The organism is Peptoniphilus sp. HMSC075B08, from assembly GCF_001815405.1.
GTDB classification, from domain to species: domain Bacteria; phylum Bacillota; class Clostridia; order Tissierellales; family Peptoniphilaceae; genus Peptoniphilus_A; species Peptoniphilus_A harei.
The window spans coordinates 133,621-191,291 of the sequence record NZ_KV820448.1; the positions used below are offsets into that span (position 1 = coordinate 133,621).

52 protein-coding genes (2 of these 52 only partly in view) are annotated in these 57,671 nt (G+C 30.7%); 46 read left to right on the forward strand and 6 right to left on the reverse strand.

Annotated elements, in window-relative coordinates; translation table 11 throughout:
• From HMPREF3023_RS04275 to ppsA, 20 genes are all read left to right on the forward strand, one after another.
• On the forward strand, positions 1–796 hold the 3' portion of the coding sequence (locus tag HMPREF3023_RS04275; protein ID WP_070701068.1) for a metal ABC transporter substrate-binding protein. 278 nt of this gene lie to the left of the window's left edge; 796 of the gene's 1,074 nt are visible here — the last part of the coding sequence; its start codon lies beyond the left edge, outside the window; it ends in the stop codon at positions 794–796.
• Positions 796–1,455, forward strand: coding sequence for a metal ABC transporter ATP-binding protein (locus HMPREF3023_RS04280; protein WP_070701071.1), 660 nt, complete (start codon positions 796–798; stop codon positions 1,453–1,455). The genes HMPREF3023_RS04275 and HMPREF3023_RS04280 overlap by 1 nt, the downstream gene beginning before the upstream one ends.
• Positions 1,455–2,246, forward strand: a complete 792-nt coding sequence (locus HMPREF3023_RS04285; protein ID WP_070701073.1) for a metal ABC transporter permease — start codon at positions 1,455–1,457, stop codon at positions 2,244–2,246. The genes HMPREF3023_RS04280 and HMPREF3023_RS04285 overlap by 1 nt, the downstream gene beginning before the upstream one ends.
• 135 nt (positions 2,247–2,381) lie before the next feature.
• On the forward strand, positions 2,382–3,425 hold the full coding sequence (gene aroB / locus HMPREF3023_RS04290) for a 3-dehydroquinate synthase (RefSeq protein WP_070701075.1): 1,044 nt from the start codon (positions 2,382–2,384) through the stop codon (positions 3,423–3,425).
• The gene (locus HMPREF3023_RS04295; protein WP_070701325.1) at positions 3,418–4,653 is read left to right on the forward strand and encodes a 3-phosphoshikimate 1-carboxyvinyltransferase; all 1,236 of its coding nucleotides are present in this window, start codon (positions 3,418–3,420) and stop codon (positions 4,651–4,653) included. Before aroB ends, HMPREF3023_RS04295 begins: the two co-directional genes overlap by 8 nt.
• Positions 4,643–5,728, forward strand: a complete 1,086-nt coding sequence (gene aroC, locus HMPREF3023_RS04300; protein ID WP_070701077.1) for a chorismate synthase — start codon at positions 4,643–4,645, stop codon at positions 5,726–5,728. The genes HMPREF3023_RS04295 and aroC overlap by 11 nt, the downstream gene beginning before the upstream one ends.
• On the forward strand, positions 5,725–7,236 hold the full coding sequence (locus HMPREF3023_RS04305; protein ID WP_070701079.1) for a shikimate kinase: 1,512 nt from the start codon (positions 5,725–5,727) through the stop codon (positions 7,234–7,236). Before aroC ends, HMPREF3023_RS04305 begins: the two co-directional genes overlap by 4 nt.
• Positions 7,217–7,657 carry a type II 3-dehydroquinate dehydratase gene (gene aroQ / locus HMPREF3023_RS04310; RefSeq protein WP_070701081.1) on the forward strand — a complete coding sequence of 147 codons (441 nt, stop codon included), beginning with the start codon at positions 7,217–7,219 and terminating at the stop codon, positions 7,655–7,657. Before HMPREF3023_RS04305 ends, aroQ begins: the two co-directional genes overlap by 20 nt.
• On the forward strand, positions 7,654–9,669 hold the full coding sequence (gene pabB, locus HMPREF3023_RS04315; protein WP_070701083.1) for an aminodeoxychorismate synthase component I: 2,016 nt from the start codon (positions 7,654–7,656) through the stop codon (positions 9,667–9,669). The genes aroQ and pabB overlap by 4 nt, the downstream gene beginning before the upstream one ends.
• 1 nt (position 9,670) lies before the next feature.
• The gene (gene aroF / locus HMPREF3023_RS04320; RefSeq protein WP_070701323.1) at positions 9,671–10,459 is read left to right on the forward strand and encodes a 3-deoxy-7-phosphoheptulonate synthase; all 789 of its coding nucleotides are present in this window, start codon (positions 9,671–9,673) and stop codon (positions 10,457–10,459) included.
• The gene (locus HMPREF3023_RS04325; protein ID WP_070701085.1) at positions 10,443–11,156 is read left to right on the forward strand and encodes an aminotransferase class IV; all 714 of its coding nucleotides are present in this window, start codon (positions 10,443–10,445) and stop codon (positions 11,154–11,156) included. The genes aroF and HMPREF3023_RS04325 overlap by 17 nt, the downstream gene beginning before the upstream one ends.
• A gap of 133 nt (positions 11,157–11,289) precedes the next feature.
• On the forward strand, positions 11,290–11,760 hold the full coding sequence (ybaK, locus tag HMPREF3023_RS04330) for a Cys-tRNA(Pro) deacylase (RefSeq protein ID WP_070701087.1): 471 nt from the start codon (positions 11,290–11,292) through the stop codon (positions 11,758–11,760).
• A 2-nt stretch (positions 11,761–11,762) separates the two neighbouring features.
• Positions 11,763–13,427: a phospho-sugar mutase gene (locus tag HMPREF3023_RS04335; RefSeq protein ID WP_070701089.1), complete on the forward strand. Its 1,665-nt coding sequence runs from the start codon at positions 11,763–11,765 to the stop codon at positions 13,425–13,427.
• A gap of 5 nt (positions 13,428–13,432) precedes the next feature.
• Complete coding sequence (locus tag HMPREF3023_RS04340) at positions 13,433–14,344, forward strand: 1-phosphofructokinase family hexose kinase (RefSeq protein WP_070701091.1); 912 nt, start codon at positions 13,433–13,435, stop codon at positions 14,342–14,344.
• Positions 14,345–14,357: 13 nt separating this feature from the next.
• The gene (locus HMPREF3023_RS04345; RefSeq protein WP_070701094.1) at positions 14,358–14,909 is read left to right on the forward strand and encodes an isochorismatase family protein; all 552 of its coding nucleotides are present in this window, start codon (positions 14,358–14,360) and stop codon (positions 14,907–14,909) included.
• Positions 14,910–14,983: 74 nt separating this feature from the next.
• The gene (locus HMPREF3023_RS04350) at positions 14,984–16,003 is read left to right on the forward strand and encodes a metallophosphoesterase family protein (RefSeq protein WP_070701096.1); all 1,020 of its coding nucleotides are present in this window, start codon (positions 14,984–14,986) and stop codon (positions 16,001–16,003) included.
• Positions 15,993–18,236 (forward strand): ATP-binding protein, encoded by a 2,244-nt coding sequence (locus tag HMPREF3023_RS04355; protein WP_070701098.1) that lies wholly within the window; start codon positions 15,993–15,995, stop codon positions 18,234–18,236. The genes HMPREF3023_RS04350 and HMPREF3023_RS04355 overlap by 11 nt, the downstream gene beginning before the upstream one ends.
• Before the next feature lie 7 nt (positions 18,237–18,243).
• The gene (locus tag HMPREF3023_RS04360) at positions 18,244–18,927 is read left to right on the forward strand and encodes a metallophosphoesterase (RefSeq protein ID WP_070701100.1); all 684 of its coding nucleotides are present in this window, start codon (positions 18,244–18,246) and stop codon (positions 18,925–18,927) included.
• Entirely contained in the window at positions 18,927–19,460 is a 534-nt protein-coding gene (locus HMPREF3023_RS04365; protein ID WP_070701102.1) for a class IV adenylate cyclase, read from the forward strand. Before HMPREF3023_RS04360 ends, HMPREF3023_RS04365 begins: the two co-directional genes overlap by 1 nt.
• Positions 19,461–19,514: 54 nt before the next feature.
• Positions 19,515–21,857 (forward strand): phosphoenolpyruvate synthase, encoded by a 2,343-nt coding sequence (gene ppsA, locus HMPREF3023_RS04370; RefSeq protein WP_070701104.1) that lies wholly within the window; start codon positions 19,515–19,517, stop codon positions 21,855–21,857.
• Positions 21,858–21,925: 68 nt separating this feature from the next.
• Here the strand turns inward: ppsA and HMPREF3023_RS04375 are convergent, their stop codons facing one another.
• From HMPREF3023_RS04375 to HMPREF3023_RS04385, 3 genes are read right to left on the reverse strand one after another with little or no spacing between them, the layout of a single operon-like run.
• Complete coding sequence (locus tag HMPREF3023_RS04375; protein ID WP_070701106.1) at positions 21,926–22,237, reverse strand: CC/Se motif family (seleno)protein; 312 nt, start codon at positions 22,235–22,237, stop codon at positions 21,926–21,928.
• Positions 22,230–22,517 (reverse strand): cupin domain-containing protein, encoded by a 288-nt coding sequence (locus HMPREF3023_RS04380; RefSeq protein WP_070701108.1) that lies wholly within the window; start codon positions 22,515–22,517, stop codon positions 22,230–22,232. The genes HMPREF3023_RS04375 and HMPREF3023_RS04380 overlap by 8 nt, the downstream gene beginning before the upstream one ends.
• 25 nt (positions 22,518–22,542) lie before the next feature.
• Positions 22,543–23,355, reverse strand: coding sequence for a precorrin-2 dehydrogenase/sirohydrochlorin ferrochelatase family protein (locus HMPREF3023_RS04385; protein WP_070701110.1), 813 nt, complete (start codon positions 23,353–23,355; stop codon positions 22,543–22,545).
• 212 nt (positions 23,356–23,567) lie between these two features.
• Between HMPREF3023_RS04385 and HMPREF3023_RS04390 the strand changes: the two genes are divergently transcribed.
• From HMPREF3023_RS04390 to gatB, 8 genes are all read left to right on the forward strand, one after another.
• Positions 23,568–25,610: an S-layer homology domain-containing protein gene (locus HMPREF3023_RS04390; RefSeq protein WP_070701112.1), complete on the forward strand. Its 2,043-nt coding sequence runs from the start codon at positions 23,568–23,570 to the stop codon at positions 25,608–25,610.
• 108 nt (positions 25,611–25,718) lie between these two features.
• Positions 25,719–26,801, forward strand: a complete 1,083-nt coding sequence (locus HMPREF3023_RS04395; protein WP_070701114.1) for an S-layer homology domain-containing protein — start codon at positions 25,719–25,721, stop codon at positions 26,799–26,801.
• Between the two features lie 47 nt (positions 26,802–26,848).
• Positions 26,849–27,529 (forward strand): tRNA threonylcarbamoyladenosine dehydratase, encoded by a 681-nt coding sequence (locus tag HMPREF3023_RS04400; RefSeq protein ID WP_070701116.1) that lies wholly within the window; start codon positions 26,849–26,851, stop codon positions 27,527–27,529.
• A 46-nt stretch (positions 27,530–27,575) separates the two neighbouring features.
• A complete protein-coding gene (locus HMPREF3023_RS04405) occupies positions 27,576–29,780 on the forward strand; it encodes an ATP-dependent helicase (protein WP_070701118.1) in 2,205 nt (734 codons plus the stop codon).
• A gap of 10 nt (positions 29,781–29,790) precedes the next feature.
• On the forward strand, positions 29,791–31,788 hold the full coding sequence (ligA, locus tag HMPREF3023_RS04410) for an NAD-dependent DNA ligase LigA (RefSeq protein WP_070701120.1): 1,998 nt from the start codon (positions 29,791–29,793) through the stop codon (positions 31,786–31,788).
• Complete coding sequence (gene gatC / locus HMPREF3023_RS04415) at positions 31,781–32,062, forward strand: Asp-tRNA(Asn)/Glu-tRNA(Gln) amidotransferase subunit GatC (protein ID WP_070701122.1); 282 nt, start codon at positions 31,781–31,783, stop codon at positions 32,060–32,062. The genes ligA and gatC overlap by 8 nt, the downstream gene beginning before the upstream one ends.
• Positions 32,063–32,071: 9 nt before the next feature.
• Positions 32,072–33,523, forward strand: a complete 1,452-nt coding sequence (gatA, locus tag HMPREF3023_RS04420) for an Asp-tRNA(Asn)/Glu-tRNA(Gln) amidotransferase subunit GatA (RefSeq protein ID WP_070701124.1) — start codon at positions 32,072–32,074, stop codon at positions 33,521–33,523.
• Positions 33,520–34,950: an Asp-tRNA(Asn)/Glu-tRNA(Gln) amidotransferase subunit GatB gene (gatB, locus tag HMPREF3023_RS04425; RefSeq protein WP_070701126.1), complete on the forward strand. Its 1,431-nt coding sequence runs from the start codon at positions 33,520–33,522 to the stop codon at positions 34,948–34,950. Before gatA ends, gatB begins: the two co-directional genes overlap by 4 nt.
• A gap of 69 nt (positions 34,951–35,019) precedes the next feature.
• On the opposite strand, the gene HMPREF3023_RS04430 is transcribed toward gatB, so the two are convergent.
• Positions 35,020–35,499 (reverse strand): threonine/serine exporter family protein, encoded by a 480-nt coding sequence (locus HMPREF3023_RS04430; protein WP_083315512.1) that lies wholly within the window; start codon positions 35,497–35,499, stop codon positions 35,020–35,022.
• On the reverse strand, positions 35,496–36,275 hold the full coding sequence (locus HMPREF3023_RS04435; protein WP_070701128.1) for a threonine/serine exporter family protein: 780 nt from the start codon (positions 36,273–36,275) through the stop codon (positions 35,496–35,498). Before HMPREF3023_RS04435 ends, HMPREF3023_RS04430 begins: the two co-directional genes overlap by 4 nt.
• A gap of 107 nt (positions 36,276–36,382) precedes the next feature.
• On the opposite strand from HMPREF3023_RS04435, the gene der reads away from it, so the two are divergent.
• The 16 genes from der to HMPREF3023_RS04515 all read left to right on the forward strand — a co-directional run bounded on the left by der (position 36,383) and on the right by HMPREF3023_RS04515 (position 55,108).
• On the forward strand, positions 36,383–37,723 hold the full coding sequence (gene der, locus HMPREF3023_RS04440; RefSeq protein WP_070701131.1) for a ribosome biogenesis GTPase Der: 1,341 nt from the start codon (positions 36,383–36,385) through the stop codon (positions 37,721–37,723).
• A complete protein-coding gene (gene plsY / locus HMPREF3023_RS04445; RefSeq protein ID WP_070701133.1) occupies positions 37,720–38,310 on the forward strand; it encodes a glycerol-3-phosphate 1-O-acyltransferase PlsY in 591 nt (196 codons plus the stop codon). Before der ends, plsY begins: the two co-directional genes overlap by 4 nt.
• Positions 38,307–39,314, forward strand: coding sequence for an NAD(P)H-dependent glycerol-3-phosphate dehydrogenase (locus HMPREF3023_RS04450; protein ID WP_070701135.1), 1,008 nt, complete (start codon positions 38,307–38,309; stop codon positions 39,312–39,314). The genes plsY and HMPREF3023_RS04450 overlap by 4 nt, the downstream gene beginning before the upstream one ends.
• A gap of 51 nt (positions 39,315–39,365) precedes the next feature.
• Positions 39,366–40,613, forward strand: a complete 1,248-nt coding sequence (locus tag HMPREF3023_RS04455) for a biotin/lipoyl attachment domain-containing protein (RefSeq protein WP_070701137.1) — start codon at positions 39,366–39,368, stop codon at positions 40,611–40,613.
• Between the two features lie 9 nt (positions 40,614–40,622).
• A complete protein-coding gene (locus HMPREF3023_RS04460) occupies positions 40,623–41,333 on the forward strand; it encodes a YggS family pyridoxal phosphate-dependent enzyme (protein ID WP_070701138.1) in 711 nt (236 codons plus the stop codon).
• 9 nt (positions 41,334–41,342) lie between these two features.
• The gene (locus HMPREF3023_RS04465; protein ID WP_070701140.1) at positions 41,343–41,798 is read left to right on the forward strand and encodes a cell division protein SepF; all 456 of its coding nucleotides are present in this window, start codon (positions 41,343–41,345) and stop codon (positions 41,796–41,798) included.
• Positions 41,792–42,574, forward strand: a complete 783-nt coding sequence (locus HMPREF3023_RS04470) for a YlmH family RNA-binding protein (protein ID WP_070701142.1) — start codon at positions 41,792–41,794, stop codon at positions 42,572–42,574. The genes HMPREF3023_RS04465 and HMPREF3023_RS04470 overlap by 7 nt, the downstream gene beginning before the upstream one ends.
• An 11-nt stretch (positions 42,575–42,585) precedes the next feature.
• The gene (gene lspA, locus HMPREF3023_RS04475; RefSeq protein ID WP_070701144.1) at positions 42,586–43,041 is read left to right on the forward strand and encodes a signal peptidase II; all 456 of its coding nucleotides are present in this window, start codon (positions 42,586–42,588) and stop codon (positions 43,039–43,041) included.
• Positions 43,042–43,044: 3 nt separating this feature from the next.
• The gene (locus HMPREF3023_RS04480; protein ID WP_070701146.1) at positions 43,045–43,938 is read left to right on the forward strand and encodes an RluA family pseudouridine synthase; all 894 of its coding nucleotides are present in this window, start codon (positions 43,045–43,047) and stop codon (positions 43,936–43,938) included.
• Between the two features lie 10 nt (positions 43,939–43,948).
• The gene (locus HMPREF3023_RS04485; protein ID WP_070701148.1) at positions 43,949–45,325 is read left to right on the forward strand and encodes an NAD(P)/FAD-dependent oxidoreductase; all 1,377 of its coding nucleotides are present in this window, start codon (positions 43,949–43,951) and stop codon (positions 45,323–45,325) included.
• Positions 45,326–45,405: 80 nt separating this feature from the next.
• Positions 45,406–46,806, forward strand: a complete 1,401-nt coding sequence (gene miaB / locus HMPREF3023_RS04490) for a tRNA (N6-isopentenyl adenosine(37)-C2)-methylthiotransferase MiaB (protein ID WP_070701150.1) — start codon at positions 45,406–45,408, stop codon at positions 46,804–46,806.
• Positions 46,796–49,408, forward strand: coding sequence for a DNA mismatch repair protein MutS (gene mutS, locus HMPREF3023_RS04495; protein ID WP_070701152.1), 2,613 nt, complete (start codon positions 46,796–46,798; stop codon positions 49,406–49,408). The genes miaB and mutS overlap by 11 nt, the downstream gene beginning before the upstream one ends.
• Positions 49,405–51,276, forward strand: coding sequence for a DNA mismatch repair endonuclease MutL (mutL, locus tag HMPREF3023_RS04500; RefSeq protein ID WP_070701154.1), 1,872 nt, complete (start codon positions 49,405–49,407; stop codon positions 51,274–51,276). Before mutS ends, mutL begins: the two co-directional genes overlap by 4 nt.
• Entirely contained in the window at positions 51,277–52,188 is a 912-nt protein-coding gene (gene miaA, locus HMPREF3023_RS04505) for a tRNA (adenosine(37)-N6)-dimethylallyltransferase MiaA (protein ID WP_070701156.1), read from the forward strand. It abuts the gene before it with no gap.
• A 13-nt stretch (positions 52,189–52,201) separates the two neighbouring features.
• Complete coding sequence (locus HMPREF3023_RS04510) at positions 52,202–53,488, forward strand: methionine gamma-lyase family protein (protein WP_070701158.1); 1,287 nt, start codon at positions 52,202–52,204, stop codon at positions 53,486–53,488.
• A 363-nt stretch (positions 53,489–53,851) separates the two neighbouring features.
• The gene (locus HMPREF3023_RS04515) at positions 53,852–55,108 is read left to right on the forward strand and encodes an amidohydrolase family protein (RefSeq protein WP_070701160.1); all 1,257 of its coding nucleotides are present in this window, start codon (positions 53,852–53,854) and stop codon (positions 55,106–55,108) included.
• Between the two features lie 106 nt (positions 55,109–55,214).
• Here the strand turns inward: HMPREF3023_RS04515 and lexA are convergent, their stop codons facing one another.
• The gene (gene lexA / locus HMPREF3023_RS04520) at positions 55,215–55,835 is read right to left on the reverse strand and encodes a transcriptional repressor LexA (RefSeq protein WP_070701162.1); all 621 of its coding nucleotides are present in this window, start codon (positions 55,833–55,835) and stop codon (positions 55,215–55,217) included.
• 192 nt (positions 55,836–56,027) lie between these two features.
• On the opposite strand from lexA, the gene HMPREF3023_RS04525 reads away from it, so the two are divergent.
• Positions 56,028–56,324, forward strand: a complete 297-nt coding sequence (locus tag HMPREF3023_RS04525) for a LysM peptidoglycan-binding domain-containing protein (RefSeq protein WP_070701164.1) — start codon at positions 56,028–56,030, stop codon at positions 56,322–56,324.
• A gap of 128 nt (positions 56,325–56,452) precedes the next feature.
• A protein-coding gene (gene rny / locus HMPREF3023_RS04530) for a ribonuclease Y (RefSeq protein ID WP_070701166.1) crosses the window boundary here: on the forward strand, positions 56,453–57,671 show its 5' portion. It continues 317 nt past the right edge of the window; only the first 1,219 of its 1,536 coding nucleotides appear in the window; its start codon is at positions 56,453–56,455; the stop codon falls past the right edge of the window.

Below are 57,671 nucleotides of genomic sequence, written 5' to 3' on the forward strand. Positions count from 1 at the left end.
CAATGGGGCAGGACTTGAATCATGGACAGACAAAGTTCTTAGTTCACTCTCAAATAAGGATTTAAAGGTTGTAGAAGCATCTGAAGGTGTAGACCTAATTAAATCAACTCATACTCATGACCATGAAGATGAAGACCATGAACATGAACATGAAGACCATGAACATGAAGCAAATCATAATCACAATCATGAAGCTGAAGAAAACCACAATCATGAAGCTACAGAAAATAACCATAATCATGAAGACCACGACCATGAAGGACATCACCATGGACCAATGGATCCACATGTTTGGATCTCACCTAAAAATGCAAAAATAGAAATGGAAAACATAAAAAATGCTTTAGTGGAACTTGATAAAGACAATGCAGATTATTATGAGTCAAATTATAAAAAATATGCTAAAATGTTAGATGAACTTGATGCTAAATACAGTGAAAGCTTAGGAAGTCTTCCAAATAAAGAAATTGTTGTAAGTCACGAAGCTTATGGTTATCTTTGCAAAGACTATGGCCTAACTCAAATTGGAGTTAAGGGTGTAAATGCAGAAACAGAACCAGATGCTAAGAAAATGGCAGAAATAATTTCTTATATCAAAGAAAATAATATTACAACTATCTTTACGGAGGAATTAATTGATCCTAAGGTTTCAAATATTATTGCAAGTGAAACAGGTTGCCAAGTTAAGGTACTTTCTCCAATCGAAGGATTGAGCCAAGAGCAAGTAGATAATAAGGCAGATTATTTTAGCATCATGGAAGAAAATCTAGAAAATTTAGTAGGTGCTTTAAAATAGTGAAGGAAAAATTGTTAGAAATTAAAAATCTGAAATTTAAATATAATGATGATTTAGTTTTAGATGATATAAACTTTGATGTCTATAGGGGCGACTATATCGCCCTTATAGGATCTAATGGTGCTGGAAAGTCGACTTTAGTTAAACTTATTTTAAACCAACTTAAGCCGCTAGATGGCACTGTTTCTTTTTATACAGAAAATGGAATAGAAAATATTGGTTATGTTCCACAACTTTCTGTCCCATCAAGTCTTGAGTTTCCAATCACAGTTTCGGAACTCTTGTCCCTAGCTCTTTATCCAAGGAATAAGGGATTTAGAAAATTAAAAAACTACCATAAAGAGAAAATAACCAATGCCTTAAATCTTGTTGGTATGAATGATTACAGGGAAAGACTTTATACAGAATTATCAGGTGGACAAAGACAAAGAATTTTAATTGCAAAGACCCTAGTTGCAACTCCTGAGTTTTTGATTCTTGATGAACCTATGACTGGTGTAGATAAGGAGTCTAAGGAAGCCTTATTCCATCTTTTAAGTCACATAAATCAAGAACACAATATTACTATTCTTATGATAACTCACAACCTTGAAGAAATAGAAGACAATGTAAACAAGGTCTATGAGATAAAAGATAAGAAGATAAGGGAAGTGAAATAATGGAAATTTTTCAGTATTCATATATGATAAAGGCTTTAATTGTTGGAGCTTTTTTATCGATTATAATCCCTTGCATGGGTGTTGTAGTTGTAAACAAAAAAATATCTGTAATTGGAGATGCCCTATCTCACGTTTCCCTTGCTGGCGTAATGCTGGGACTTATGACATCAACTTCTCCAGTTATAGGAGCTCTAGTCCTTTGTGTAGTGGGTTCTATATTCCTTGAATATGTTAGGACAAAGTTCCCTGGCTACCAAGAAATTTCTTCTGCAATATTAATGAGTACAGGAATTGGTCTTGCATCACTTTTTTCAGGATTTGTTAAGACCAGTGCAAACTTTGAGGAATACTTATTTGGATCTATTATAGCTATTCCAAAGTTAGATTTTTATTTAATACTTGGAGTTTCAATTATAGTATTTTTCTTGTTCTCATACTTATTTGTTGACTTAATGTATATTTCCTTTGATGAGTCCTCTGCGAGACTTTCTGGAGTTAACGTAGATAGGATAAATTTGATTTTCATGATTCTAATAGCTGTTACTATTTCTGTTTCAGCAAGGACTGTTGGGATTTTAATAATTTCATCCCTAATGGTTGTGCCAGTAGCTTGTGCCATGCAGTTTAAAGTTGGATATCTAAAGACAACTATCTTGGCATCAATTTTTGGATTTATTTTTACAATACTTGGCTTAGTATCTTCCTTTTACCTTGGCTTAAAACCGGGTGGTGCCATTGTATTAATTGGAGTTTTATTTTTAACAATTTTACTGATTATAAAGAGAAAATAATTTAATAAAAATTTTAACTGGAGATAACTTTTTTTTCTCCAGTTTTTTATTTAATCTGATAAAAATATTGGTGACTTCTTTATTTATGACTGCCTATGATTTATGATAGAGAGAGCGAATACTTAGGGGTGTTTTATGGAAATACTAGTAAAAGAAAATAATTATAAAATAAATATTGAATATAAAAGTGACGACAAGTTAAGAGATTTTTTAAGAGGTAGAAGTGAATCAAAGTTTTTGCTAATTACTGATGAGAATGTCTTTTCTCTATACGAAGATAGGATAAAAAATATAATGAAGGATCTTTCTTATTATGTTTTTAAAATTGTCCCAGGCGAAAGATCAAAGTCTATTGAAAATTATATTAAGATCAATAAATTTCTTGTAGAAAATAATTTTAACAGGGGTGACGCCATTATTTCCTTTGGTGGAGGTGTAGTTGGAGACCTTGGAGGCTTCGTCGCTTCAACTTACCTAAGAGGGATTGATATTATTGCTGTACCTACAACTTTATTATCAATGATAGACTCTTCTGTTGGAGGAAAAAATGGTATTAATTTTATGGATTTAAAAAATCAAGTTGGGTCTTTTTATTTTCCTAGCTACGTCCATATTGATTACAGTTTTCTAGAGACTCTTGATGAGAGAAACATTAATAATGGGCTAGCAGAAATTTTCAAATATTCTGTATTAAAGGATAGGGAACTTTTTGATTATTTAAAATCAGCAGGTAAAATAGATTATGAAGAGATTATTTACAAGTCTCTTAATATAAAGCTAGATTTTGTGAGAGACGATGAAAGGGATAAGGGGAAGAGACAAAAATTAAATCTTGGTCACACAATAGGTCATGGGATTGAGTCCTTATCAAACTATAAACTTAACCATGGGGAAAGTATTGGAATAGGAACTATTTATATGGCAAGAGCAGCTTATAAATTGGGACTTGCAAAAGATGATTTTTATAAGGACTTAATTGAAGCATATAAAAATCACAACTTGCCAACATATTATGATTTTGATACAGATAAAATTTTAGAAGTACTAAAGCACGATAAAAAGATAAAAAATAATATAATTAACCTTATAATTCCTACTGAAATTGGCCAAGTTATAAGCAAAAAAATGAACTTTGATGACTTAAGAGAATTTATTGAATTGGGCAAAGACGATGAATAGATTAATTGAAAATAAGAAATTAAAGGGAGAAATTCCAGGGATTACTTCAAAATCCTATGCTCATAGGGCTATATTTTGTGCAGGTCTCGCTAAAGGTAATTCTATTTTAGAAATTGATAACTTATCTAAGGACATAGAAGCTTCTCTAAATTCTATGGAGGCTTTGGGAGTTAAGCTTGAGAGAGATGGAAATAAGTTTCTCATTTCTCCACCTGAAGAATTTAATAAAAGAGCAAGAATTGATGTAGGAGAAAGCGGAACTACTTTGAGGTTTATCTTGCCTATTCTCGGAGCTCTTGGAATTGAAGCCGAAGTTATAAGAAGAGGAAGCCTTGTGGGGAGAACTAACTCTGTTTATTTTGATTTACTTCCAAAACACGGTGTTTCTATAAGAGAAGATAAGGAAAAAATTTTCATAAGTGGAAAATTAAAAAATTATAATTTTGAACTTCCAGGAAATATTTCTTCTCAATTTATTTCTGGTCTTATGTTGGCTTCAGGAGGAGTTGGAGAAGTTTGCGAGATTAAGCTAACAACTGAAAGGGAGTCTAAACCTTACATTGATATGACAATAGAGGTCATGGAGAAATTTGGAGTTAAGCTAGAAGAAAGTAACAACTCCTATTCTTGTAGTGGAAGCTTTATAGGACAAGATTATCTTGTTGAAAAAGACTGGTCCAACGCCCTTTTTTTTCTAGCTTCAGGAGTTGAGGTTAAGGGCTTAAATAAGGACTCAATTCAAGGAGATAAAGAAGCCTTAAAGTATTTTTATCAACTTGGTTTAGAAAATATTTCTAAGGATTCATATAAATTTATAAAGAAAAATGAAGCCAAAGATAAAATTATAATAGATGCAAAAAATATACCTGACACAATTCCTATTCTGTCGGTTATATGTGGAATTTATGGAAATGAAATTGAAGTTGTAAATATTGAAAGATTGAAATTAAAAGAAAGTGATAGGATAAAGTCAACAGTAGAAATGCTGGAAAGATTAGGTATAAGAGTATCTTTAAAAGATGAATCATTTTCCTTTAATGGTATAGGTGAATTTAATTCTTGTGAAATAGATTCCTATAATGATCACAGGATAGCTATGTCGGCAACAATTGCGGCAGGATTTGCCAAGGGACCTATTAAAATTCTTGATAGCGAATGTGTGGAAAAGTCCTATAAAGATTTTTATAAGGATTTAGAGTCACTGGGAGGTGAAAATCATGTCATATAGTTTTGGTAAAAATTATAAAGTAACTTTATTTGGTCAGTCACACTCAAAAGAAATTGGGCTAGTTATTGATGGAATTAAGGCAGGATATAAGATAAACGAGGACTTAATTGCAAAAAATCTTGAAAGAAGAAGACCAGGTAGGAATGAATTTTCAACTCCTAGAAAAGAAAAAGACTTATACCAGCTTGTAAGTGGTGAGGTAGATGGTCTAACTTGTGGAGCTCCTCTTTGTGCCATAATTAAGAACAAGGACCAAAGGTCAAGGGACTATGAGAACTTAAAAGATAAACCAAGACCATCCCATGCCGATTATCCAGCCTTTGTAAAATTTTACTCACACAATGACATTAGAGGTGGAGGGCAATTCTCTGGAAGGATGACAGCTCCCATAGTTATTGGGGGTTCAATTGCAGAAGACCTTTTAAATCAAAGGGGAATAAAGATTTATTCTAGAATAAAAAGCATTGGTCAAGCTAAGGATGACGACATCCTACTGGAAGATATTAAAGAAGAAAATTTTTCTGATTTTAAAGATCAAGTTTTTCCTGTAATAAATCCTTCTTCAAGAGAAAGAATGAAGGAAGAAATCTTAAAAGCTAAAAAAGATGGAGACTCCATAGGTGGGGTAGTTGAAACTTTTATTTTAAATATGCCTGTGGGAATTGGTGAACCTTTTTTCGATTCCATAGAATCTTTAATTTCTCATGCAGTATTTTCTGTACCAGGGATTAAGGGAATTGAATTTGGAAGTGGTTTCGAAGCCGCAAATATGTTAGGAAGCACCCACAATGATTCCTATTATTATGAAGACGATAAAGTTAAGACAAAGACAAATAACCATGGAGGAATAATTGGTGGACTTTCAACAGGTATGCCCATAATATTTAATACAGCTGTCAAGCCAACTAGCTCTATTGCAAAAATTCAAGATACAATTTCTCTTAAAGATAAGACTAATGAGAAACTAAAAATTGTGGGTAGACATGACCCATCAATTGTTCCTAGAGCTTTAGTTGCAATAGAGATGATTACTGCTATAGCTCTTCTTGACCTAGTTATGGAAGGTGAAAAATGAGAAATCTAAAAGAAGATAGGGAAATTTTAGATGATATAGATAAAAGGATAATTGGCCTACTTGAAGAGAGAATGAAGATAATAAAAGAAGTTGGTCTTTATAAATTAAATAACAATTTAAATACTGAAGATAAAAATAGGGAAAAAGAAATAATTGAAAAATTAGAAAGTGAAATTAACTTAGAATTCAAAAATATTGTAGAGCCTATTTATAAAGAAATTTTTAGTGAAAGTAAAAAGATTACATCGAAAATAAAAAATGAAAACTTTAAATATGGTTTAATTGGTGAGAGCTTATCTCACAGTAAATCCAAAGAAATTCACGAACTATTAGCAGATTATACTTATAATTTAAGAGATATAAAAAGAGAAGAACTTGATGAGTTTTTTGAATCTAAAAAGTTCAAGGGTATAAATGTGACAATTCCCTACAAGGAAGCTTCTATGAAATATCTTGATGACATAGATAATCTTGCGAAAGAAATTGGAGCAGTAAATACAATAGTAAATAGGGACGTAAGACTAATAGGTTATAACACTGACTATCTAGGATTTGATTACAGTTTAAAATTTTATGGAATAGATTTAAAAGGAAAAAAAGTATTAATACTAGGATCAGGTGGAGCAAGTAAGATGCTACAAAAACTCGTTATAGATAAGGGTGCTGAAGAATTTGTAGTAATTAGCAGGTCCAGTGAAAATAACTATGATTCTCTAGAAAAATTTAGTGACTTTGAAGTTATAATTAATGCAACACCTGTAGGCATGTATCCAAATAACATGGAGTCAAAGATAGATTTAAATAAATTTAACAATCTAGAAGCGGTTATAGATTTAATTTACAATCCATTGAAGACAAAACTCTTACTTGATGCAGAGAAATTAAATATAAAAATTATGTCAGGTCTTATGATGTTAGTTGCTCAAGCCTTTTTTGCATGTGAGCTTTTCTTGGACAAAAAATTAGATGAATCTTTAATTATTAAAATTTACAAAAAATTAAAATCTGATATGGAAAATATTATTTTAATTGGCATGCCTTCATCAGGCAAGACTACAATGGGAAAGATGTTGTCTGAAAAACTAAACAGAAAATTCTTTGACATAGACAAATTAATTGAAGAAGAGGAAGGGAAGACAATTCCAGAAATCTTTGAAGAAAAAGGAGAAGAATACTTTAGAGACTTAGAGAGCAAGGTATTGGAATATATTAGCAAGGAGAATGGACTTGTAATTGCATCAGGAGGTGGGACTCCACTAAGAGAAGAGAATAGAGATTATATATTGCAAAATTCCCTTGTAATTTATCTGAAGAGAGATTTAGAAAAACTAGAAACATCTGGGAGACCACTATCAAAAAATTTGGAAAACCTTAAAAAGCTTTATAGTGAAAGAAAAATTATTTATGAGGATCTAGCTAACATAAAGATTGATGTAATAGAAGATAAGACAGAAAATTTAAACTTAATCATAAAGGAAGTTGAAAACTATGAAATTATTGGTGATTAATGGACCTAACATAAATATGCTGGGAATAAGGGAAGTAAATATTTATGGAAGTGAAAACTATAAAAGTCTTTTAGAAAGACTTAATAAACTTTCTCATGAAGAAAATATTGAACTTGAACACTTCCAATCAAATCACGAAGGAGCTATAGTTGATAAAATTCAAGAAGCTTATCAAAAATTTGATGGTATAGTAATAAACCCAGCTGCCTATACCCATACAAGTGTTGCAATCCTTGATGCTCTAAAGGCAGTGAGTCTTCCTACAGTAGAGGTTCATATATCAAAAGTTTCAGAAAGAGAAGACTTTAGGCAGGTTAATTTTATAAGAGATTACGCTATAAAATCTTTTGAAGGCTTAGGAATTGCTGGCTATGAAAAAGCAATACTTTATCTAAAAAATTATTTAGAGGAGGAAAAATGAAATCATTAATAATAGATAACTACGATTCATATACCTATAATTTATTCCAACTAATTGGAAAAGTTTCGGGAATTGAACCCCTAGTAATTAAAAATGATGAAATGACTTATGATGAGATTTTAAACTTAGACTTCGACAATGTAATTATTTCTCCTGGCCCAGGTAGCCCAGATAAAGCAAAAGACTTTGGAGTTTGCAAGGAAATAATAGAGAAATTAGATAAGCCTATCTTGGGCATTTGTCTTGGCCACCAAGGAATCTATTACTATCATGGTGGAGAAGTTATAAGAGCAAAGGAACCAATGCATGGAAGACAGAGTCCTGTTATCCACAATGGCAAGGGTCTCTTTAAGGGAATAAGAAATAACTTTATTGTCACTAGGTATCATTCACTCACTTGTAAAAATGAAGAGCTTGATGACATTAAAATTGATGCAAGAACACCTGATGGGATTGTCATGGGAATTTCTCACAAAACTAAGCCAATTTATGGTCTGCAATTTCATCCAGAGTCAATTGCAAGTGATTGTGGAGAAAAACTAATAAAAAACTTTATAAATATTACTAGAGACTTTTATAATAAAAATCAACTTGCTTATGAAATAATTGATAAAGATTTTGATACAGAAGATCTATATGAAAGACTTTATGAATATGACGACAAGACTCTATGGCTTGATAGCAGTAAGGTAGAAGAAGGTCTTTCAAGGTTTTCTATTTTTGGCCTCCAGGGTGAAAAAAGAGGTCACACAATAAAGTATGATGTTGACAAGAAAATAGTGGAAAAAACTTTTGTGAATTCAGATGAAAAAGAAGTTTTTGAAGAAAATATCTTTGATTATCTAAAGGTTCATAGACCTAAGTGGGAATATGATGATAACTTAGCTTTTGACTTCCAATTAGGATACATTGGCTACTTTGGATATGAATTAAAAAAAGATACAGAAAATGTTGTAAATAAATATTCTTATTCATACCCTGATGCTTATTTAAAATATTGTGATAGGGCACTTGTATATGATCACATGGAGGGTAAATTATATCTTCTTTCTTATAAGGATGACTTGGAATGGAAGGAAGATATAAAAAATCTTTTGAATAAAGACTTAGAAGACAAAAAAGAAAAGAAAACAAGAAGAGATTTTCCAAAATTAAAGTTTGTAAAAGATAAGAAAACCTACACAGAAGATATTTTAAAAATAAAAGATTTAATTCGTGCTGGGGAAACTTATGAAGTTTGTCTTACAAATAGACTTGATATCTTTGACAAAATTGATGGAAAGAATTATTATATGGAACTCAGGGATAAAAGTCCTGGACAATATAGTGCCTTCTTACCTCTTGATGAATTAAAAATTGCATCTTCATCAATGGAAAGATTTTTAAGGGTTGATAAAAATAAAATTGTATCAACTAAGCCAATTAAGGGTACTATAAAAAGAGGAGCATCAAAAGAAGAAGACCAGAGATTAATTGAAGAGCTTAGGAGTGAAGAAAAGACTAAGTCAGAAAATTTAATGATCGTCGACCTTCTTCGCAATGACTTGGGTAAATTCTGTGAGATTGGCTCAGTAAAAGTCCCAAAACTTATGGATGTAGAAACTTATAAAACTCTACACCAACTTGTAACCACAGTCTCTGGAAAAATTAAGGACAATGTTGATATAATAGAAGTTCTTGAAAAAACTTTTCCTGGGGGTTCTATGACAGGAGCTCCTAAAAAGAGAACACTTGAGATAATTGATGAACTTGAAACTTATCCTAGAGGTGTTTATTCAGGAACGATTGGATATATATCAAACAATTCAACAATGGATTTTAATATTGTCATAAGAACTGCGCTTATTGAAGAAGATAAGGCTACAATAGGAGTTGGCGGTGCTATAATTCTATTATCTGACGAGGAAGAAGAATTTGATGAAATAGTTTTAAAGGCAAAGGGCTCACTTCTTGCACTCCAATCTTATTACAATAATTTTGATGAAATAGATATTGAGGGAAGCAAAAATTAAAATGAGAGAAAACTTAAGTAAAGATAAAATTGTAAAAATTAAAGATATAAATTTAGGAGATGGCAAGCCAATTTTAATAGCTGGACCATGCTCCATTGAATCACGTGACCACATAATAGAAGAGGCTAAAGACTTAAAAAAATTTGGTGTTGACATAGTAAGGGGTGGAGCTTTTAAACCTAGAACATCACCCTTTGATTTTCAAGGAATGGGATTTGAAGCTGTAAAATTTTTAAATGAAGCATCAAAGGAAGCTGCTGTTCCTGTTGTCACAGAAGTTTTAAGTGAAGACCATGTTGAACTTATAAAAGATTATGTGGATGTATTTCAAATTGGGTCTAGAAATATGTATAACTATGCTCTTCTTAAGAAAGTTGGGAAGACTAATAAGCCAGTAATTTTAAAGAGAGGATTTTCTGCTACTCTTAAAGAATGGGAAATGGCAGCAAAATATATTGAAGTTGAAGGAAATGAAAATATAATTTTCTGCGAAAGAGGAATAAGAACCTTTGAAACTGAAATGAGAAATACACTTGACCTTGCAGGGGCCTACATGATAAAAGAAAAAACTGGATATCCTGTAATAGTTGATCCAAGTCACGGAACTGGTAAGAGAGAACTTATTGAACCAATGGTGAGGGCTATACTTGCCTTAGGACTTGATGGTGTAATGGTTGAAGTTCATCCGAACCCTGATGAGGCAAAAAGTGATGCAGCGCAAACTATTGGTTATGACTCCTACGAGAGAATTGTAAAATATTTTGAGGAATTCAATGAAAATAGAATTTGATGATGGCTACTCCTTTGGAAAGGGAGCCTTCGAAACTATAAAAGTAGTGGATGGAAGGCCTCTCTTTCTGGAAAGACATTTAGAAAGACTGAAGAAGTCCTTAGAATTTTTCGGCATTTCAAAGGAAATTGAAGAAGAAAAAATTTTAGAATATATAAAATCATCAGAGGATAAAAATTTCGCCCTAAAGCTTATTGTATCTGACAAAAATTTTATACTTACAAGTCGAGAGGATAATTATAGAAAAGATAATAAAAGATTTAAACTTATTGTTTCTGAAGTTAGGAGAAACTCTTCTTCAAAAATGATTTATCACAAGAGCCTTTCTTATTATGAAAATATTATGGAGCACAGATTGGCATTAGATAAGGGATACGACTCTGCTCTTTTTATAAATGAGAGGGGAGAAGTATGTGAAACTTCTTTTGCTAATATATTTTTTGTAAGAGATGGAGAAATATTTACACCAGTAATTTCTTCTGGACTTCTAAAGGGTACCATGAGAGATTTTATTATAGAAAATTATAAAGTTAGGGAAGAGATTATTTATTTAGATGATTTAAAAAATTTTGATGAGGCTTTTATTTCCAACTCCTTAATGGGAGTTAGAAATGTTTCGCTTATAAATGATATTATTTTTAACGAAGAAGATAAGACTAATTTAATTCAAGTTGATTTAAAAAAATATGGTTTTTAATATTTTTTAAGAAGCTGGCTAAGAGCCAGTTTTTTTATTTGCATAATTTATACACTTATAAAGCAAAAACATTCAAAAAGATGAAGAAAATATTATTTTGTTGTAAAATTAATGTAGATGAAAAGGTGATTAAATGAAAAAAACAAATGCAATGAGAATTCTTGAAAGTGAAAATATAGATTTTGAAATAATAGAATATTCTACTAAGGATGGAATAGGTGGAGTAGATGTTGCAGAAAAATTAGGAGAAGATAAGGATAGGGTTTTTAAGACTCTTGTAACAGAATCAAAAGAAGGAGAAAATTTTGTTTTTGTTGTTCCTGTATCATCAGAACTTGATTTAAAAAAGGCAGCAAAGGCTTCAGGATCAAAAAAAGTTGAGATGATACCTCAAAAGAAACTTCTTCCACTAACTGGTTACGTGCATGGTGGATGTTCACCTGTGGGTATGAAAAAAGAATTTAAAACTTTTATAGATTCATCAGCAGAAAACTTGGACTTCTTTTATGTAAGTGGTGGAAAAGTTGGTATGCAAATAAAATTAAATCCTAAAGAATTAGTAAACCTAATCGATGGAGAATTTGCTGATATAAAAAAGGAGTAAGTATGTATAGAGATATTTATAAAAAGTGGCTTGCAAGTAAAAGCGTTAGCCCAAAATTAAAAAATCAATTATTAAAAATACAAGCAAATGAAGAAGAAATTGAAGATAGCTTTTACAAAGATCTAGAGTTTGGTACAGCTGGTCTTCGTGGAATTCTTGGACCTGGAACAAACAGGATGAATTATTTAACGGTTGGTAAGACGGCTCTTGCCCTTGCTGAATTAATAGACAGTCTTGGAGAAGACGCAAAAAATAGGGGAGTAGTCATTGGACGTGACATAAGACACCAGTCTTATGAATTTTCTATTTTAACAGCAAAAATTTTGGCAGAAAAAGGAATCAAAGTTTACTTATTTCCAGGAATTACACCAACACCACTTCTAGCATATTCAATAAGATATTTAAAGACAATCTCTGGAATAATGATTACCGCTTCCCACAATCCAAAGAACTACAATGGATTTAAACTTTACTGGGAAAAGGGATCACAAATTCTAAATGATATTGCTGAAGAGATTGAGGCAAGATCAAAGGAAATAGATATCTTAGATTATGACTTTGATTCACTTAAACAGTTAGGAGACTATAAAGAAATTAAATTTTTAGGAGAAAATATAACAAATTCCTTCTATAAGGATACTTTAAGTCTTTCTTTAACAGATGATATTGATAAGGACATTAAAATTGTTTACACCCCTTTAAGTGGTTGTGGAAATAAATTTGTAAGAAAGGTTTTATCAAGAAGAGGATTTAAAAATGTTCATGTAGTTCCTGAACAAGAAAATCCTGATGGAGATTTTACAAATGTATCTAATCCAAACCCTGAAGATATTAGGGCCTTTGATAAAGCTATTGACCTTGCGAAAAAAGAAGTTGCAGATATAATTATTGCAACTGACCCAGACTCTGATAGGGTAGCTGTTCTTGAAATGGGAGAAGAAATTTTAAGAATTACTGGAAATCAAATGGGATTTATCCTAGGTAACTTCTTACTTGAAATGGAAGCTCATAAAAATTTAGAAAATCCTTCTTTTGTCAAAACAGTGGTAAGTGCTGACTTGATCAAAAAAATTGGAAAAAACTACGAAGTTGAAGTTTTTGAAACTCTAACAGGCTTTAAAAATATTTGTAATTTACCAAACATTTGGGATGAAAGCCATGAACATGACTTTATCTATGGTTACGAAGAATCAATTGGATATGTAATTGGGAACCACATTAGAGATAAAGATGCAGTTGGAACTTCCATGATAATTGCTGAAATGGCAGGATACCTTAAGAAAAGAAATCTTAAAATTAAAGATTATATTGAAGAAATTTATAAAAAATATGGATATTTTGAAGAGTATCTTGATTCAGTTTACTTTGAAGGTAAAGATGGAAGCAGTACAATGAAAAAAATCATGGATAGTTTTAGGGAAATTGAGTCCTTTGAAAAAATAGGTGATTTAAAGAGAAAAGAAGACTTTATTGATGATAAAGAAAATCCACAAGATCTTTTGAAATTTTATTTCGGTGATGAAACTTGGTTTGCCTTAAGACCTTCTGGCACTGAACCAAAATTAAAAATCTATGCTTACGCAGTGTCTGATAATGAGAAAGACGCAAAAGATAAAATTAATATTATGAAAGAAGAGATAATGGATAAAATCCAAACAAGTAGGTGAAAAAAATGATTCTTTATTGCGACTTTAACCCAAAAATTGTTAGAGAATTTAATTTAAAAGATGAAGCTGAGAATTTAATTGAAACTTCAAAAATTTATCCCAGCGGTCATGGAATTTACATGTCCCTTTTTGCAAAGAAGCTTGGTATTGACTCAGAAGTATTTATGCTAAAGGGCAACAAAAGAGGCAGAGAAATTGCCATGTCCCTAAGTCAGCTAGGTATAGATGTTAACTTTACAGGTCTTAAAGACGAAAATGTTGAAGAAGTTTTGATAAAATCAAAAGATTCTAAGAAAGTTTATAGGACTGAAGATCCAAGAATAACCATGGAAGATAGGTCAGATATTCTAAATTCTTTTGAAAGATCTCTATATAATAAAAAAATAGTTGTAATTCCAAAGATAGATTTAAAGGGTTTAAATGATAATATTTATGAAAAACTTGTAAAAATTTGTTATCAAAACAAGGTAAAAGTTGCTGTCAACCCAAGAAATCTTGATGAAATGGAAAAAATAAATCCTTATATTTTAATGTTTGATAAAAAAGACATAGAGAAGGATAAAAAAATTAATTATACTGGGGAAGTAATTGAATACAATAAAAAATTTATAGAATCAGGAACTAAAATTGTCTTTGTAAATAGCAAAAGGGCAACAATTATTTCTACAGAAGAGAAAAATTATAGGGCCTATATAAATAAGGATAAGTTAGAAAATAAAATTTTAACTGAAAAATTTGATACTGGTCTATCATTGTCTGGACTTGCAATTGCAATTGACAGAGAATATGATTTTATAACTTCAATAAAACTTGCAATCTCTTGTGGAGTGTGGGAAAATTTTGTAGACAAGGATAAGATAGAGATGAGCGCTATTAAAAAAATTATGAATAGTGTAGAAGTAGAAGAAATTTCATAAGTCAGGAGGAATAATGAAAAATTTTAAATTAAATAGAGATGATGTTGTTTTTACATTTATAGATATTCAAGATAAACTCTTAAAGGCAATGTACAACAGAGATGAGATAGTAAAAAATTCAACAGTTTTGGCAAAAGTAGCAAGCACTATTGGAGCAGAAGCTATTTACACAGTTCAGTATCCTAAGGGACTTGGCTTTACTAATGAAGAGGTAAAAGCTCCTCTTAAAGATAAAAAAGAATTTGATAAATTAACTTTTAACTCCTATGGTGACGAAGAAATAAAAAAAGAATTTGATAGACTTGGCAAGAAACAAGTTGTTCTATGTGGTATGGAAACTCATATATGTGTATTCCAAACTGTTAGAGCCCTACTAGAAGCAGATTACGAAGTTTTTGTGGCAGAAGATGCAATGGGATCAAGGACTGAAAAAAATTCTAAAAACGGAATGGAACTTCTTCGCGAAATGGGAGCAGTGATTTCAAATACAGAAACAATTTTATTTGACCTTGCAGGTATTGCAGGCACAGATGAATTTAAAAGTTTACAAAAATTAATAATTTAATAAACTTAGAGACTAGAGCTTCCAGGTGGAGGCTCTTTTTTTATAATCTGTGATATAATTATTTTGGTGATAAAATGAAAATAATTCACACTGGTGATTTACATTTAAAAAAACTTTATAAGGGAAAGCTACCTCTCGAGGTTTCAAATAAACTTCTTGAGGATGCTTGGCGTGCCCTCTTTGAAGTTTTTGAATTTTCAAATGAAGTTGAAGCAGATATTATTTTAATAGCTGGCGATTTATTCGAGAAAGAATATTTTAACCTAAGAGATTTAAATAGATTTTTAGATTTAGTAAGAAATGTTAAGGCTAAAATATTTATTGCCTTTGGCAACCATGATTATCTCTCAGAAGACAACTTATTTTTAAAAGTAGACCTACCAGAGAATTTGTATATATTTAAAAACAATCTTGATTATTTTGAATTAAGTGAATTAAAAACTAGGATTTATGGAATTTCCTATGATTCTTATGCTTTTAATAGAAATTTTGGAGATTTAGATTTAGACGAAGAATTTATAAATATTGGTCTCTTTCATTCAGACTTAAAAGATGAAAGATATTTACCACTTAGTAAAGATTTTTTACAAAAATTTAACTATGTCGCTCTCGGACATATCCACAAGAGGGCAAAGGTGTATGATAACACTTACTACTCTGGATCTTTAATTCCCCTTTCTTTTAAAGATGAAGGCAAGAGGGGGATAATTTACCTGGATGATGAGAAAAAATCATTTGAATTTAAAAATTTTTCCAAGAGAGAGTTTATAAATCTTGAAATAAATTTGAATAAGGAAATGACCTTTAGTGATATTTTAGGGTCTATCCAAGAGAATATCTACCAAGATAATCTTTATAGGATTAGACTAAGGGGAGAGACAAAACATCCTGAAGATTTAGAAAACTTTCTGCGAGAAAATTTAAATGCTTTTTATTTTGAAATATTAAATGAACTATACGATATAGAAGAAGACTTTGAGATTGAAGATAAATATATCTTGGAATTCTTAAATAGCTTCGGTTCTAGTAAGACTCAAATGGATGCGAAGGAACTTTCTAAAAAATATATTTTGGAGCAATATTATGATATTTAAAGAATTAGGACTTTTAAATTTCGGAAAATTTGAAGATAAAAAGATTGAGCTTCAAGATGGAATAAACTTAATTTATGGAGTAAATGAGGGTGGAAAGTCCACTATAACAAATTTTATAGATGGAATTTTTTATGGTTTTAGTCGTGACTCCTTAGCTAGAAAGGTTCGTGACGAACTTTTTGAAAAATCAAGGCCTTGGTCTTCTAATTTATATAGGGGTTATATTATTTTAAATGATGGTGAAGAAGACTATAGAATAAGCAGAGACTTTGACAAGGATGAAGTTTCAATCTTAAATCTAAATACAGGTGAGGACCTTTCAAATGATGAAAGAAATTTTTTATATTCAAGGATTCCTCAACCAGGTGTAATATTTTTTGAATTAAATAGAAAAATTTATAAATCAAGTTTTTACCTTGGACAAAGGCTCAGTCAATTGGAAGATGATGCTAGTGATGAACTAAAAACTAGGATTAATAATTTTTCTATTTCTGAAGATGAAAACCTTGATTTAACTAAAGTAATAGAAAAAATGGAGGAAGATCTTTACAATTTAGGGACAAAAAGAAGAAAATCATCGGAAATCGGAAGATTCTACGATGAATTGGAAAAAATTTCAAAAGATAAGGCAAACTTTATAAGTTTTAAGGAGACTTATAAAAATTCTATTGAAGACTATAAGCTTTCTAAGGACAAATTAAAAAATCTTGAATATAAATTAAAGGGTAGAAAGCTTTTTGAACTTGAGACCTTAAAGGCGAAGTTAAAAGAATGCCAAACTAATGAATCAAATGGAGAAAATGATTATAAATTATCTGAACTTGAAAGAGCAATTGAGATAAATAAAGAACTTGGAATCTACTCTAGTAGACTTGATGATCTCTTATCCACTGAGCAAAAAAACTTTGAAGTGGACCTAGATTTAGAAGAAGACTATAAGAGGTATAAGGAAATAAATAGAGAGATACAAGTCTTAAATGAAAATAATTATTCTAAAGAAATGGAAATTATATCATGGGACATAAAAAATCTTGAAAGAGAAATCTTTAAATATATTTTAAAATTTATGTCCTCTATGATAATTGGTGGAGCTGTAATATTTATTTCACTTTATTTCAAAAAATATTTAATTTCAATTGTATCTATTTTATTTTTTACTTATTCTTACTTTAGGATAGTAAAATTTAGGGAAAACAAAGACTTATTAAATAGACTAAAAAACAAATATCAAGATTATAGGATTAAGTCCCAAGAAAAAACTCTTATAAAAAAGGAATTTGATAAAGAAATCTCAGAAATTTTAAACAAGTATGGTGCAAGAGATAAAAAAGAATTAAGTGAACTTTTTGATTCAAAGCTCCAAGAGAATTTTAAGAATATTTCAAGAAATGAATATACTAGGGAATTGATGGAAAAAAATTCTTTAGAAATTGAGGATACAAAGAAAAAAATTCTTGAACACGAAGAAAACCTAGAAAATATTTTTAATAAATATGGAGTTCAAAATATTAAAGGTTTGAAAACTCTATTTCATTATAAAAAAGATGACAATAGGATTAGTGAATATAAGTATAGGATTGAGAAGCTGGAAAAAGAAAATTTAAGTGGAGATCTGTACAAAGAAGAAAATATTGAAGAAATCCAAGAAAAAATAGACAAGGAAAAAAACAATATTTTAAACTTAGAAGGTAGCTTAAAAACTCTTGATGAATCTCTAGAAAAGTTAAGAGTTTTAGATGAAAGATCTTGTGAGATCACTGAAAAGCTAGAAAAATTAGAATATAAAAAAGAATTACTTGAATTATCTATTGAAAAAATGGAGGACTTTGTTAAGTCTAAGCGAAAGAATACTTTTCCTCTTTTGAAAAAAGAAATTTCACAATACCTAAGTTGCATGACTCATGGAAAATATGAAGAAATTTTAATTGATGACACTTTTGGCATAAGGGTTTATGATAAGGATATAGAGGATTTCGTTGATTTGGATTCTTTAAGTCTGGGGACAATTGATCAGATTTATCTGGCCTTTCGTCTTTCTATATCAAAAATAATAAGTGACAAAGAAATTCCACTAGTACTTGATAGTCATTTTGATGCCTATGATGATAAGAGGTTAAAGGAATCTCTTAAAATGTTGGAAAGTCAGCAACAAGTTCTGATTTTTACAAGTACAAATAGGGAAAAAGAAATTTTAGATAAAAATAATATGGCATATAATTTAATAAAAATTTGAGGTGTATATGATATTCGCAATTGGAGATCTTCACTTCGACTACACAAAAGAAAAACCCATGAATATTTTTGGAGATAATTGGGAAAATCATGAAGAAAAAATAATTGAAAATTGGAAGAAGATGGTCAAAGATGATGACTTAGTCTTATTGCCAGGTGATATTTCTTGGGCACTTAAACTCGATACTGCAAGTTTAGACCTTAAAAGAATTGATGAGCTTCCTGGTATCAAGATAATTTCCAAAGGGAACCACGACTATTGGTGGTCTTCTTTAAACAAGATGAATAATCTTGGTTATAAGACTATCCATTTCATCCACAACAACTCTTTTGAATACAAGAATTATTCTATTTGTGGAACAAGAGGATGGGCTGCTAGAGATTCTTTTGAGTTTTCAGAAAATGATGAAAAAATTTATCTTAGAGAAGTCCAGAGATTAAAAAACTCTTTGGATTCATGCGTAAATAAAAAAATAATTGCCATGATTCATTATCCTCCTTTTAATCAAGATTTAAGTCTCAATGAATTCTCACAGATGCTAGCTGATTATAAGGTGGAAAAATGTGTTTATGGTCACCTTCATGGAAAGGGTCACAAGTTCTCCTACGAAGGAGAAATGGAAGGTGTTGACTATAATTTTGTTGCAAGTGATTATTTAGATTTTAATTTAAAAATAATTGAGGAGGACTAATGGAAAGAGAGATTGAAGTAAAGCTTCTTGATATTGATGTAGAAGAATTTGAAGAAAAGATTAAAAAAATAGGTGGTAAATTTGTAAAAGAAGAGGACCAAACTAATATTACAATTAATTCCACCGCTCATAAAATTTATAAAAAGAAGGGCTATCTGAGAATTAGAGTTACTAAAACTTCAGATGGCGAGAAAAAATATTTTACATTTAAAGAAAATATTTCGGACTTCAAAGTTAGGGATAATATAGAACACACAACAGAAATCACAAGTGTGGATGATTTAATAAATATTTTGAAGTGCCTGGGATATGACATTTATCACACAGGTTATAAAAATAGAAAAAAATATTCCTATAAAAAATTTGTCATTGACATAGATACTTGGGATAAAGAAACTTATCCAAAGCCCTATGTTGAGATAGAAGCTCCTAGTATGGAGGATATTTATCACTTAGTAGATAAATTAGAGATACCTAGAGAAAATGTATCAACTATGTCCATTGATGAACTTAGAAAATCTTTAAAAAAATAGTGTGACATATATAATAAATGTGTTATAATATTTTTTAAGTGACAAGGAGGAATTATGTCTAAGTATAATTATATTAAATGGTTTAATGAAATTGGTAAAGATGATGTAGGACTTGTTGGAGGAAAGGGAGCTAACCTTGGCGAATTAACTAGCTTTGGTCTACCAGTGCCTCCAGGATTTTGTGTAACAGCAGAAGCATACACTAAGTTTATTAAATATGCAGAACTTGATGAAGTTGTTAAACTTTTAATGGAAGCTGTTGACGTTGAGAATGTTGACGATCTTACAAATGCATCAAAGGAAATCCAAAATAAAATTAAGGAAAAAGACTTTGATCCAGGACTTGAAGAAGAAATCTTAAGAGCTTACAGAGAATTTTCTGAAGACATTGGAGTAAAAAATCCAGAAGTTGCAGTTAGATCATCTGCTACTGCAGAAGACCTTCCAGATGCATCCTTTGCAGGACAACAAGATACTTACTTACACATTAGTGGAGAAGAAGAACTACTTAACCACATTAGAGATTGTTTTGCATCACTTTGGACTTCTAGAGCAATCTATTACAGAGAAAAACAAAACTATGATCACTTCGACGTAGCTCTTTCTGTTGTAATTCAAAAAATGGTTAACTCTGAAAAATCAGGAGTTATGTTTACAGCAAACCCTATTAATAACTCTAAAGATGAAATGATGATTAACGCATCTTACGGACTTGGTGAAGCTGTTGTATCTGGTATTGTTACTCCAGATGAATATATAATTGACAAAAAAACTAAAAAAGTAATCGAAAAAAGTATTTCTGAAAAAGAATACATGGTTATAAAAAATGAAAATAGTGTTGGAACTAGAACTGTAAATGTAAAAGATGTTCTAGGAGAAGATGCTATAAAGGCAGAAGCTCTTTCACCAGAAGAACTTGACACTCTTATTGAAAGAGGACTTAAGGTAGAAAAACTTTATGGTTCAGTGCAAGACACTGAATGGGGCTTTGATACAGACACAAAAGAATTTTACTTCTTACAATCAAGACCAATTACAACTCTTGCAGAAGAAAAAGAAGAAAAATTAGTAACTCTTTGTAAGGGTCTACCAGCTTCTCCAGGAATTGGAAGAGGTAAGGTAAAACTTATTAAAGATATTTCTGAAATTAACCTTGTTGAAGAGGGAGATGTTCTTGTAACTGCTATGACAAACCCTGACATGGTACCTGCTATGAGAAAGTGTGCTGGTGTTGTAACTGACGAAGGTGGAAGAACTTGTCACGCAGCTATAGTATCAAGAGAATTACAAATCCCATGTATAGTTGGAGCTAAAAATGCTACAAAATCTCTAAAGACTGGAGGTACTGTTACAGTAGACGCAGTAAGAGGAATTGTTTATGAAGGCGAAGTTTTAAAAGAAAAAGAAGAAAAGAAAACTGAAACTCAAACATCTGGAACAAACCTTGGAAATATTGATGAACTTAGAAATATGTTTGCACCAACAACTGCTACTAAGATTTATATGAATCTTGGCGAACCAGAACTAATTGAAAAATATAAGAACCTACCAATGGATGGTATTGGCCTTATGAGAACAGAATTTATCTTCACTAATATGATTGGTGCTCACCCAATGTATCTTGTTAAAACTGGTCAAGGAGACCTTATGGTAGATAAACTCGCTGAAGGTATCTCTAAAGTTGCTCAAGCAATTTATCCAAAGAACCTTGTTGTTAGAACAAGTGACTTTAGAACAAATGAATTCAGAGGTCTAAAGGGTGGAGATGAAGTAGAACCAATTGAAGCTAACCCAATGATTGGTTGGAGAGGTGTTTCAAGATATATTTCTCCTGAATATGAAAAGGGCTTTAGACTAGAATGTCAAGCAATCAAAAAAGTTAGAGAAGAATATGGACTTACTAACGTAATAGTGATGCTTCCATTTGTTAGAACGCCAGAAGAACTTAAGGTTGTTAAGGGAATAATGGCTGAAGAAGGCCTAGTTCAATCTAAAAACTTTAAGATTTGGATTATGGCAGAAGTTCCAGCAGTTGTTCTTCAAGCAGAAGAATTTGCAGAACTAGTTGATGGATTCTCAATTGGATCTAACGACTTGACTCAACTTGTTATGGGAGCTGATAGGGACTCAGGAATCCTTAATAACATGGGATACTTTGACGAAAGAAACGATGCAGTTAAAATTGCCCTTAAGACAATAATCGATGCAGCAAACAAGAAGGGAATCACTTGTTCAATTTGTGGTCAAGGCCCAAGCCAATACCCAGAACTTGCAGAATTCCTTGTTGAATGTGGAATTACATCTATGTCAGTTAACCCAGACACAGTTGATTACACAAGAAGACTTGTTGCAAGTGTTGAACAAAAAATAATTCTTAAAAAACTTAGACAAATGTAAATAAAATAATTTTTTATAAAAGAAAACCTCATGATTAATTTCATGAGGTTTTTCTGTAAAAATATTTATTAAATTAGTCTTTTATAGTCTAAGAAATTTGCTACAAGAGTTTTAGTAAAGGGAAACTTAACAATATCTATATTACAAATATCATCAACGAAAATAAGCTCTTTATCAATAAATACTTCAATATTATTTTCTTTTAAAATAGAATAATTTATATTACGTCTCTTAGAGGGACCTATATATACATCAGAAGAGGGCAGTCCACTGCCACAACAAGATTTACTTGTAATTTTATCGATAGTAATTATTCCTTCATTTTTTTCTTTAAGATAAGCCGAGGCTTCCTTTGATATATTAATTTTCAAATCACTCATTCTTTTTTATTAGAGTAACAAAAAACTCGCTATCCTTAATAGCTTCAATTGATATAAAGTTATCACCGTCAAATTTTAAAACTTTACCTGGCTCGAATTCTCTATCCTCTTCCTCATTTAAAAGTACTTTAATTTCACCTTTAACAACAGTTACTAGAACAGTAAAACCAGGATGGTTGTGATTTTCTATAATTTCTCCAGAAGCTAAAACTTTTTTTACAAGAGTGAACTCTTTTTCCTTAAAAACTTTACCAGGCATACTTCCTACATAACCAATCATATTATACTTCCTTTCTTAATAATAATTACTTATTGAACTTATCTAAATCATGAAAAGAATCTAAATTTAATTTTGTTTTATTAAGATCCTTGTCTCTAGATATATTTTTTGCATCATCTAGATTTTTTTTAATGATTTGATCATCTTCCATAGTAGATTCTTTTTCTGTCGTGATTTTTTCACCATTTTCTATGGAATTAATAAGATTCTCAGAAGATTTTAAATCTTCAATCTTGTAATCAGGCATTTCTTCTAAGAAAGTTGAAAGATTAATTGTTTCACTTTCATAAAGTCTTCTAATTATTTCATCAATATTTTGTGAATTTTTACGAACTAATTCTGATCTAATTTCATTTAAAATATTAATTTTTTCTAAACTATATTTTTCAGTAAAACTTTCTAAATCTTCAAAAATTATATCAGTAACAGTCGGGTTAATCCTAGAACTATTTAGGGAGAAGGTCAACGGACCCCTTTCAATAGATTTATTAATAGAGATTAAAGACTTAGAGAGAATATCAAATCTTTGATATACCATTTTTCTTGAGAGAGCTCTTTTTTCCAAGGCTTCATTTATTTCAAAGTCTTCAGTAGCTATTAAAACATAGTCGTAACCCATGAACATAAAGTCCTTATCAACTTGGCGTTCCTTTAATTTGATTTTTTCATTGGAATTTTCGGCAATATTTACAATATTTTTTATGAAAGAATCTCCAATCATATAAATTTCTGCTTCAGAATCAATAACAGATTTTAGAGCAGAGTAAGCGAGATAACCTCCTCCTAAAATTAGGATTTTTCTGTCAAGAGTATCAAGACTCACTGGCAAGTAACGCATGGTATCACTCCTTTAAAATTTTTTTACATTAAGGTATGTATCACTTAAATTAATTATACCAAATAATAAGCTAAATTATTCAGTTAATAGTTTACTTTATAAGTTTCAAGCATTGATTTAATAAAATTTTAATAAAAAGAAAACTTCATAGAAGATAATATGTGTTATAATATTAAAAAGATGTAATTAAAGAAATAAATGGAGGTTTTATTATGAAATCCAATAATTTAAAAAGAGCAGCTGCTCTTGGACTTGCTGCTTTAATGCTAGCACCAAGTGCAACTTTTGCTAAAGAGTTCAAGGATGTAAAGAAGAAAAATAATAAATACTCTTGGGCTTACGATGCGATCGATATATTAAGTGATAAAAATGTAATTAGTGGACACCCTGATGGTGAATTTAAACCAGGAGAATCAGTGTCACTTGAAGAACTTTTACAACTTATAAAACAAGTGTTAAGACCAAGTGATGAAGAGATTAAAAATGCCACAACAAAATATTCTAAGATGGCTAAAGATAATGGAGTAAATAAATGGGCAGAAGAAGCTGTATGCCTTGCTCTTGACAGAGGTTATCTTGACGAAAACTCTTTAAAGAAAGCAAATGAAAGAGGTTTCTTTAAGATTAGCCAAAGAGAATACCCAAGCAGGGGAGATATTGCAATCTTCTTTGCAAGAGCTTTACAATTAAGTCCAAATGGAAACACAAATCTTTTAAAACATAACGACAAGGACAAATTAAGCGACACTCTTAAGGGTTACTTATCTTCTCTTGTAGAAGCAAAGATTTTTACTGCAACAGGTTCTGATGGAAACTTTGAAGGTGACAGACCAATTACTCGTGCTGAAACTGCGATAATAACAAAAGCATCTTTTGACTATGCAGAAAAAAATAAAATTGAAGCAAAAACAGAAAAGATGAAGGGTACAGTTGTGCTTTCATCTAAACTAAATAACGTAAATGTAGTTATTATTGAAAACAAGGGCACTAAGTACTCCTTTGACATCGATAACAACACAAAATACAAGCTAAAAGATAAAGATATCAAACTTGAAGACATAAAAGCTGGTCAAGAAGTTGAAATAGAGTATACTAAGGCAAAAACTGGTGAAAGAGAAGGTACAGCAAAAACTATTACAGTTACAAATGCAATGCTTGACATGGTGGGTTATGTAAATTCTAAGGGAAATAATCAAATAACACTTAGATATAGAGACAACTCAGATTCACTTAACTTTAGAACAACTTCAAAAATTTCAACATCTGATACAAAGACTTTTGATTTAGACAAAAATGTTAAAATCAAAGCTTATGGAAAAGATTTAAAACTTGAAGATATCGCTGTAGATGACTTAGTTGAATTTAAGACTAATGCCGATAATAAGATAACTGAAATCACAGTTTTCCCTAAGGAAGCTTATGTAAAAGGTCAAATAGTTTCTATGGAAAACACTAACAAGGATAAAGCATCAATTAAATTAAAATTAAGCGATGGAAAAACATATGAGTTCTATATTACAAATGAGACAAATAGATTAAATGATGTATCTTTAAACGATAATGTTACTTTCTATGTTAAGTATAAAGTTCTAATTGGAAAATCTGACGATCAAAATAATGGATTAGCAATGGGAAGAGTAAGAAATGTTTCGTTATATGAAACTACTTTTGATTATTATAGAAAATCATCTGACCCTTATATTGAATTGGAACTTAACAGTGGTGGATATAAAACTTATTCATTAGTAAAAGATCCAATAATTAGAGAAGGCGGTATTAGAGTCAACTCTGTAACAGAAGATTTCTTAAGAGGTAAGACTGTTAACTTAAAACTTAACGACAATGGAAAAGTTGAAGAAATTAACATTGTAAATAAAGATTTACAGTTTAATACAATGTTCCAAGTTCTAAGAGCTAATAAAACATCAAATCAATTTAACACTTATGCTGTTACTTTAAAAGTTATTCAATCAGATAACAATAGGATTAAACCAGGTGAAACAATTAACCTTTCATTGGAGGGTAATGTTCTTTTAAACGATGTATTTCTAGCTAATGGATATCTTGACGAAAGATCTAATATACAACAACTAAATATAGAGGAAGTTGTAGGAAACACAGGTTACTATGAGTTAGATCAAGTCAATAGTATACGAGAAAGAAGAAATTTCTATACATTCAAGCAATTAGAAAGAAACTCTTCTAGAAATACTGATAATTCATCTAGAAATAGTGATGTTTTCACTTACAAGTAAATTTTGAATTAGAAGGAGCCTTTTGAGGCTTCTTTTTTTGTTGAATTTTATACTTAATTATTTTTTAAATTTCTTGCTTTATGCTATAATTTATGACGGAGTGATAATATGAAAAAGAAAATTATAGCTATAAATTTAGTCCTTTGTGTATTATTAGCACCAGGAAATATTTTCGCTAAATCTTTTACAGATGTAAAAAATAGTGGAAAGACGGAATGGGCATATAAATATGTTGAAGAACTATCTAACCAAAATATTATAAATGGATATGAAGATGGAAGCTTTAGGCCGAATAATCCTGTGAGTTTCTTAGAAACCATGCAAATTTTAAAAACTCTTCTAAATCCTAGTGAAGAAGACATGAATTTAGCAAGAGAAACTTATATGGAAACTGTAAATGCAAATGGTGTAATAGACTGGGCGAGAGATGCAATTTGCTTTAACTTATACCATGGCACTATTACAGAAAAAACTTTAACAAGTGCTCGTGAAAGAGGATTTTTAGAAAACAAAGTTTACCCTAACAGGAATACAATTGCTGTTTATTTTGCAAGGGCTTTAAACATTGATAAGTCTTCTGATACAAGTAACTTAAAGTATAAGGACATGAAGAAAATTCATCCTCTTACACTTGAATATCTTCCAAGTCTTGTTAATTCTAATATTTTTACAAGTACAGGATCTGAAGGTAAATTTAATGGTAATTTCGCCATTAGAAGAAGTGAAATTGCAGTATTAACTTCAAAATCTCTTGAATATGTTAACAATAATATGGATAAAATAACAAAAGAAAAAGATGTTAAGGCTGAAGATTTATTAGTCAATCATGAAGAAAACAACTTAGAAAATAAGATTGATAAAGAGAACAATTCTTCTAGCAATGACCTTTATGATAACAGTGAATCTATCCTAGTAAACCATGAATCTAATAATGAATCTAAAGATAGTGATTTTGATTTAGGAGTGGCAGAAGCTAATACTCCTATTAATTTTAAAGGTCAAGTTATTGAAATCATAGACAGTAAAAATGTTAGTTTTATCAGAATAAAAATTACTGAATCTGATTCAGAAAGCTTTGGTCCTGGTCAAGTTGTAACTGTAAACACTTTTAGAAAACATAATATAAATGACATTGTCGAGGGTAGTGGAATTCTTGGCGAAAATAGTCTAACAAACATAAAATTAAAATAATATTAAAAGGGCTGTTCATATGACGGCCCTTTCAAATTGGAGGAAAAGTGGAATTTTTAAGTAGAACTGAAAGAATGATTCCCAAAGAGGATCTTGATAAATTAAAAAATAAATCTATTTTAGTATTTGGGCTTGGCGGAGTTGGCGGAGCTTGTGTCGAATCTCTAGTAAGAGCTGGAATTGGAAAAGTTGGCCTTGTCGATGGAGATGAGTATGAGATTACAAATGTAAATAGACAAATTTTTGCGACGATGAAGACTCTTGGCATGAGAAAGGTCGATGCATGTGAAGAAAGGCTTCTTGATATTAATCCAGACTTAAAGATAAAAAAATATGATTTATTTATTAACGATGAAAATATTAATGAAATAGATTTTGAAAATTATGACTATATAGTTGATGCCATTGACACAATTACTTCTAAACTCTTAATTATTAAGGAAGCTTACGACAAAAATATAAAAATAATTTCAGCTATGGGTGCGGGAAATAGACTTGACCCAACTAAGTTTCAAGTGATGAATATTGAAAAGACTCAAAATGATCCTGTTGCAAAAATTATGAGGAAGAAGCTAAAGGAAATGAGAATAAAAAAATTAAAAGTTGTTTGTTCTACTGAACTCCCAATTAAAACTGGTGACAGAACACCTGGATCAATCTCTTTTGTTCCTCCAGTTTGTGGAATGGTATTGGCCTCTCATGTCATTAGAGATATCCTAAAAAGTTGAAAATATGGGTAAAAAAACATATAATAATTAGCAGTAAGGAGAAGTCATGGATATAAATACACTAAATGATAAACAGAAAGAAGCTCTTTTGGCAACAGAAGGTCCCCTACTTATTTTAGCAGGAGCTGGAAGTGGCAAAACCAAAGTAGTTACTTCTAAAATTGCATATTTAATTGAAGAATTACAAGTTCCATCATGGAGAATTTTGGCTATTACCTTTACAAATAAAGCTGCCAATGAAATGAGAGAGAGAGTTGCAAATTTAATCGATGAAGACATCTCCTCAATGTGGATTGGAACTTTTCACTCAATTTGTGTTAGGATACTTAGAAAAAACATTGATAAGATAGGTTACAGCTCAAGCTTTACTATTTACGATAGGGACGACCAAATTACTGTTGTAAAAGAAGCAGTTGCTGAACTTGGCCTTGATAGGGATATTTATAAACCAAGATCTCTTGTAAATGATATTTCTAATATAAAGAGTGAAGGCCTTAGTCCTAAAGAATATATGGATTTAAATAAAAGCAACTTTTTCAAAGAAAATCTTGGGAAAATTTATGAGATTTATGAAAAAAAGTTAGCAAATAATAATGCCTTAGACTTTGATGACCTTTTAATAAAGACAGTTGATATTTTGAGAGATTATGAAGAGGTTAGGGAATTTTATATAGATAAGTTCCAGTATATATTTGTTGATGAATACCAAGATACAAATAAAATACAGTATGAGTTTATAAAATTAGTTGCGGGAAAGGATCCAAACTTAACAGTTGTTGGGGATAATGACCAATCTATTTATAAGTGGCGTGGAGCTGATATAAATAATATTTTAAATTTCCACAAAGATTTCCCTGGTGCAAAAATTGTAAAACTAGAGCAAAATTATCGATCAACTCAAAAAATTCTTGAAGTAGCTAATAAGGTAATAGAAAACAACTCATCTAGGATTGATAAAAACCTTTGGACTTCAAGGAATGAAGGTAAAGATGTTGTATATAGAGAATTTCCTCATTCAAATGAAGAAGAATATGGTGTAATAAATAAGATAATTGGACTTCACTACAAGGGTGAAGAGTTTAAAGACATGGCTATTTTATATAGAACCAACGCTCAGTCAAGAGGATTTGAAGAGGCCCTAGTCAGAGAAAGGATACCTTATAAGATTGTCGGTGGCTTAAAATTCTACGATAGAATGGAAGTCAAGGATGTTTTAGCTTACCTAAGAATTTTAAATAACACTGATGACAATGTAAGCTTAGCTAGAATTATAAATAGGCCAAAGAGAGGAATAGGAGATACATCTCTATCTGATTTGATAGACTATGCTGATAACAATGGTCTGTCTCTTTACGATGTGGTTACTAATATTGATAAGTTTGAAGATTTAAATATTAGAGCAAGAAAAAATGTAAGGGAATTTGGCAATATCTTAAAGATTTTAAAGGATAGGGTAGATAAACTTTCAATAGGTAAGCTATTTGAAGAAGTTCTCTATGAAAGTGGTTATGTAGAAGATTTAAAAAATCAAAATACAATTGAAGCTAAGACTAGGCTCGAAAATATTGAAGAACTCCATTCCAATATAATGGAATATGACAGGGAAGGCGTTGAACTTGCCGAATACTTAAATACCCTATCTCTACTTTCAGATGTTGATAAAACATCTGAAGATAGTGGAGTAAATCTTATGACTATGCATGCAGCTAAAGGGCTTGAATTTTCTACGGTATTCTTAGTCGGCCTAGAGGAAGGTCTCTTCCCAAGTAGCAGGTCTATGGAAAGTGAAGAGGAAGTTGAGGAAGAAAGAAGACTTTGTTATGTAGGAGTTACAAGAGCTTGCAACAATCTATTTATCTCATCTTCTCGAACTAGGTCTATGTATGGAAAGTTGACTCCAGCAAAAAGAAGTAGATTTATCGGTGAAATGGGCGATAAGATAGAAATCATTGAAGATAAGTCTAGAGAATTATTAGAAGTCCGTGATTATAATGAAGGAAATAAGTCTTCAGTTAATAGAAAAAATAAATTCTTTGGAATGGAAAAGAAAACTGAAACAAAGAAGGCTGCACCTAAGTCCATGGATAAAAATATCAATGTTGGAGATAAGGTAAAGCACAAATTATTTGGCAAGGGCATGGTAGTGCAAAAGAAAGAAAAAAATGGAGACTACGAAGTTGTTATTTCCTTTGACAAAAAGGGTTTAAAGAGGCTTATGCTTTCAGTTGCTCCTATTAAATTAATAGATTAGTTGGTGACCTATGAATAATAAAATAAAAGAAATGGAAGATTTAATAAAAGAAATTGATAAATTAAACTACCATTACTATACTCTTGATGATCCACTTTTATCCGATGCTGAGTACGACAAACTTTATGATAGGTTAGTTAATCTTGAAAATGAAAGTGGTACAGTCTTGTCATATTCTCCCACAACAAGAGTAGGAGGGGCTGTCCTAAGTAAGTTTGAAAAGCACACTCATCTTGGAAGACTTTATTCTATGGATAAGGCCCAGGGAGATGATGCCCTTCTTGCTTGGTATAATAGGATAGAAAAATTTGTAAATAATTATAATGAAAATAATATTAATAAATTACCAGAACCAGAATTTATAATCGAACTTAAATTTGATGGTCTTACTATTAATTTAACTTATGAAAACCAAAATCTTATAATGGCATCAACACGAGGTAACGGAATAGTTGGAGAAGAGATTTTGGAGCAAGTTAAGACTATCTATTCAGTTCCTTTGAGGATTTCTTATTCTGGTAAAATAGAAGTTCAGGGTGAAGGATTGATGCCCCTATCTGAACTTGAGAAGTATAACCAAGAAAATGAAGAAAAATTAAAAAACGCAAGAAATGCCGCTGCTGGAGCATTGAGAAATCTTGACCCTAAAGTTACTAAGAAAAGAAACTTAACAGCTTATTTTTATAATGTTGGTTATATTGAAGAAGATATCTTTAAATCAGATGATGAGATGAAAAAATTCTTAAAAGAAAACAATTTTAATGTCTCAAAATACAATTATAAACTCAAGAAATTTTCTGAAATAATAAAAAAGATTCAGGAAATAGGTGAAAATAGGAATAAATTAGATATCTTAATCGATGGTGTAACGATAAAAGTTAATGATATTGAAACTAGAAGAGCTTTAGGGTATACAAATAAGTTTCCTCGTTGGGCAATTGCATATAAGTTTGAGGCAGAGGAAATATCGACAACTCTACTTGATGTAGTCTGGAATGTCGGACGTACTGCAAAGGTAACACCTTCTGCTATACTTGAGCCAGTAGATATTGGTGGCGTCACAGTACAAAGGGCTACTCTAAATAATTATGACGATATACTTAGGAAAAAAGTTAGGATTGGTTCAAGAGTTTTAATTAGAAGGTCTAACGATGTTATTCCAGAAATTCTTGGTACCCTTCCAAGTGATAATGAAACTCATGAAATAGAAAAACCTAAAATTTGTCCATATTGTGGTTCTCACTTATACCAAGATGGTGTCCATATATTTTGTCCTAACACACTATCATGTGTTCCCCAACTGGTATCAAGGCTCACTCATTTTGCATCTAGAGATGCAATGGATATAGAAGGCTTTAGTGAAAAGACAATAGAAAAGTTAATGGGAACTGTAGGGTTAAAAGAAATCCCAGATGTTTACAAGCTAAAATATGAAGATATAATTAAAATAGAAGGTTTTAAAGAAAAGAGGACAAATAATCTTTTAAATGCAATTGAAAATTCAAAGCATCCTCATTTGTCAAACTTCATTTATGCTCTTGGTATACCTAATGTTGGGATAAAAACTGCCAGAGACTTAGCTAATTACTTTAAGACCTTTGACAAATTAAAAAATTCTAAGGAAGATGAGCTTATTTATATTGGAGATATTGGAAGCATAACGGCTAAAGAAATAGTGGAGTTTTTCCACGATGAAAGAATTGTTAACTCAGTAAATGAATTATTTGATTTGGGGATTAGTCCACTTTATGAAGATGATAGTAATGGACCTAAGCCCCTTGATAAAAAAACTTTCGTCTTAACAGGTACTCTTGAAATTCCTAGAAAAGAGCTTGAAGAAAAATTAATATCTCTTGGAGCTAAAGTGACAGGTTCTGTAAGTAAAAATACTGACTACCTTGTAGTTGGAGAAAATCCAGGATCTAAGTATGATAAAGCGAGAGATTTAAAAATAGAAATTTTAAGTTTAGAAGAACTTGATAATTTAGTAGGAGGTTTAAATGAATAAGGAAGACATAAGGCATATAGCAAATATTGCTCAAATCGATTTTTCTGATGAAGAACTAGAAAAATTTGCACCAAATTTTGATGAAATTATTGAACTAGTAAATAAGATAAAAGAAGTTGATACTGAGGGTGTTGAAGAAGTATTCCAAGTCAATGGAACAGAAAACAATATTCGTGAAGATAAAACTGGAGAGTCTCTTTCTCAAGAAGAGGCACTAGAAAATGCCGCTACTAAAAAATACGGTTATTTTAAACTAATAAAGTTTGTAGAATAGGAGGGACTCATGACTTTTAGTAAGTTAAAGGCCTGGGAGATAGCCCAAGGATATAGAAATAGGGATTTTTCCTGTGAAGAAGTTACAAAAGAATTTTTAGAGAGCATTAAGGAAAAAGATAAAGAAATAAATGCCTACATCACAGTGACAGAAGAAGAGGCTCTAAAGAAGGCAAGAGAAGTAGATGAAAAATTCCACAACAGAGAAGAAATGTCACAACTTGCAGGTGTTCCAATTTCAATTAAGGACAATATTTCTGTAAAAAATATAAAAATGACTTGTGGATCAAGGATGCTTGAAAATTATATCGCTCCTTATGATGCAACATTAGTTAAAAAAATTAAAGATAATGATGGTGTAATTCTAGGTAAGGTTAACTTAGATGAATTTGCCATGGGAGCATCAACAAGAACTTCCTATTTTGGAGTGACAAAAAACCCACTTGATACAACTAGAGTTTCTGGTGGTTCTTCAGGTGGTTCAGCTGCATCTGTAAGTGCAAATATGGCTGCTATTTCTATTGGATCAGATACAGGAGGTTCAGTTAGACAACCGTCTAGTTTCTGTAAGACAGTGGGAATGAAACCTACTTACGGTTCTATTTCTAGGTTTGGTATGTCATCAATGGCAAACACTTTTGATCAACCAGGTGTAATTGCAAATGATGTTAGGGACCTTGCAATGATGTTTAACGTAATAGAAGGTAGAGACGAAAGAGATGCAACTTCTGTTGGAAACCCTGGCTTAAATTTTGAATTTGATTTTTCTGATGATGCAATTAAAAACTTAGAGGGCAAAAAATTTGCTATTCCAAAGATTTGTTTAGATATGGATTTAAATGAAAGAGTTGGAAGTGAATTTGAAAAGGCAATAAAAATTTTAAGAGACAATGGTGCTGAAGTTGATGAATATGATATCGACTCGTTAAACCATACAATTGAAACTTATAACATCTTAGTTAATGGTGAAATTGCTTCAAATATGGCCCGCTTTGATTCCATAAGATATGGACATAGAACAGATAAGAATTTTGAAAATATAGAAGAAATGTACCGTGCTTCAAGAAGTGAAGGTTTCGGTGATGAAGTTAAGAGAAGAATTATGATTGGTACACATATTTTATCAATGGATAATGCAGATGAGTATTATTATAAGGCTCTAAAAGTAAGAGGATTAATTAAAAGAGATATGGACAGGATGTTTAAGGATTATGACTTTATGGTATGTCCAACTTTCCCAACACTGCCTTTTAAAATCGATGACAATATGAGTCCAGTTGAAGCTTATCAAGCAGATTTATTCACTATACCAGCTAACATGGTAGGTTCTCCTTCAATTTCACTACCAATGCCAGCAGGTCAAGATGGACTTTCTGTAGGAATAGAATTTACAGGTAAAAGATTTAAGGATAAGGACCTTATTCAAGCATCATTAGCATTTGAAAGGAGTTTAAACAAATGAGATATAAAACAATTGTAGGATTGGAAATTCACGTTGAACTTTCCACTGAGACAAAAGCTTTTTGTTCATGTAAAAACTCCTTTGGGGATGAACCGAACACCAATGTGTGTCCAGTATGTTTGGCACTTCCTGGTGGAATGCCAGTTTTAAATAGAAATGTTGTTAACTATACTATTATGGCTGGAACTGCTTTTAATTGTACTATTAACAATAAATCTAAATTTGACAGGAAGAATTATTTTTATCCTGACCTAACAAAGGGTTTCCAAATCACACAAAATGATAAACCTATTTGTACTGATGGTTATCTTGAAATTGATACAGATGAAGGAAAGAAAAAAATTGGACTTTTCCAAATTCAAATGGAAGAAGACACAGCAAAAAGCCTTCATACAGAAGATAATGAAACACTTATGGACTACAATAGGTGTGGAGTACCTCTAATTGAAATAGTGAGTAAACCGGATATTTCTAGTGGTAAAGAAGCACGTGAATTTTTAGAAAAATTAAAGTCAACACTTAGGTTCTTAGATATTTCTGACTGTAAGATGGAAGAAGGATCACTAAGATGTGACGTTAACGTAAATGTAAAGGACATGGAAACAGGAGAAAAAACTGCTATTACAGAAGTTAAAAATCTTAACTCCTTTAGAGGCGTTGAAAAGGCCATTGATTTTGAAGTAGAAAGACACATTAAGCTTCTTGAAAATCATGAAGATGAAATCAAGACAACAAGAAGATGGGACGACGCGAAAAATGAAACTGTCCTAATGAGAGTTAAGTATACTGCCAATGATTATAGGTTTGCTCCAGAAGGAGACCTTCCAATAGTTCATATTACAGATGAAGAAATAAAAGAAGTGGTTGACAATATGCCAGAACTACCAGAGCAAATGGTTGAAAGATTTGTTGAAGTTTATGGTATTACAGTTGAAGACGCACAAGTACTAACTTCTTCAAGAGAACTTGCCAAATTCTTTGAAGAACTCGCAAAAGATTTTAAAGATTATACTCTTTTATCAAATTGGATTCAAACAGAAATTTTAAGAAGAGTTGAAATCTCAGATAATGAAGAATTTAAACTACCATTTGAAAACAAAGAATTTATTGAACTTCTAAATTCTATAAAAAGCGAAAAAATTAGTAATAATGCAGGTAAAAAAGTTTTAAGAGAAATGTTTGAAACTGGAGATGGAGCAAAGGAAATAATTGAAAGACTAGGTCTTGTACAAATGACAGATCATTCTGCTATAGAAAAAATTGTAGACGAAGTTCTAGATGAAAATGAACAATCAATTATTGACTTTAAAGAAGGTAAGGATAGGGCTCTTGGATTCTTAGTTGGACAAGTTATGAAGAAATCGAGAGGAAAGGCTAATCCAAAAGTTGCAAATGAAATGTTAGTTAAAAAGTTAAATGAAAGATAAGTAAGGACTTTTTAGATAAATATAAAAAATTAGACCCTAGGTTAATAGCCTAGGGTCTTTTAATATAATTTACTCATGACTTAAATTATTATTTACTCTATTATTTTTATAATTTCTAAATAATTCTCTAATTATCCTTACAATACCTTGAGACAAGACTATTCCTAACGCCAGTGCAGAGGTTGTTAAAGTAGTCTTTATAACATGTTCTCTCATAACTGCATAATTGGATTCTATAAAATAATACATAATATAGTACATGCCGGCTCCTGGTACTAGTGGAACTAAACAAGGAAGTGTGAAGACTGTTGCAGGTTTTTTAAAGTAAACTGCAAAGGATTCGGAACAAACTCCTATTAAAAAAGAGGACAGTAAGTAAGAAACCATATAATTGTTACTGAAATCAAATAAAAGTTCATAAACCACCCAAATAAATCCTGATAGGGCTGAGGTTATTATTCTAACTCTTTTTGGGAGCTTAAAATAAGTTGTAAAGCCATATGTTGCAAGTGTTGATAAGAAGAATTGTACAATACTTTTTTTTATCATAATATATACCTCATTATCTTAAGACCAACACCAACTCCAAAAGCAATTGCAAGAGCGATAAAGAAGGCCTTTATCATTGTTATTGCCCCTGTAATAAATTCTCCACTCATAATATCCCTAACAGAGTTTGTTATGGCAACACCTGGCACTAAAAGCATTATAACACCAATGATTATCATATCTATATTTGAGCCAAGTCCAAAGTGTACGCATATAATTGCAAGTATTGATGTGACAAAGGCACAAATAATATTATTTATAAAGAAAGAAAGTTTTAAATAAGAAAGTTTATCTAAAACTATTGGAATAAGTATCCCGATAAAGAAGCTTGCAGTAAAGTCTTTAATGTCTCCTCCAAATAAAACTGAGAAAAAAGACGCAGCAATGCCACCACCTAAATAAATTTTTTTAGGATTTTCTTCTGTGCCATCAATTTCAAATAGCCTGTCATAGGCTTCCTTTATTGATAAATCACGAGAAACAAATTCTCTTGAGAAAGAATTCACCCTGTCAATTTTATATAAATTTGTATCAGAAATTGTTATTTTTCTAAAGTTACTAAGTGTTTCCCCTTCGAACTCCATAGAAATAAAAATTGCGGAGGGAAGGGCGTAGGCTGATACATTAGAAATGTTTGAAACTGACTTACAAAGTCTTTCAATTGTATCTTCGGCCCTATAAGATTCGGCGCCGTTTTGAATTAAAAGAGCTCCAGTATACAGTGACAAGTTCATTAAGTCCTTAGCGTCCTTTATATTATTTAAAACCTTAGCCATTTCATCACCAAGCTAATTATACTATGGAGTTTTTTTATTCTCAATGGAATTAGTAAATTGAATAAAATATTCTCCTTTGATATAATAATTAAGATAGGGGTGATTATATGGAAATGCCCATAATTTCAATAATTGGCAGACCAAATGTAGGCAAATCTACACTATTTAATAAGATAGTTGGAAGAAAGGTATCAATAACTGAAGATACTCCAGGTGTTACTAGAGATAGAATTTATCAGCCTGCAACTTGGCTTAACTATAAATTTTTGCTAGTTGATACAGGAGGACTTGACCTCAAAGATGAAGATGTGTTTATGTCAAATATTAAAGCACAAATTGATATAGCTTTAGAAACATCTGACGTTGTAATCTTTGTTGTTGATGGTGCTGAGGGAGTTAATCCTACAGATAGAGAAATCTCTAATTTTTTAAGGAAGACAAAAACCAAAGTTGTACTAGCAGTAAATAAGTACGATTCAAAAATAACAAAAGAAAATATATATGATTTTTATGAATTAGGTCTAGGTGATCCAATTGGAATAAGTGCTGAACAAGGTACAGGAGTCGGAGATCTTTTAGACGAAGCATGTAATGGACTAACTCCACTTGATGAGCTGGAAGAAGATGATAACATAAGAGTTACTTTAATTGGAAAACCAAATGTTGGTAAATCATCTTTATTAAATTATTTAACAGGAGAAAACAGGTCTATAGTAACAGATATTCCAGGTACAACAAGAGATTCTATAGACTCTCTTATAAAATATAAGGATAATGAATATATCTTTGTTGATACAGCCGGACTTAGGAAGAAAAAGAAAATTGCTCCAGGTGTAGAGAGATACTCAGTAATAAGAACATTAACAGCCATTGAAAGGTCTAATGTATGCGTACTTATGATTGATGCTCTTGAAGGTGTAACTGAACAAGATTCGAAAATTGTTGGATATGCACATGATAATAATAAGGCAATCATAATCGCTGTAAACAAGTGGGATGCCCTTGAAAAAGAAACAAAGACAATGAGGAATTTTGAAAAAAAAATCAGAGAAGAATTACCTTTTGTCCTATACGCTCCCATAGTTTTCATTTCAGCAAAGACTGGACAAAGAGTTGACGAGTTTTTAGATATGATTGAACTTGTAAATAACAATTACAATCACAGAATCCAAACTGGTGTGTTAAACGATATTTTAAATAAGGCAGTTTTAATGAATCAACCACCTTCTGACAAGGGTAAGAGAGGAAAGCTGTATTATGGATCTCAAGTTAGTGTTAGACCACCAAAGTTTTTATTATCAGTTAATGACAAGGAGCTTTTCCACTTCTCATACCTTAGATATATTGAAAACCAAATTAGAGATACTTATTCTTTTGATGGCACACCAATAATTTTAGAACTTAAGAATAGGACAAACTCAAGATCAGATAAGGGACCTAGAAGATGAATTATATCCTAACTTTATTAATTTCTTATTTTGTTGGAACCATTTCAGGTTCTTATATAATTGGCAATTTATTTCTTAATAAAGATATAAGAAAGTACGGATCAGGAAATGCTGGCACAACAAATGCCATGAGAGTCTTAGGGAAAAAAGCAGGGGTCCTAACTTTTTTAATAGATTTTTTAAAGGGAGCCTTGGTTACTCTAATAATAAGAAGAATTTTTGGAGATGAATTTGTTCCTTTAGCTATTTTAGGAGCAGTAATAGGTCATGATTTTCCTTTTTATATGAAGTTTAAGGGAGGCAAAGGTGTTGCGACAACTTTAGGAGCCTTGGCCCTATTTAACTTTCCATTAACCCTAATCTGTTATGTTGTTTGGGTTTTGGGAACTGTTTTAACAAAAATGGTTTCAGTTGGTTCAATATTATTTTTTGTCTCAATTATTATTGTCTACTCTTTTATGTCAAACCTTGTGATGTCTAATATTTTAATTATAGACATTATTGCATTAATAGGAATTATTAGACATAAGGACAATATTAAAAGAATAATTGCAGGAAATGAGAATAAAATAGGAGGAAGGAAATGAAGATAACTCTTTGTGGTGGCGGAAGCTGGGGTACTGCAATAGCAAGATTACTAGCAAATAAAGGTCATGACTTAAACTTCTATATTAGGAACAAGGAAGTAATTGAAAACATTAGAAAAAATAGAGAAAATACAAAATATCTTCCTGGAGCAAAATTTGAAAGAGATATTAATTTAACCAATAATTTGGAAAGTGTTCTAAGTGACATAGATGTCTTTGTAATTGCTGTGCCAACATCAAGTATAAGAGATATTTTAAAACAAATTGAAGGTAAGATTTCGAAGGAAACTATAATTGTTAACCTTTCAAAGGGAATAGAAGTAGAGACTTTAGATAGAATTTCAGAAATCTCATCCGAAATATTAAAAGACAATCCCTTTGTGGCATTATCAGGGCCTTCCCATGCAGAAGAAGTTGGAAAGGATATACCAACAACTGTCGTTGCATCTTCTGAAAATCTTGAAGTAGCTCAAATTATTCAACATGAGTTTTCTACTCCAATTTTTAGAATTTATACAAATCCTGATCTTGTAGGGGTAGAAATGGGTGGTGCACTAAAAAACATTATTGCTTTAGCCGCTGGTATGAACGATGGTCTAGGTTATGGAGATAACACTAAGGCAGCACTCATGACTCGTGGTATATATGAAATGAATAAGTTGGGTATTTCATTAGGAGCAAATCCACATACTATTAACGGATTATCAGGAATTGGTGACTTAATAGTGACTTGTACCAGCATGCACTCAAGAAATAGAAGAGCAGGCATATTAATTGGAGAAGGGAAGTCTATGGAAGATGCATGTAAAGAAGTTGGTCAAGTCGTTGAAGGTGTAAAAACTGTTAAGTCAGCATACAAGCTTGCTTCTTTAAAAAATATAGAAATGCCAATAACAGATGCTCTTTATAGGGTTCTGTATGAAGGATACGATCCTAATAAGGCAGTTTATGAGCTTATGACTAGAAAAAACAAGGGTGAAATAGAGCAAATCTTTTTTGGATAATATCTTATTATAAGAGTTTATGTTATAATAACTTGGTAAATAGGTGGTTTTTTGAGCAGTTTTAGAAATAAAAATAAATATATAAAAAGAAGGGTATTTGCTCTTATTATTATTTTATTTTTGCTAATGATTTTTGGAAAGTTAATAAGAGGGAATAGAGTTAATGATTATAAGACAATCTTCCCAACTTTAACTACTTTTGAAAAAGATATTGACACAAGAGTATATAATATTTTTGAAGAGAAAGCTTATTTTGCAAATGGAGATGGAGTTGTGGTCTTTCACGCTAGTGAAGGTCAAAAGGTACCATCTGGATATGAAGTCGCAAACTTAAATCTTATGGGTGATGTATCATCTCTAAAAGATGAGTTAGCTAAAATAAAAGCAGCTATAAAAATAAAACAAGGCATAGAACCTCTTGAGAAAGAGAGCTCAAAAACTTTCACTAAAAATTTACAGGAACAGATAAAAAATAAAGATTTTACAGGAGTTTATTACGATATAAACTCAACAGATAATGGTATAAATGAAAACATTAATACAGCGGAATTAAAAGAATACCTTGAACTTTCTGATGCTGCACTAAATGTTAAAAAAGAAGAATTAGAAGAAAAAATTTCAAAATATAATTTTTCTTATTTGACAGAATTTAGTGGGATTGTATCATACAAAATTGATGGGAATGAAGAATATTTTGATATAAAAGACCTTGATAAGTTTACATATAAGTACTTAAATAAAAACTACAACTTTAAGAATCTTGAGATGGAAACTAGGGTAAAGAATGGCGATCCACTTTTTAAAATCATGAATAATTTAAACTGGAAAGTGGCTTGTACTATTTCAAATGTATCAAACATAGCAAACTATAATATTGGAGATTCCGTAAAAATACAAATTCCAGATATAGAAGATATATATGGAATTGTTGAAAGAATTAACAAAGATGAAAATCATGCAGTTATAATTATCAGTTTAGATCGATATTTTGAAAATATGTATTCAAATAGAATTCATGAAGGTAAAATTATTGTAAATAAGACCAAGGGTTTTGAAATACCTAAATCAACTTTAATTGAAAGAAATAATCTTACAGGAGTTTATGTACAGGAAATCAGAGGTCTTGTTAAATTTGTGCCAGTTGATATTGTCAGTGAATCAAGTGATACTGTATTTATTAATAGAGGTAACAAACAATCTGTCTTTAGTATCGGAGAAAAATCATACAAGACATTAACTGTAAATGATGCAATAGTTATAAATCCAAAAACTGTTGATGAATCAAGAATATTAAATTGAGGTGATAAATTGGTTTTAAAAGATAATTTAAAACAACTTTATGAAGATATTGAAATAGCTAAGGATAAATCTAATTTTAAAAGAGATGTTAAACTAATAGCAGTTTCTAAAACTCACCCTGTTGAAATGATTGAAGAATTTAATAATCTCGGTGTTCATGATTTTGGTGAAAATAAGGTACAAGAACTTGTATCTAAAATTGAAGATGAAAAAATCAAAGAAAAATTAAAAAATAATGAATTAAATTTCCATTTAATTGGCAATTTACAGACTAATAAAGTAAAATATATTTATAATAAAGTTAAATTAATTCAATCTCTTGATAGAATAAAACTAGCAAAAGAAATTGACAAGAGAGCAAAAAAAGATGACATAAAAGTTGATTGTCTAGTTCAAATTAATATTGGAAATGAGGACAGCAAGTTTGGAATAAAGTACGAAGATACTGAGGATTTTATTTATGAACTTCTTGAATTTAAAAATATTAATATTAAGGGACTCATGGCTATAGCACCAAATACTGAAGACGAAGTCTTACTTAGAAAATTATTTGAAAAAATGAATAATAAGTTTGAAGAAATTGCTTCAAAGGATTATGAAAATGTAGAAATGAAGTATCTATCAATGGGAATGAGTCATGATTTTAAATTAGCTATAGAAGAAGGATCCAACATGATTAGAGTTGGCTCTAAACTTTTTGGAAATAGAAATTATAATTAGGAGGATATTATGGCAGAAAAAACTATGGATAAACTAAAGAAAATCTTTGGTTTTGCAGACGAATATGAATATGAAGATTTTGATGAAGAATTTGAAGATGAAGTGAGTGAAAGTGAAGCAATCGAACCAGCTTATACTCCTTCTAAACCAGTTAGCCACAAACCAGCAACAAAGTCTAGAGTATCAGCAAGCAACATGATAATTACAGTTCATGAACCACTATCTTATGATGAATCTCCCCTTATAGTTGATGATTTGAGAGATTTTAAAGCAGTAGTTCTTAATTTTGAACAATTAGATGTTGATGTTAAGAGACAAATTTTTGATTTTGTTAGTGGAGCTCTTTATGCTCTTGATGGCAAGATGCAAAAGGTAAACAAGGATATTTTTATACTTGCACCAAACAATGTAGAAATTGACGGATTAAAGGAACAACTTAAAAATAACGGAATGTTCCCTTGGTAAATTTAAATAGAATAGATTTAATTAATCATATAAATAGACCCGAAGAAAAGATTTCTATTAGAAAAGTAATCGACAAAATGGAATCTGTTATGAATAATCATATTTCAACTTCAACAGATTTTCTAAATCCTCATGAGATTAATTTATCTATTTCCATATTGAATAGATTTAAAGACCAAGTGTCATATGAAATAGACGGGGGATATGAAGATAGTGAATCTAGTATTATCTACATATACCCTGCCTATAGGTATGAAAATGAAGACAATGATCTTGTTCTATTCAAATTTGAAACTAATAATAAAATTAAACATGGTGATGTACTTGGATCTATTTTAGGTCTAAGTATAGACAGAGGAAAAATAGGTGATATTTTAATTGGAGAAAAATTCACTTATTTTTTTGTTAAAAGAGAAATTTCAAATTTTATAGAAATTAATCTCACTAAAGTTTCGAAATACAACATATTGCTTTCAAGAGAAGATGATATAAGTGGTCTTCCGAAGAAGGAATATGACTATAAAAAGGTAATTGTTTCCTCTTTTAGACTAGATAATTTAATTTCAAAAGTTTTCAATCTTTCTAGGTCAAAAGTGAAAGATATGATACAAGCTGAACTTGTAAAGGTAAATTTTGCCAAAGAAACAAGATCACATTTAGAATTAGAGCTAGGAGATTTAGTCTCTGTAAGGCATTACGGTCGATTTAGATTATATGACCTTGAAGGAAATACTAAAAAAGGAAATTCTGTATTAATCGTGAGATTAAATAAATAAGGGGAGAAAATATGTTTGTTGCTATATTTAGTATTATTTTAATTATTGTAGATCAATTCACAAAATACCTTGCTGCAACTAATTTAGCTAATGAGAATTCTATTGTCTTAATAGATAATTTTTTAAGACTCTATTATATAGAAAATCGAGGAGCAGCTTTTGGAATACTCCAAGGTTTTAGGTCACTATTTGCAGTTATCACAGTAGCAGTCTTATTAATACTTATTATATTCTTATTCAAGAACTACAACAAAGTTCCTTTTATTTATCTTCTTAGTTTTAGCTTATTAATTGGAGGTACTTTTGGAAACTTTATTGATAGAATCAGGCTTCATTATGTAATTGATTTTATTAGTATGAAATTTTTTGGATACGACTTTGCAATTTTTAACTTTGCTGATGTTTTTATAGTAGTTGGAACAATTTTGATATCAATAGGTATACTTCTCCATGATAACAAAAGGTGAGCCATGTATAAGAACATTTTTATCGTTGATAAGGAGTCTGTTGGATTAAGACTAGATAAATTTTTAGATGGAAAAATTGAAATCAACAGATCTCAAATTAAAAAAAATATAAAAGAAGGTAATATTTTAGCAAATAAAAAAATAGAAAAGGCTGGATATAGTTTAAAAGAAGGTGATAAAATTTTCGTTGAATATGAGGATGACTTTAGACTTTATCCAGAAAAAATTAACTTTGATATTTTATATGAAGATGACTATTTAGCAGTCATTTCTAAACCTCAAGCCCTTGTTGTTCATCCAGGAGCAGGAAATAAAAGTGGAACTTTAGTAAATGGACTTTTATATTCTTTTAAAGAACTCTCAAACCCAATTGACAAAGATAGGCCTGGAATAGTTCATAGACTTGATAAGGATACTTCAGGTCTTATGATTATAGCAAAAAAAGATGAGGCCTATTATAAGTTGGTGGATATGTTTAAAAATCGACAAATAGATAAACACTATCTTGCTATATGCCAAGGAAATATCTATGAAGATTTTGATCTAAACGAACCCATTGGAAGAGATCCTAACAATAGAATTAAAATGAAAGTTATTTATGAAAATTCTAAAGAAGCTTCAACTAGTTTCAAGGTTTTAAAAAATTTTAGCAAGTTTACTCTTCTAGATGTTCATTTACATACGGGTAGGACTCATCAAATTAGGGTTCACTTGGCCTATGTAAACCATCCAATAGTTGGAGATTATGTATATGGTGTGAAAAATAAATTTAAAGTTGATAAACAGCTTTTACATGCCTATAAACTTAAATTTAAACACCCAATTAATGGGAAAGAATTAGAAATAGAAGATAAGTTTCCTCAAAGATTTAAAGATTTTATGGAAAAATTTAATTAGGAGATACAAATTGAAAGATTATGATGTAATAATTGTAGGAGCAGGTGCTTCAGGTGTATTTGCTTCTTATGAATTTAAAAAGATGAATTCGGACTTAAGGGTTTTAGTAATAGATAAGGGAAATGAAATATACAAAAGACAGTGTCCAATAAAAACTGGAAAAGTTGATAATTGTATCTCTTGTAATCCTTGCAATATTATGAATGGTTATGGTGGTGCAGGGACCCTTTCTGATGGAAAATATAACATTACAACTAATTTTGGTGGACAAATGCATGATTTTCTTGGAAAGGAAGACTCAATTGAGCTAATGGAATATGTTGATAAAGTTCTTTGCGAATTTGATGGTGAAAAATCAAAGTTATATGAAACTAAATCATCAAATTTAAAAACTCTTGCCCTAAAGCACGACCTTCATCTTCTTGACGCTAAAGTAAGACACTTTGGTACTGATAGAAATATTAAAATTCTTGAAAAAGTTTATGAATGGACCAGGGATAAAGTTGAAATGTTATTTAACACTACAATTGTTGATGTTGAAAAGAAAGATAAATTTATCCTAACAAGTGATAAGGGAGAAACTTATTCCTGTGAAAAATTAGTACTTGCTTCAGGAAGAAGTGGATCTAAATGGATTTCAGAAATTTGTAAAAAATTTGACATTAATTTGTTTTCCAACCAAGTTGATATTGGTGTAAGGGTTGAACTACCTGCAGAAGTTTTCAAACATATAACAGATGCAGTTTATGAGTCTAAAATAGTTTATCAAACAAAAATGTATAATGACCTTGTTAGGACCTTTTGCATGAACCCTTATGGTCAAGTAGTTGCTGAGAATACCAATGGAATTATAACTGTAAATGGTCACTCCTACGCAGATCCTAAATTACAATCAGAAAACACAAATTTTGCACTTCTTGTTAGTAATAAATTCACTGAACCTTTTAAAGATTCCAATGAGTATGGAGAATCCATAGCTAAATTATCTAATATGTTAGGGGGAGGGGTTCTCCTTCAAAGATTTGGAGATTTAGTCAAAGGCAGAAGGTCTGATGAAAGAAGGATGCAGAAGTGTTTCACAGAGCCAACTCTAAAGGCAACTCCAGGTGATTTATCTCTTGTAATTCCTAAGAGACAATTGGACTCAATAATTGAGATGATTTATGCTCTTGATAAAATTGCACCAGGAACTGCAAACGACGACACTCTATTATATGGTGTTGAAGTTAAGTTCTATAATTCAAGAGTTGAAACAGATAATAATTTTGAGACTTCAGTTGAAGGATTGTTTGTTGTAGGAGATGGCGGAGGTGCCACTCACTCACTTTCACAAGCATCGGCATGTGGTGTTTATGTTGCTAGATATTTAAATAATATACTATCTTAAGAGTATGCATATGCATACTCTTTTCTTGATAAAGTGGCTATTTTTCAGTTATAATATAAAGATATGAAATGAGGATGTATATGGAAAATAAAGAATTAATTAACGATTTAAATAATAATGTAAATGAATATATAAGAAACATAAAAGAAAACATTGATGAGAAAAAAGCTTTAGTTATAACTCATGGTTGCCAAATGAATGAACATGACTCAGAAAAGATAGCTTGGCTTCTTGAAAAAATGGGATATAGCTTTGTAAATGAGATTGATGAAGCAGACTTTATTATTGTAAATACTTGCTCAGTAAGACATTCTGCAGAAGATAAAGTTTACGGACAATTGGGAAATTTAAAAAACTTAAAATCAAAAAAGAAAAATATAAAAATAGCAGTTTGTGGTTGTATGATGCAAAGGGATGAGTCTAGAAACTATGTAATAGAAAAGTTTCCTAATGTAGATATAATTTTTGGAACAAACAATATTTGGAAACTACCTGAACTTTTAACAGAATCATATAATGGGACAAAACTTGCTATGGATATTGAAGAAAATGCCCTAAGTATTGATGATAATCTTGGAGCCAATAGACTTTATAATTTTAAGTCCTATGTAAATATTATGTATGGTTGTAACAATTTCTGTTCTTACTGTATAGTCCCTTATACTAGGGGAAGAGAAACTAGTAGAAGACCTGGGGAAATTATTAGGGAAATTGAAGATTTAGCAAGACATGGGACTAAAGAAGTTACACTTCTTGGACAAAATGTCAATTCTTATGGAAAGACTCTTGATGAAAAATTTACTTTTTCTAATCTCTTAGAAGGAATAAATGATATCAAGGGCATTGAAAGGATAAGATTTATGACTTCCCATCCTAAGGATATTTCTGATGAATTAATCTATTCTTTTAAGAATCTTGATAAATTATCTAACTTTTTACACCTTCCAGTCCAAGCAGGTTCATCAAGAGTTCTTAAGATGATGAATAGGAAGTACACAAAGGAAGATTATCTAAGAACAATTGATAAGGTTAAAAATGTAAATCCAAACATTGCACTTTCAACAGATATTATGGTAGGTTTTCCAGGAGAAGAGGAAGAAGACTTTATGGATACCCTCGATTTGATTAAAAAAGTTGAGTATGATACAGCCTTTACTTTTATTTATTCAGTTAGGGAGAATACCCCTGCTGCAAATAGGACAGATCAGGTTCCTGACAAGATAAAGCATGAAAGATTTGAAAGACTTCTTGATGTACTATATCCAATTCAAGAAAAGAAAAACAAGGCTTTTATTGGTAGGGAAGTAGATGTTCTTGTAGAAGACATTTCTAAAAAGAATGAAAGTAAAGTTAGTGGAAGAACTGACGAATTTAAATTAGTTAACTTTGATGGAAATGTAAATGATGTTGGAAATATTGTTAAAGTAAAGATTAAAGATGCTAATAGTTTTTCTCTAGTAGGTGAGAAGGTTGAATCGTGAAAAATTAACTCCAATGATGCAGCAATATCTTGCTGTAAAGGATGAAAATCCAGATGCTATATTATTTTTTAGACTTGGAGACTTTTATGAAATGTTTTTTGATGATGCACTTTTGGCATCAAGAGAACTTGAGATAACTCTAACAAGAAGAGAGGCTGGTTTAGAAGAAAAGGCCCCTATGTGTGGTGTTCCATATCACGTAGCTTCTTCTTATATTTCAAAGCTTATAGACAAGGGTTATAAGGTTGCAATTTGTGATCAAGTCGAAGATCCCAAACTCGCTAAAGGAATTGTAAAGAGAGAAGTTACACAAATTATTACACCAGGAACCTTCACAGACACAGAATATTTGAAAAGTGATTCTAATAACTATCTTTTATCAATTTTTATTCAGGGATATTCATTAAATTTAACTTATTCAGATTATTCAACAGGAGAAATTTATTTTACTGAAAAGACTTTTTTATCTAAGAAGGAGTTATTTAGATTTCTCCAAGATCAAATTGATAGGATTAGTCCAAACGAAATTTTAATAAATGAGGATGAATTAGAAAGCTTTAAAAATAAAATTAAAAAAAATAATATTTTTATTAACCCTTATATAGCTGGCAATCTCAAAGACAGCAATATATTTAAAGATTTTGGAAAGTATTTCAGTGATAACTTTAAAAACAATTTAAAATCTTTTATATCTGACAATAAAATTTCTTATTATACTTCACTTAAAAAAATTTTACAGTATATAGTTGTAACACAAAAAATTAATTTAAAGCATATCAACAGTATATCTTATTACAACAACTATGATTTCTTACTTTTAGATGAAAGTTCCAAGAGAACTCTTGAAGTTGTTAAAGGCCTAAATACCTTCTCAAAAAAAGGATCTCTCTTAGATGTTTTAGACAAGTGTAGTACTTCTATGGGATCTAGAAAATTAAAAAAATGGGTGGAAAGTCCACTAGTTGATTTAAATAAAATTCAAGAGAGACAAGACATTATTGAATCCTTTACGAGGGACCTTTTATTACAAGATAAGATTGAAAAAATTTTGAAAGAAGTCTACGATATCGAAAGACTTGTAGTAAAAATATCTAATGGAAGTATAAATCCACGTGAGCTTTATTCCCTTAAGTCAACAATTGAAAATTCTAAGAAAATAAAAGAAATTTTAGAAGATCAAGACAATGAATGTTTGAATTTATTAACCAAAGAATTTATAGATTTGTCTGATATATATAGTGAAATAAATAAAGTTTTAATAGACAATCCACCAGTTGTAATAGAGGAAAATAGGATTATTAAAGAAGGATATTCAAAGGATTTAGATGAACTTTTCAAGATTGCGACAGAAGGCAAAAACTGGTTACTAGAATTTGAAGAAAGAGAAAGAAATAGAACTGGAATTAAGAAACTTAAAGTTAAACACAATAAAATTTTAGGATATTTTATTGAAGTTACGAAATCTTTTTTAGACCAAGTACCTGAAGATTATATTAGAAAACAAACTTTAGTTGGATCCGAAAGATTTTTCTCAGTTGAACTAAAGGACATGGAAGGTAAGCTGCTTGGATCTAAGGAAAGAGCCTTGAGTATGCAGGCAGAAATTTACAATGGTCTAAAAGACTTTATTGGTAAAGAAATTTATAGGATTCAAATACTTGCAGACAAACTTTCGAAGCTCGATTCTCTATTATCTTTAGCAAAAGTTTCAAATTTAAACAATTACGTAAGACCAAGCTTTAACAATGAAGGGTTTATCGAAATAAAAGCAGGGAGACACCCAATAGTTGAATCATATATAAAAGATGAGTTTTTTGTTCCAAATGATACCTATATTGATACAAAAAATAATATGATTCATATAATTACAGGACCTAATATGGCAGGTAAGTCAACCTATATGAGACAGGTTGCTCTTATCACTATAATGGCTCACATTGGATGCTTCGTACCCTGCGACTCTTGTAATATTTCTTTAGTAGATAGAATTTTTACAAGAATTGGAGCTAGTGATAACTTGGCCATGGGTCAATCGACATTTATGGTTGAGATGAAAGAGGTTGCAGATATAATTCAAAACGCGACATCAAATTCACTTTTGATACTAGATGAAGTTGGAAGGGGAACAAGTACCTTTGACGGACTTGCTATAGCCAATGCAATAATAGAATATATTGCAGAAAATATTAAGGCTAAAACTCTTTTTGCTACCCACTACCATGAATTAGTCCACCTCGAGGAGAAATATGATTCTGTAGAAAACTTAACTATAGCAGTAGATAGACAAGAAGATGATATTATCTTTTTGAGAAAAATAATAAAGGGCTTTACAAATAATTCTTACGGAATTGATGTAGCGAAGCTTGCAGGTATTGATGATAGAATTATTAATAGGGCAAAAGATATTTTAGCTATTATTGAAAAAGAAAATGAAGGCATAAGTATAGACCTTAATAAAGAATTTATTAGAGAAGAGAAATCCAATCCAGAATTGGAAAATTTTATTAATAAATTGAGAGAAATAAATATCCTTGAGCTAAGTCCAATGGAAGCATTTAATTTATTAGATGAAATAGTTAAACAATCTAAGGAGTTAAAATGATAAAACTTTTAGATGAACAAACAATATCAAAAATTGCAGCCGGTGAAATAATTGAAAATTCTGCGTCTATAGTAAAAGAATTGGTGGAAAATTCCATTGATGCAGGAGCTGATGATATTCTTATTGAGTTGAGAGGCGAAAGCACTAATTATATTAAGGTATCAGATAACGGTTCAGGTTTTTCAGAGGACGACCTTGAGCTTGCTTTCCTTCGTCATTCTACATCAAAGCTTCAAGTAATAGAAGATTTGGAAAAAATTAGGACTCTAGGTTTTCGTGGAGAAGCCCTAGCAAGTATCTCAAACATTTCTAAGATAAAACTAATGACAAAAAGGGAAGATGATTTGGCAGGAAATTCTCTAATCATAGAAAATGGAAAAATTATTAAAAAGAACAAGGTGGGAATGCCAAAGGGAACGACTTTTATAATTAATGATGTCTTTTACAACACTCCTGTTAGGAAGAAATTCCTAAGGAAAGATTCTACAGAGATTAATAACATCATTGATATTGTTCAAAAAATTGCCCTATCAAATAATAATATAAAGTTCACTTTAATTAGAGATGGTAAGACTATTTTGAATACTGGAAGTGACAAGGATCCAATTAATAGGATATTTTCAATTCTTGGTTCAGAAATAGCTTCATCCTTAAATGAAGGAAAATTTGAATCAGAAAACTATAAAATAAGAGGATTTTTCTCCAACAATAAACTTTTCAGGTCTAATAGAGATAGTCAGTATATTTTTGTAAATGGCAGATTTATAAGAGACATAAATATTTCTAGAGCCATTGAAAAAAATTACAATTCTTTAATACCACTTAATAGGTATCCTGTTTTTGTTCTCTATATAGATATTGATCCTAAATTAATTGATGTGAACATTCATCCAAAGAAAAATGAAATAAAAATTTCCAATGAAAATATTTTAACAGCTCTTTTATCCGAAGTTGTTGAAGAAGTAATTTATCCAAATAGGTCTATAAGAGAAATTGAATTAGAAGATAAGAAAGAAAACGTAAATGTATTTGATATTTTTGATGATGAAGATGATACAGAAGAAACTTCTGATTTAATTGAAAAAGAAGATTCTAGAAATAATAATCTTAAAAGTCTATGGGAAATAGAAAAAGATGAAGATATAAAATCACAAGATAATAATTCTTTTAATGAAGAAGCTCTATTATATAGAGAAGTTGTAACGAAAGATAATGCATCAGATAGTAAGATAGAGGGTGAAGAAAAGAACTTCTTATATGATGATGGAGCTAGCCGCATTGATGAAGACCTTTTAAATACTAGAATTAGTGGAGTTCTTTTCAAGACTTATATTCTTTTAGAAAATCAAAGAGATGGAAAAGTTTTTGTTGTTGATCAGCATGCTGCTCACGAAAGAGTAAACTATGAAAAATTCTTAAAAATGTATCTTAATAGCGAAATATCTTCACAAATTTTAATTAAGCCTGAAATTATTGAATTAAATCAAATAGAGTACGATAAAATCTTAACTTACTTTGATTTATTTAATGAACTTGGATTTAAAATTGAAGATTTTGGAGACAGATCTATTGTCTTAAGAGAAGTGCCAATGATATTTGGACTACCTACCTATGTGGACTTTATAAGAGATATAATTGACTCTTTAGACAAAGATATATCATCAAATTACGAAGCAGATATGTATAAGATAATGAGAAAAGCTTGTAAGGCTTCTGTTAAAGCAGGAGATGACCTATCAGACATTGAGATAGAGGCTCTAATTAGAGATTTGAAAAATTGTGAAAATCCTTATACTTGTCCTCATGGAAGACCTACAATAGTAGAAGTATCAAAGCACACTATTTCAAAATTATTTTTGAGGGAATAAATGGAAAATTTATTAATAATTACTGGGCCAACTGGAATAGGAAAGACAGAAATTTCTCTGAAACTTGCAAATAAGTATAAGGGAGAAATTATTTCTAGTGACTCCATGCAGATTTATAAAAAACTAGATATTGGAACGGCAAAGGTAGACTTAGATAAGACAGATATTCCCCATCATATGGTTGATATCTTAGAAGCTCATGAAAATTTTTCTGTAGCTGACTTTAAATTTAAAGCTAAAGAAATAATTAGCGATATAAATAGGAGGGGAGGTCTTCCAATTCTTGTTGGAGGAACTGGCCTTTATATTAACTCCATAGTTTATAATCTTGATTTTACAGAAACAAAGGCAGATTATGAGTATAGAGATGAGTTAAGAAAAATATTAGAAGAAAAAGGTAGCAAATTTCTTTATAGTAAACTTCTCAATCTTAACAAAGATATGGCAGAAAAGATTCACCCCAACAATGGTCAAAGAATAATAAGGGCTTTAGAAATTTTAAAAAGTGGGAATGAAAAGGAAAATAATTTTCGTCAAGAAAATGAAGATTATAATTTAATATTTATTGGCCTTAACATGGATAGAGAAAGACTTTATGAGAGAATTAATAGTAGGGTTGATAAAATGATTGAGCTTGGCCTCGTAGATGAGGTTAGATCTCTCTTAGACCAAGGCTTGGACAAAAACTCTCAATCACTAAAGGCTATTGGATATAAAGAAGTAATTTCATATCTTGAAGGTGAAATTGAATATTCTGAGATGATTGATCTTATAAAAAAGAATTCCAGACACTATGCCAAGAGACAATTAACTTGGTTTAGAAGGGACGGAAGAATAAAATGGTTTGATAGGGAATCGGATAATTTATTAGAAGAAATAGAAAGCTATATTGATAGTAAATTAGACCGATGATTTAGGAGAAAAGATGACAGTATACGATAACTTATTTAAAGAAAAATATAATATAAATTCAAAAATAATTGAATTTGTAAATAATATAGAGGAGAAGCTACAAGATAGATTTAAAGAGTTCAGTGACATAGCTCAATACAATCAAGTAAAAATCTTAAAAGCTATGCAGGAAGAAGGATTAAAAGCAACTGATTTCAATTGGACTACAGGATATGGATACGGGGACATTGGAAGAGACAAAGTGGAGTCTATATACACTAGGATTTTTAATGTTGAAGACAGTCTTGTTAGGTCAAATATAGTCTCAGGAACCCATGCCATTACTCTAGCAATTAAATCTGTATTAAAACCAGGCGATCATTTCTTATCAGTAACCTCAACACCCTATGATACTCTACAAAAGGTAATAGGACTTCGAGGTGATAGTCCAGACTCCTTAATCAATTCTGGATACAAATACTCTGAAGTGCCTCTAGTTGATAATATGATAGATGTTGATAGCATAAAAGATTATATCCAGGACAACACAAGTCTTGTTATCATGCAAAGATCAACTGGTTATTCTAATAGAAGAGCTTTTACAGTTTCTGAACTTAAAGAGGCCGTAGATGAAGTTAAAAAAATTAACAAAGATATAAAAATATTCGTAGATAATTGTTATGGAGAATTTACAGAATTAATTGAACCAAGTGAAATTGGGATTGATATTATGGCAGGATCTCTAATAAAAAATCCTGGTGGAGGAATTTGTTATACAGGGGGATATGTAGCGGGCAAGGAAGAACTTGTTGAAAGGGCAGCAAATTTTTTAACAGCTCCTGGAATAGGTAAAGACTGTGGACTAACTTTTGGTATGACAAGACAAATACTTCAGGGACTTTTTATGTCACCCAAAATTGTTGAAGATGCAATAAGAGGTGCAACATTATTTTCAAGATCTTTTGAAGAATTAGGTTTTAAAACAATACCTTCTAGCACAGACCCAAGAAGTGATATTGTTACGGCAATTGAATTACAAAAACCAGAAATTCTTGAAATTTTCTGCAAGTACATTCAATTTTCTTCTCCAGTAGACTCAGAGTTCACGCCAATCCCTTGGGATATGCCAGGCTATGATGATCAGGTAATAATGGCAGCAGGCGACTTTATAGAAGGTTCATCTATTGAATTATCGGCAGATGGACCTATGAGAGAACCTTATTATGTATATTTCCAAGGAGGCCTCTCTTACTATCACATTAAATTTTCACTTATAAACTTATTAAATGCCCTTTACAAGGAAGGCTTAATAGAGATTTAATAAGCTTAAAATTTACAGTTTGGTCTTGATAGCTTATAAAAAAATAAAATAAAGGATTCAAAGAGAGTAGGTAAGTTACCTATTCTTTTTTATTACTTATAATTCTGACTTTGTAGAAGTAATAATAGTTTTTTAAAAATTAAATAGATAAACGTATTATGAGTAATTAATCTGATTTAATTTTATTGAAAAAGATTAGTTTTATTTATTACAAATTGCTTTATTTCAGCTAAGTAATATAATATAAGTGTGTATAATTTATATACAATAGTTTTATTTGTGAAAGAAGATAAATAATTTTCTAATATATTTAATTGAAGATGAAGCAACAAAAAAACTATCATAAAATACTAGGAGGATTTAATGAAAAAGAAATTTATTAATGGAAAAATTTATGGTTATAAAGATGCTACAGAAATCTTAGTTGAAGATGGTAAATTTGTAAAATTTGGAAAGGACTTAGGAGGAGCAGATGAAGTCATAAATCTAGATGGAAACCTTGTTATCCCACCTTATGTCGATGCTCATCTTCACCTAGACTATTACATGATAGGAAAGACAGATGAAGTTAAGAATGAGTCAGGCACACTATTTGAAGCAATAGACCTTTGGAATTATTTTAAAAAAGAATCAACTAAGAAAGAAATGAAGAAGAGAATTCGTCAGGCTGTAGAAGATTGTGTTTCCTATGGAACTCAATATATCAGAGCACAAACTGACTGTACTGATCCAAATCTAACAGGTATTAAGGCTGCTCTAGAAGTTCGCGATGAATTAAAAGATAAGGTGACAATCCAAGTTGTAGCCTTCCCTCAAAATGGTATGTATTCTTACAAAGAAGAAGGCAAAACTGGTAGAGACCTTGTTGAAGAAGCTCTTGAGTTAGGTTGTGAAGTTGTTGGAGGAATTCCTCACAATGAGTGGAGTCGTGAAATTGGTGAAAAATCTATAAAAGAAATAGTTGACCTAGCATTAAAACACAATAAATTAATCGATGTTCACTGTGATGAAACTGATGATGTGATGGCAAGATTTTTAGAAGTTCTCAATGCTGAAGCAATGATAAAGGGAATATCAGAAAAAACTACTGCAAGTCACACTTGCTCCTTTGGATCTTCTGATGATTCTTATGCATTTAGAATGATGGGACTCTTTAGGAAATCTAAACTAAACTTTGTATCCCTACCAACAGAAAATGCCTTTCTACAAGGACGTCAAGATACTTATCCAAAACGTCGTGGCTTAACTAGAGTTCGTGAATTCGTGGATAATGATATTAATGTTTGCTTTGGGCAAGACTCCATTGTTGATCTTTGGTATCCAGCAGGTAATGGTAATCTTATGAATATTCTTGATAATGGGATCCACCTTGCACAACTTATGGAAGAAAAAGATTTTGGAAAGAATCTAGACTTAATAACTTATAATGGAGCAAAGGCTCTTTGCATTCAAAATGAGTATGGATTTGATGAAGGAAAACCTGCAAACTTTATTGTTCTTGATGCACCAAATGAGTTTGAAGCCATAAGAAATAGGGCAGAATGCCTATCATCAGTGCGTAATGGTGAATTCTTATTTAAAAAGGCTAAAAGAGAATTTGAAGTTCCACTAAATTTATAATAAATTTTTTGACTTATTAACTAATTTTAATCTCATACTTTAATAAGAACATAATAAACCCCCTCTATCCTAATTTGGAAAGAAGGGGTTATTTTTAGATGTATATTTAATTAAATCTTCTATAAAGTCCAACTATTTTGCCTAGTATATCAATATTTTCGAAGTATAGAGGTTCCATTGTATCATTTTCAGGTTGTAGTCTAAATCTATTTTCTTCTTTGTAATAAGTTTTTATTGTTGCTTCATCTTCGATTAAAGCTAAAACTTTTTCTCCATTAGAAGCACAATTTGTTTTTTCAATAATTACATAATCGCCGTCGAATATTCCTGCATTGATCATACTTTCTCCAGAAACCTTTAATATAAAAAGTTCCTTATCAGAAACAAAGTCAACAGGTAAAGGCATAGTATCTTCGATGTTTTGAACAGCAAGTATTGGAGCACCGGCAGTAACCTTGCCAACTACAGGTACATCAACAGTTTTCTTTTTTAGCATCAAGATATCATCGTCTTGTGGAACAATTTCAATTGCTCTAGTTTTTGATGCATCCTTTCTTATATAGTTAGTAGATTCTAATTTTTCAAGGGCGTAGTAAACAGTTGAAGTTGATTTTATATTACAGCCAGCACAAATTTCACGAACAGTAGGTGGGTAGGATTTTGATTCGATAAATCTTTTAATAAAAAATAAAATTTCAAGTTCTCTTTGGTTTAAATCATCGTACATGGATTTACCTCCTAATTTTTATAAATATATAATATCACATTTGAACAAGCATTTCAAACTTTGGTTTAAAAACTTTGTTCTTTTATATTGACAAAAAAGAACAAATGATATAACATTTGTTTAGAACTTATATTTAATACAGGTGTTTGATACAAAGGTTTAAACTGTCGTTAATATTTTTGAGGTGATTATATGAGACGTACTATAGTAATTAAAAAACAAAAAGTTCTTTTCTTTCTTTTACTAATTTTTATTTTTAATTCTGGATTAGTAGTAAAGAACGAATCAGAATTGGAATTTAAAGACAAAGAAATTGTCTATGATGTATATACAGTAAAGAGGGGAGATACTATTTGGACTATATCCGAAAATTATGAATATAAAAATAAAATGAGATTTGTAATGGACATAGAGAAAGCAAATAGTATTTCATCATATGATATAAAGCCAGGATACAAGCTAGCAATTCCTATTTATAAAAGTAAATAGATTGAGGCATTGGACACGCTTTTCTGTTTGACTTATGCTTTTAAAAGATATACAATTATTTTAAGGCTTTCTGCCTTAATTATGATTTTAAAACTTGAAACATGAAAACTAAATAGGAGGTGTGTAGAATGGGTTTTAGTACTTTAATATCTATTATAATCGGTATTATTGGCTTAGCTGTTGGCTATGCTATTAGAAAATATATTTCTGAAGGTAAACTTAAAAATGCTGAAGAATTATCTAAAAAGATAATATACGATGCTGAAAATCAAGCACAAACACAAAAGAAAATGTTGCTTGTTGAAGCTAAAGAAGAGATTCAAAAGTTAAGATCCGAACAAGAAAATGAAGCTAAATTAAGAAGAGCTGAAATTAAGGAATTAGAAGATAGAGTTTTATCCAAAGAGCGCCAATTAGATAAGAAATCTTCTCAAGTTGAAAGAAAAGATGAAAAACTTAGCAAGAAATTAGAAGGTCTAAGAGAAAAAGAAGACCAAGCTGATGAACTTGTAAAGCAAAGAGAAGAGGAACTTCAAAAGGTTGCTGGTCTTACAAAGGACGAGGGCAAAGAAATTCTTTTAAATGAACTTAAAAAAGAAATAACTAATGAATCTGCACTTATTATTAAAGAAAATGAAAATAGGATCAAAGAAGAATCAGGAAAATACGCTAGAAACGTTATTGCGCAAGCAATACAAAGATGTGCAGCTGATCAAGTTGCAGAGTCTACTGTAGCAGTTGTAAATCTTCCAAATGATGAAATGAAGGGAAGAATAATTGGACGTGAAGGTAGAAACATTAGAGCTATTGAATCAATAACTGGAGTTGATTTAATTATTGACGATACTCCAGAAGCTGTAGTTTTATCTTGTTTTGATCCAATAAGAAGAGAGATTGCAAGAGTAGCTCTTGAAAAGCTAGTTAACGATGGTAGGATTCATCCAACTAAGATTGAAGAAACTGTTGAAAAAGCTAAGAATGAAGTAGAAACTATCATCAAAGAATCTGGTGAACAGGCAGCTTATGATGCTGGAGTTCATGGTCTTCATCCAGAAATTATTAAATATTTAGGTAGACTTAAATATAGAACTAGTTATGGACAAAATAACCTTAAGCATTCAGTTGAAGTTTCTGAGATTGCTGGTATTCTTGCAGGTGAAATTGGCGCTGACGTTAAGCTTGCTAAAAGAGGAGGATTGCTTCACGACTTAGGTAAGTCTGTTGATAGGAATCTTGATGCTCCACATGTTGATGTTGGGGTTGAAATTGCAAGAAAGTATCACGAGTCAGAATTTGTTATAAATGCAATTCAGTCTCACCATGGTGATGTTGAACCTAACTGTGTTG

Excerpts from the sequence above, each read along its gene's own strand:
- HMPREF3023_RS04285 (WP_070701073.1), top strand. The coding sequence starts at position 1,455 with ATGGAAATTTTTCAGTATTCATATATGATAAAGGCTTTAATTGTTGGA.
- aroB (WP_070701075.1), top strand. The coding sequence starts at position 2,382 with ATGGAAATACTAGTAAAAGAAAATAATTATAAAATAAATATTGAATAT.
- HMPREF3023_RS04295 (WP_070701325.1), top strand. The coding sequence starts at position 3,418 with ATGAATAGATTAATTGAAAATAAGAAATTAAAGGGAGAAATTCCAGGG.
- aroC (WP_070701077.1), top strand. The coding sequence starts at position 4,643 with ATGTCATATAGTTTTGGTAAAAATTATAAAGTAACTTTATTTGGTCAG.
- HMPREF3023_RS04305 (WP_070701079.1), top strand. The coding sequence starts at position 5,725 with ATGAGAAATCTAAAAGAAGATAGGGAAATTTTAGATGATATAGATAAA.
- aroQ (WP_070701081.1), top strand. The coding sequence starts at position 7,217 with ATGAAATTATTGGTGATTAATGGACCTAACATAAATATGCTGGGAATA.
- pabB (WP_070701083.1), top strand. The coding sequence starts at position 7,654 with ATGAAATCATTAATAATAGATAACTACGATTCATATACCTATAATTTA.
- aroF (WP_070701323.1), top strand. The coding sequence starts at position 9,671 with ATGAGAGAAAACTTAAGTAAAGATAAAATTGTAAAAATTAAAGATATA.
- HMPREF3023_RS04325 (WP_070701085.1), top strand. The coding sequence starts at position 10,443 with ATGAAAATAGAATTTGATGATGGCTACTCCTTTGGAAAGGGAGCCTTC.
- ybaK (WP_070701087.1), top strand. The coding sequence starts at position 11,290 with ATGAAAAAAACAAATGCAATGAGAATTCTTGAAAGTGAAAATATAGAT.
- HMPREF3023_RS04335 (WP_070701089.1), top strand. The coding sequence starts at position 11,763 with ATGTATAGAGATATTTATAAAAAGTGGCTTGCAAGTAAAAGCGTTAGC.
- HMPREF3023_RS04340 (WP_070701091.1), top strand. The coding sequence starts at position 13,433 with ATGATTCTTTATTGCGACTTTAACCCAAAAATTGTTAGAGAATTTAAT.
- HMPREF3023_RS04345 (WP_070701094.1), top strand. The coding sequence starts at position 14,358 with ATGAAAAATTTTAAATTAAATAGAGATGATGTTGTTTTTACATTTATA.
- HMPREF3023_RS04350 (WP_070701096.1), top strand. The coding sequence starts at position 14,984 with ATGAAAATAATTCACACTGGTGATTTACATTTAAAAAAACTTTATAAG.
- HMPREF3023_RS04355 (WP_070701098.1), top strand. The coding sequence starts at position 15,993 with ATGATATTTAAAGAATTAGGACTTTTAAATTTCGGAAAATTTGAAGAT.
- HMPREF3023_RS04360 (WP_070701100.1), top strand. The coding sequence starts at position 18,244 with ATGATATTCGCAATTGGAGATCTTCACTTCGACTACACAAAAGAAAAA.
- HMPREF3023_RS04365 (WP_070701102.1), top strand. The coding sequence starts at position 18,927 with ATGGAAAGAGAGATTGAAGTAAAGCTTCTTGATATTGATGTAGAAGAA.
- ppsA (WP_070701104.1), top strand. The coding sequence starts at position 19,515 with ATGTCTAAGTATAATTATATTAAATGGTTTAATGAAATTGGTAAAGAT.
- HMPREF3023_RS04375 (WP_070701106.1), bottom strand. The coding sequence starts at position 22,237 with ATGAGTGATTTGAAAATTAATATATCAAAGGAAGCCTCGGCTTATCTT.
- HMPREF3023_RS04380 (WP_070701108.1), bottom strand. The coding sequence starts at position 22,517 with ATGATTGGTTATGTAGGAAGTATGCCTGGTAAAGTTTTTAAGGAAAAA.
- HMPREF3023_RS04385 (WP_070701110.1), bottom strand. The coding sequence starts at position 23,355 with ATGCGTTACTTGCCAGTGAGTCTTGATACTCTTGACAGAAAAATCCTA.
- HMPREF3023_RS04390 (WP_070701112.1), top strand. The coding sequence starts at position 23,568 with ATGAAATCCAATAATTTAAAAAGAGCAGCTGCTCTTGGACTTGCTGCT.
- HMPREF3023_RS04395 (WP_070701114.1), top strand. The coding sequence starts at position 25,719 with ATGAAAAAGAAAATTATAGCTATAAATTTAGTCCTTTGTGTATTATTA.
- HMPREF3023_RS04405 (WP_070701118.1), top strand. The coding sequence starts at position 27,576 with ATGGATATAAATACACTAAATGATAAACAGAAAGAAGCTCTTTTGGCA.
- ligA (WP_070701120.1), top strand. The coding sequence starts at position 29,791 with ATGAATAATAAAATAAAAGAAATGGAAGATTTAATAAAAGAAATTGAT.
- gatC (WP_070701122.1), top strand. The coding sequence starts at position 31,781 with ATGAATAAGGAAGACATAAGGCATATAGCAAATATTGCTCAAATCGAT.
- gatA (WP_070701124.1), top strand. The coding sequence starts at position 32,072 with ATGACTTTTAGTAAGTTAAAGGCCTGGGAGATAGCCCAAGGATATAGA.
- gatB (WP_070701126.1), top strand. The coding sequence starts at position 33,520 with ATGAGATATAAAACAATTGTAGGATTGGAAATTCACGTTGAACTTTCC.
- HMPREF3023_RS04430 (WP_083315512.1), bottom strand. The coding sequence starts at position 35,499 with ATGATAAAAAAAAGTATTGTACAATTCTTCTTATCAACACTTGCAACA.
- HMPREF3023_RS04435 (WP_070701128.1), bottom strand. The coding sequence starts at position 36,275 with ATGGCTAAGGTTTTAAATAATATAAAGGACGCTAAGGACTTAATGAAC.
- der (WP_070701131.1), top strand. The coding sequence starts at position 36,383 with ATGGAAATGCCCATAATTTCAATAATTGGCAGACCAAATGTAGGCAAA.
- plsY (WP_070701133.1), top strand. The coding sequence starts at position 37,720 with ATGAATTATATCCTAACTTTATTAATTTCTTATTTTGTTGGAACCATT.
- HMPREF3023_RS04450 (WP_070701135.1), top strand. The coding sequence starts at position 38,307 with ATGAAGATAACTCTTTGTGGTGGCGGAAGCTGGGGTACTGCAATAGCA.
- HMPREF3023_RS04465 (WP_070701140.1), top strand. The coding sequence starts at position 41,343 with ATGGCAGAAAAAACTATGGATAAACTAAAGAAAATCTTTGGTTTTGCA.
- lspA (WP_070701144.1), top strand. The coding sequence starts at position 42,586 with ATGTTTGTTGCTATATTTAGTATTATTTTAATTATTGTAGATCAATTC.
- HMPREF3023_RS04480 (WP_070701146.1), top strand. The coding sequence starts at position 43,045 with ATGTATAAGAACATTTTTATCGTTGATAAGGAGTCTGTTGGATTAAGA.
- miaB (WP_070701150.1), top strand. The coding sequence starts at position 45,406 with ATGGAAAATAAAGAATTAATTAACGATTTAAATAATAATGTAAATGAA.
- mutL (WP_070701154.1), top strand. The coding sequence starts at position 49,405 with ATGATAAAACTTTTAGATGAACAAACAATATCAAAAATTGCAGCCGGT.
- miaA (WP_070701156.1), top strand. The coding sequence starts at position 51,277 with ATGGAAAATTTATTAATAATTACTGGGCCAACTGGAATAGGAAAGACA.
- HMPREF3023_RS04510 (WP_070701158.1), top strand. The coding sequence starts at position 52,202 with ATGACAGTATACGATAACTTATTTAAAGAAAAATATAATATAAATTCA.
- HMPREF3023_RS04515 (WP_070701160.1), top strand. The coding sequence starts at position 53,852 with ATGAAAAAGAAATTTATTAATGGAAAAATTTATGGTTATAAAGATGCT.
- lexA (WP_070701162.1), bottom strand. The coding sequence starts at position 55,835 with ATGTACGATGATTTAAACCAAAGAGAACTTGAAATTTTATTTTTTATT.
- HMPREF3023_RS04525 (WP_070701164.1), top strand. The coding sequence starts at position 56,028 with ATGAGACGTACTATAGTAATTAAAAAACAAAAAGTTCTTTTCTTTCTT.